The following is a 57,671-nucleotide window of genomic DNA, read 5'->3' as shown; positions in this document are numbered from 1 at the left end:
GTATATAAAGGTAGGAGTCTATTTTCTGTTGCTCAGGCATTTAAAGATAATGAAGGGAAAGCTTATGGAATTGAACCTTTACAAGGCATAAACTTTGAAGTCATGTTTAATCAGGTAGTAATGAATACAGAAGTATTTAAACTTTCTAATGTTGTTGAAATTTTAAGAAAAACTTCCACAGAAGCTGCTCCATATTTCAAAGATATAAAAATTGATATGCTTCATATTCATGGTAACAATGATTTTGAAAGTGTACAGGCTGATATTAATAATTACACACCACAAATAAGAGAGGGTGGAATCATTGTAATTGACTGCATAAACAGGGATTCAATAAAACGCTGCTATGATCAATATAAAAGTGATTATATAATATTATTTGAAACAAATAATTTCGGTATACTAATGAAAAACCAGAAAAATTTAAACAGTGCAGTAATTGATATATCAGCTAAATTGAAAAATCTATATTCTAGGTTGCATGAGATAGAGAAAAAAACAAAAGGGGAAAAGACTACCGTAAATGTAGGTGTACTAGCATATAACCACGAAAAATATATAGTTGAATGTCTTAATTCAATAATTATACAAAAGGGTGATTTTAACTTAAATATTATTATTTGTGAAGATAAATCCACCGACGGTACAGCTGGGATTGTTGAAGACTATATTAATAATGTAGCAGTTGGCAAAAATGTAACTATTGAATATTTGAGAAGTGAAGAAAATTTAGGCATGGTAAAAAATTTAAAGCGGTTGTTAATAGCTTGTGACAAAAGTAGGTATACTGCGTTAATTGACGGTGATGATTACTGGGATGATGAGAACAAAATACAAACTCATATAGATTTTATGGAAAGCCACCCAGAATGCTCTATTTCATTCGATGATATAATAATTAAAAATGGAGATGAATTTGACTTTTATAATATACAGCAACAAATTAAAGGTGATATTTTCAATACATCAGATATAACAAGCATAAATTTTATAGGAAATATCTCCTGCTGTTTTTATTATAGCAAATATTTTAATCATATTCCTAATGGATTTTTTGAAATGTTCGTTGGCGATTGGATGCTTAATATTGTATTTTCAATGTTGGGAGAAATAGGCCACATCAGAAAAGCAATGACGATATACAGAAAGAATGTCAATGGTATTTGGAGTGGAATGACCGAATATGATAAGAACAAAAAAACTATAGAATTAATTGATGTTTACAATAAATTTTTAAATTACACTTATGACGAACAATTTTATAATCTTCGTAAATTCTGTGAATTAGATTATTTAGGTAATAGATATTTGGAACCTCTTTTGTACCGACCTTGACAAGAATAATTCACACTTTAAGTATACTGAACAAATAGTTATTATTAATAATACCTCATCACCAATTATTGATAAAATTGAGTATTCTATATTAATCCGAAGATTTGAAGAATATTTGTGAAAATTGGGAGGAAAAGATTCGGAAAATATTTAAAACAATAAATTTATAAATTGCATTTTTAAAAATTAATTATAAACGTGAAAATTAAAAGGAGGAGCATAAGGCAAGCTCCTCCTTTACTAAAATTATTCCTGATAGCTTGAAATTGTAGTATTTGCATTTTGTAAAGCAGTATCTACTGAATTAAGCGTATTTTGAATTTTTTGCTTATTTTCAGGTTTCTCTACTGAACTAAGTGCATTGTTTAAACAATTTTTAGCTTCTTGAAGATGATTTGTTACATCTTGAACATGCTGTTTAGCATTTTTAGTTTGCATTTGAGTATACCTCCTTAATTTTTAAAATATGTATTTAGAAATTGGCTACAATAAATATTATTTACAATTTAGAATAAAAAATACATGATAATTTAATTTATTTTTTATTATATACCCTGACTTAAAAACTTGTAATGACTGCTATATTAAAAATTCCTTATTATCCTAAAATAATAATAACCCCTGACTTATCTTCCTTTGCTACCTTCTTTATGTGATTTACAAGTTTTATAACGTTCTTATATGATTGTTTTGCTCCCTTTACAAGCAATGGCGCAGATGGAATATTCTATTCCTTTAACTGAAATAAATGCACCTACCTTTACTTTTTTTCTGCACTCATACCAATTAAAGACCCTTCACTATGGCCTTAACAGTAGGTTTCGTGAAATGTATGATCAGCCTACTTATTTTTTTAGACAAGGTATACTAAAGCCTTGGCATGAAATATTGTTGAATTAGCGAATAATTGTGAGGAGCTTATTTTGTAGCCCGTATAATAATAAATATGTACATATATGTTGGCATAGAGTAGTGAAAAAAAACACATATATAATAGGAATCACACATTTTTTCAAAGCACTACAAATGGTGATTTAATAATAGTAAAAACAGAAACAATAAAAATATTATATTTTTTATTGATTCTGTTTTTGTGTTTATGCTAAAATAGAACTATTTAAAGTATGGATGCAAACAAAAGTAAGTACATATTAATTTTATAACTTACTAGTATTGTCCTTATTTCATTGTAAATAAATGAGGTTCTTGTAAGTAATCTTGAACAATTCTAAGACATTCACCAAATCTTTGATAATGAACAATTTCTCTTGCGCGTAAAAACTTTAATGGATCTAATACATCCGGATCATCAGCCATATTTATTAGATATTCATAAGTTGCCCTAGCTTTTTGCTCTGCAGCTAAATTTTCAGTAAGATCTACAATTGGATCTCCTTTTGATTGAAGATAAGAAGCATTAAAGGGAACACCGGCAGCACTTATAGGGTATACTCCACGACCATGGTCTACATAATACCCTGCCATGCCACCTTTTTCAATTTCTTCAAGACTAGCACCTTTCATTAGTTGCCTAACCATGGCACCAACCATTTCTAAATGAGCTAATTCTTCTGTTCCGATATCATTACATGATGCTATTGCTTGAGGAGTAATCATAGAAAATTTTTGACTTAGATATCTTAATGAAGCACCTAATTCACCATCTGGTCCCCCATATTGAGTAATAATAATTTTTGCCATTGCAGGATTTGGATTTTTAATTTTCACTGGATACTGTAAAAACTTATCGTATGTCCACATAAATTACATACCCTCCCTTTCAAAACTGAAATTAGCTTCATATTCCCAAGGCCATGGATTATTTGACCACTGCCATGGATATGGGCTGAGAGAGTCGTGCTCTGATAACATTCCGAAATTCATTTCATAGTGTTCTTTTAATCTTTTGGACTCCATCACATAAAAATTATATTTTGCTAGAGCTTCTTGATCCATTGGATGAGTATTAAGAAATAAAGCAAGGTCTTCTTTCATAAATTCTGTAGCAACAATTTGTTTCAAGAGATCCATACTATTCTTCATAAGTTCTCTCCTTTTTACTTGAATTTAATGGATGGTGTTTTTTATCCTCTCCGTCATATGGACTAAAAAGTTCTGGAAAAACAGTTCCTCTTTTAATCGCTTCTATGGGCGAGAAAATTGTGCAAAGGTTCTGATAGGGAACGTACGCAGCAGCTAATCTTACATTTTTTATTACAGTTTCTTGTGGAATACAGTTATTCATTGTTGAACATTTTGTTTCATTTTTTCTATTTTCATTCTGTTCCAAGTTAATCCTCCATATAATATTGTTGAGTGTACATTATTATATTCAAGTTTTTTGAAAAGTGATCATAATTTGTTATTAAAATTTCTTATTAATGATTATAACATTGCAATACAAATCTTAAAAGTAATCCATTTTTAAAATGCATCCCTTTAAAATTAGGCTATGTTTAATAAAGATGTTGAAAATGTATGTATTTTGAATAATATGGTATAAAAAGACTATATAAATGATTACGGAGGTCTTATTATGCCAAGTGTAGAGTCGGTAAAAAATGGATTTAGAAGTTTTGGGGACTACAGGACAGGAAGAAATATTAGCCTATCTTGAAGAAGTTATTATATTGGGTTCATTTACTACTGAGGTTACAAACGAAGTTAAGGAGAATAGATTTTCCAAAGGAAAGGTCTGCCCATGTTGTTGGCATGATAAGGTATCAAGATATGGAAAATTCAATGGTAAGCAAAGATATATCTGTAAGTCCTGCCGAAAGACCTTCACTGACTTTACACGTTCACCTTGCTATAATAGCAATACTGTTAAAACCAAGCATTTGTTAGTTCAGACACATTCATTTCATCTTTTAGTGATACAAAGTTAAAAGATTTTAAAATTGAATAATTATATTGTTATATTATATAATTAAATAAGCATATAATAGTTAAATATTGTGCCCAATTAACTTAGATAATAGGGAGGTAATATGAAAAGCAAAAAAATTATTAATATTATATTAGGATTACTTATTATTTTATTTTCAGGTTGGGATATCCAGTATTTACATTAATAACATCCATAGTATTGCAATTGTTAATCAAGAAAAAAGTAATAGTTTTAAGTATCATTTTTATAGGATATTTAATTCCAATTATTATAAATATGTTTATTTGTATATTTATAATAGGGCAAATCATAGCGTCAATAATATATATAAATTCCCAAAATGTGAACTTAAAGAAGCATAATATTAACGACATGCTGCACAGTGATACTACCTTTCTTACATTCATTAGTGATATACATAAAAACCAAATAATAGACTGTTGAAAAGCCCAATTAAGTGTAATTGGACTTTCATATGTCAGTATAAATTATTGTGCTGATAATATCTGTTATTTTACAATTATTTAAATAGTTTATTAATTTTATTTTCTTTTAAAGGTAACACAGCTATGACTGTTTATTCTGTTGCTGCTGAGTCATTCCCTTAACCATTTCTGGTATCTTGTCTAAAAGTTGTGTAGCATTTCCAGTTGCACTCATAGTCATCATTGATATATTTCCCTTATCAATTACTATAATAGCATCTGTAGTAATTTTAGCACCAAGTCCTAATGCACCACCAGCCATGTTAGCACCAGAGGCCATTCCCTGAGCAGGTGCATTACCACCTTGTGGCATTTTACTAGCGGTATTACCACCACCACACCCTACTGATACTGAAATTACTGGTATAAATGTTTTATCTTCATGTGTAACAGGTTTACCGATAACACCTTCTGTCTTAGTAAATCTTTCGATATTAGAAAATAAAGTATCAATATTTTGAGATAAATTTAAACCTTGATCCATTTTGTTTTCCTCCTAATCTAATATTTTTTTATTTCTTTAACCTTTTGTTTGAATCTAGATATTTTAATAGGGTTGATCCTAAATTCACCTTTGCACTTGCATCAAAGTAAATATAGTCATTTTCAGTTGTGAAATCTGGTACATGATTAATGGTTTCTATATTTATAAATTGTGACGCGGCATTAATCGCCCCACAAGTAATGCCTGTTGTAAATGGATCACGAAAGCCATAGTAGGTGTTAACATGAATGTCCTTTGAATCAATTAATTTGACAAACCTTGTTCCATTAACTTTTCCTTTTTTTAATCTTTTCTTAAATGATCCTTTCTTAAATAATGTCATCTTAAATAATCTTTTATTCAATAAATATATTGTCAAGATTGGCTTTTTATCCTCAATAGTAATTAAAGCTTTTAAAAATGAATGCAACCATATTAAAGTCAAACTTAAATTCGTTTTAGAAGTATCAAATACTACCTTAACCCTTACAGCTACAGTAAATAATAATATTATTAAAATCACTACAATTAATAATATCAAAAAAATTAAGCTCATAGAAGATACCTCCATATTATAATAAATTATCTAAATCTCTAATAGTTTAACCAATAAGTTTAAATATATGATATAAGTTTCCTTCATAAATTGGTGCTTTTGGATTTGGTGCATCGAAATACTTACCTGGTGTTGATAAATCAAAATATAATCTGCAGTCTTCTGTAACCCCAAAGCTCTTATTTGACCCAGTATCTTTAAACTTATTTTATAAAAAATCTATTGTTTCTTTACATACTTATCATCAATTTGACGATATAAGTTTTGATATACAACTTTTGCTCTTAAAACAGGCGATAATCCTGCTTGAACAAGAGTTTGGATTTCTCCAACACTCACATCCTCATTATCTACATGGTGTCCATTTATTAAGTTAATAGTTTCTGCTACCATTTCCATATGACTTAGTTCTTCAGATCCTTTGATCTTAGAGCAGAAATTTCACTCGTTACTACTGTATGTTTATCTACATTAACATTCTCTTCAGTAACAGGAATTTTAATTGTTTCTTCTTCTATAATTGGTGAATCACTTGCAATTTAGTCTCTTCTTCAATTACTATATCAAGCTCTTCTTTTCTTAAATATAGTTTATCATCACCACCAATAATTTCTTTTTTAGCTTTTAAATCTTTTTCGAAAAATCCACCTAATATATTCATATAAATACCTCCATTAATTAATATTTTAATGGAAACAATAAAAAAAGCCTAGCATTATGCTAAGCTATAAAGGAGAATGATATATTTATTTTCTATATATGATATCCATTACACTTTTAAAATGTTCACATTTATATGAAAAAAAGTAAAAGTTATGCTAAAAATTTCTATAGCATTCTTAAATCTTGTGTAAATATATTTTTCCAAATAGCACATACTAGTAATATCCTTTTTTTTTTTGATTATATAGAAAAACTACATTAGGTTTGCTGCCTTAATGTAGTTTTTTTATAGTAATTAAATATTAATATATGAATATTTTATTTAATGTATTATTTGAAAAACTTTCCTAGTAACCAATGAATCATAAAGTTAGTTCTCTTTTATTCGTGATATGTATATTTCCGTACAAACGATTAAACTATATATAAAATCAGATTGAATATTTGTTTCTAATGATTATAAATAATTTAATTCGCAGACTTTATAAATATTAGAAAATTGTTGTCATAGGTGATTTAAAAATTTATTGTAGTTTTATAGCCTTTTTGCTTTTTTGTTTTTATCATATTCTGTCACACCGTTCCAAATACCATTTCAAATCGTGTTATATAGACTGTATTACCATTGCATTTTCTTCACTTCTTTTTATAAAATTTTCTTATTTCTACTTATTTATATTTACTTTAGCCTTATACTCTGTTGATTTAATAAAAAAATCTATATCTTTTAATATAAATGTCACCAAATTTAATAGTTATTCACCTTTCCGTATCCAGTGAATATAATATTATTGAAGAATTTATCTAGGAGGATTTATTTTGCAAGAAGAAATAAATGAAAGTAATTCAACATATCAACCTTACCCTTATATGATGCAACCAGCTATAGATTCAAGCATAATGTATTATCGACAACAAGTACTATTGCAAATGCAACAACAAATGCGGCAGCAAATGCAGCCGCCAATTATTGAGCCAAAGTTGGAGCAACTGGATGAATCCACAGACTATCCAACAGAAAGAGAAGAAGACATTCTTGGAAGACAACATGGGTACGGAGGTGGCGGCGGTAATTTTGGTCATGGCGGTGGAAATTTTAATCCTCTTTTCCCATTCTTTGTTTACCCATACTACCCATACTACCCTTACCCTTACCCATACCCTTACCCTTACGATTACTATCCTTATTATTAAGAAAATTTAAATTAGAAATTTGATAATCGTTATGGGATTACCCTTTTAGATTATATTAAGGGTTGTCCATCTATTGTATTCATAATTAGAGATATTATAAGATAAGCAGATAATATTTCGTTTCCTTTTAAAATGAGAAAAAATGTAACCACCACATTTAAATATTAAAGGTGGTTACATCTAAAAATTAATTTTATCTTATTCATTTATTAATTTTTCTTTATTGTAAGATAATACCTTTATTAGTACTAAAACAAGGCAAATACTTAAATATGAGGAAACATATAATTCTGCTAAAAAGTGCATAACCCTTTAATTCAATTCATAGGGGTGTGCATTTATTATAATTTAGACCTAGAGCCTTTTATATCCAGGCATAATTTTTTCCTTGTAATTTTCCTGCAAATAACAGAAACCCCTCAATTCAAGGGTTTTGCAAGATTTTACAATTAGTTATTGTAGTTTATGTATATGTCTGGGCAACAAAGTGATACTAATATGCATTGAAATAGGTTTTGCGTAAAAGGCACCTCCTCTTGAACCCCTTTGGTCAATATTTATTGAGATTTTAATCTTTTAATGGTAGGTCTGCTGCATAAATAACACTAATCTTTAAATATAATATCTGATATTATAGTTAACGAATGATTAATGAATTCATCTTCATGATTATAAAATATATTATATGCTTTACTTACCTGATCAAGCGGAATTTTATGAGAAATAATCTTCCTGGGGTCAAGTTACCCTTTTGTTATCATATAAAGTAGCATAGGCATATAGTGAATAACCGGCGCCCATTTTTATGGTAATATTCCTTTCCCATATGTTTCCTAAAGGAAACTGGTTATATTTAGCACCATAAACTCCTGTAAATTGCATTGTTCCAAGTTTTCTTACATCATCCATAGCGATTTTTATAGGGCTAATTGTTCTGCCTATAATCTTATTTTTTGCTCAATAACTTCGATGGTGTCTTTTTACCATCCATTCCAACCGCATCAATAACAACATCCGCACCGAACCTTAGCCCAACGTACTTGGCGAAGGAATGTGCATTGGTGCTTTATTAGAGTATTGATTCTGAATTACCTATAGCAAAAATTAGTTTTTCAAAGTGTACTGTAAGATTTCTATAAACCTCCTTAAGCTTTGGTCTATCTGATTGATTTTTACCAGATCTTAATCCTAAAATAAACGTAATCGTACTTACAATTAAACTTGTTATTATACTTGTTATTATTGGATTTGATTTCATTACGTCTCACCTTCCCACACTCTTCAATGACTTGTTTATACTTTTTTAAACTGCGCATTACTGTTTGATTTCTTTTCTTAATCTTCACTCGTTTGCTACGATGTTATTTAATACATCTAACTAATTTCTGCTCTAGCCTTATAAAAATCATATATCCAACAAAGATTTTCTTTATCTATCAGATATTTATTTGTTTTTACATAAAATAATATCCTTATTATAAATTCGATCTCATAGCAAATACATTAACTTAATTAATTTTAAATTTATAAGCTTTATAGCGAACCATGCCTTTTTTTCTTGCCTCCATGATTGCCTGATCTGGTTCCTATATAGCATACATTTTAATTTCTTTTATCGTCTTATCAATATTTTGTCCTTTAAAGTTCTTAATCACTGATTTTAGAAACTTTTTATCGAGTCTTGGAATTATCTATATATTCCTTTATTATATTATTATGTTTTATGCATTCAAACTCTTGCTTTATATTCAAGTTCCATCAGGTCATTTTTTAACATTTACAACACTACCAATATTCAACAAATAAGGTTGATTTCCTTTAAATTCTATGCAAAATCTGTATTTAGATGAATAAAAAAAGAGCATTTCTGCTCTATAAAACTATTCCCACAAATTCTTAGTAAATTCCTATTCCTATACCTCTTTTTTCTTTTTTAGTTTCTCCAATATATATAGTTATCTTATCATTAGTTATATTAAGAACATCCCCCTCTTTAGCTGTAATAGAGATTTTAGATTTTTCAATATCTAGCATTTGCCCATCTTCCTTAAACATACCCTCAATCAATAGCTACTTTTTATCATTACTTTATCTATTTTTATAACTGACATAGGCTCATTATCAACTAGCTTTTACCCCACCCTTAGAGCATTGCACTCATTAATGGGTAATCTTCCTCACCATTTGCAATTCCACCACACATACTATTTAGTCCTGAATGAAGGAAACAAGAGCGAACTACAGATTGAGACCCATACTTTAGCCTGATTTCATCAATGGCCTTATTTAACTTAATGTCTTTCTCATAATCAAAAATATCAAGTAAAGAACACTGATAAAAATCATTACCACAAAAGTCGGTGATATGAACCCCCAAATGCCTTATTGGATTACCTTTCCAAACATTATCAAATAAATAACAAGCTATTTCATGTATTTTTCGTGTCGAATCAGTAGCTACTATCAATTTCTTCTGACGAGAATAAAATATCATATCAGAACCTCTGGCACTTATACTAACCACAGTGCAGCAGTTTCGTGAACCCATTAAACGCATAGATACTGTTTCACATAAGGATAACAATACTTTATGAGCCGTATCACAATCTTCTACGTCAAATGCTATTGTTGTAGAATTACCTATACCCTTCATTTCAATATAGTTACTCTTTCTAACTTCTGAGCACTCAATGCCATTAGCATAATTACAAATTACTTGACCGTGGCTCTTTAATTTATTCTTTAAAATATCTAAATTATAATTTGCTAGTTCTCCTATGGTGTTAATATTTAAGCCATGTAGTTTGGGCGCAGTTGCTCTACCTACCATAAACAAATCTTCAACAGGTAATGGCCACATTTTAGTTTTAATCTCATTAGGAAATAAGGTGTGGATATTATCAGGCTTCCTAAAATCCGATGCTACTTTTGCTAACAACTTATTATTTGATATTACTATATTAACCGTAAACCCAAGCACGTTCTTTATTCTAGCTTTTATGGTTTCAGCAAGCTCCATATAATTTGGATATAAGTGCTCCATATTAGAAAAATCTGAAAAGCTTTCATCTATACTGAATCTTTGTATTTTGGGCGTGTACTCTTGAAATATTTGATACATTTCAGCACTACATTTCATGTATAACCAATATCACGGAGGTACAATTACTATCCCAGGACATTTAGCCCTAGCATTATATTAAGTTTCTCCTTTATGTATATCAAATTTTTTAGCAGGTATCGATTTAGTTAGTCACTGCAGTAAAGAGATTACAACAAAAGATATTATAAAAGGCTATTAATATGACAAAGATCATAATAGTTGTAACGGATAATGACTTAAAAACATATCAAGCTACCCCTTAGCTGGTGGAGACTAATCTTTTAACCTTTGCGAGCAATTTAATAGTAAGTAAATTTAATACTATACTAAATAAATATTTTTTAATTAAATACAAATCAAACTTTTTGGTTAATATATAAATATACAAAATATTTTAACCTAAAATAAGATAACAAATGAAATTGTTATACCAAATAAAAAGTAAGGAGGTATTTTAATTATGGAAAATAAAAAAGAGAATAAAGGTACCGTAAGTAGCTTTATAAGCTTATTAATAAGATTTGTAGTAACTTCAATTATATTATCAATAACATCGTTTTTAACACCGGGCTTTGTAATTGTGGGTCTAAGATCAGTTATATTAGCTGCAATAGTTATATCTCTAATTGATTATGCAGCTGAAAAAATTATGGGCATTGATGCATCACCATTTGGAAAAGGTTTAAAAGGCTTTGTAATTGCAGCTATAATATTATTTATAGCACAATATATAGTTCCTGGAATGGCAGTATCTATTACAGGCGCAATACTTGCTTCAATTGTAATTGGAATATTAGATGCTATACTTCCTGGTAGGGCCATGTAATATTAAGTTTTTAGAGCAACTAATATTTATATAACTATTAGTTGCTCTATTTACATTAAGGGGTAGCGCCAACATTGTAGGTAATGTTGGCGCTACCCCTAGTTGAAGAAGAAATTTTATATTTTCATATTCACATGTCAGTGTCATAATTAAAAGTTATATGGATATATTGTGAAATAAAAGGAGAAGACACCATCATCGAAACTACCAGCGAATTTTACTGCATTTGATATTCTCTACTATGATAATCAAACAGTTACAGACTTACCATTAATACAGCGAACCAAGGATTGGATTAAGATTAAGTACTTATTAGATTATGATTTTGTAGTATGTGGATATATTCTTAAGGGTGGTGATTTCATAAGCATTGTACTTGGCCAATATTTAAATAAGGAATTGGTATGCAAAGGTCATGTTACTTTAGTGCTATCTACCGAAGATTTTCAATTAATAAAATCTACACACCAATTAAGCACACAACCTTTTAATGAATTGCCTTCTGGAAACGATAATGCAGTTTGGCTAGTACCTAAACTTGTGTGTATTGAAAATTTAAGATGAAAACTGCAATGGTGGATTGTGACAACCTGTATTCAAGGGTATTAGAGACGATAAAACACCTAAAGATTGTACCATATAATAATAGCTATTTTAAAACTAAATTTTATAGAAATGGGTAAGCTATAGTATACACTGAGAAATACAGTGTAACTTATATATTTGGAGGGAGAATACTTATGAATAATAAAAATAAAAACGCTAATGTAAGCAGTAGCACTAGTGGTGCTACTTTACAATCAAGTAAAGAATCAACTGGTTTTAAGGTTGGTTCAGTAAAGGTACTAAGTAATGAACAATCTTATGCATCCAAGGACGATTCAAGCACTGATATGTCTACTATGACTAATAATATTAATTCTAGCACTCCAGAAGATGTCAAAGAATTTAATGCACGTTCAAAAGCTATTAGAGCAGCAGGTAAAAAATAAACTAAGTATTAGATTAAGAGGATAAATAAAAATTATGGATATAAAAAAAGCTAAAGAGTTTAAAGCTGATGCCGTATATGAAATTAATTAAATGGTGACGCTAATTGATGATTAAGTGGAAGAAATTGCATTTGATGGTGAATATGATTTTTATGAATGATAGGAACCACTTCGTTTTAAATTAGGTTTATAGGTTAATTAATTTTATATTGCACATAATATAACGTAGTAAAATTTTATAATTCCGGAGGTATTAATATGAGACAACTATCAGAAGGCGAATTATTATCCCTTACATCTTTATTAACTATGGAAAAAGACGGTTTGGCTGTTGCTAAAGTAATGAAAAATCTAATTAGCGATGAAGATTTAAAAAAGCAAGCTGAAACTGGAGTATTAGCAATGGAAGGAAGAATAAAAGGAGTACAACAATTTATTAACGAAAACCAAGTAGCAATTACAGGAGGGACAAAATAATATGGGGACTTTAATGAACAATATTGTTAAAGGAAATACAGATATTAATGATGAAGTAATAGCTGGAAATATGATTGGTTCTGCAACAAGTGCAGCAGATGCATATCTAGCTGCAACTTTGACAAGTTCGACACCTGAATTAAGAGCATTATATTCAACTAGTTTAAATGGCATAATAGGTGGTCATTCAGCATTAACAGCCCTATCTGTAAACCGTGGATGGGCAACACCTTATAATAAACCTTCACAGCAATTAGCAGATATTTATAAAAAATCTGAAACTACAGTTGAGAATAAATAATTTATTTACATTTAAAGTGAACCACCTTTGGAATTATAATTTCCATAGGCGATTTTATAAAATACTGCATTGGGTGTGCTAATGCAGTATTTCATTTGTATACACAAAAATTAAATGGAGGAGCATGAGGCAAGCCCCTCCTCACTTATTAAAAATTATTCCTGATGGTTTGAAATTGTAGTATTTGCAATTAAGTACAAAATATATATGAAAATAATATGTTCTTACTAAGAGTATTTCAAGTATTATTACTAGTAGTCTACTTTGTCTAAATGAATCACATTTAATAGATTTATAGTTTGTGCAATTTCTTTTTCTCGTAGAAACTTTAATGGCTCTAATACATCAGGGTCATCATCCATATTTATAAGGTATTCATAATATGTCCTTGCCTTTTGCACAGCAGCTTAGTTTTCTGTAAGATCTATAATTGTATCTCCTTTTGATTGGATATAAGTGGAAAAAGTATAATTATTATAAAGGAGGAATGAATTAAACTTGAAATATATAAAAATAATTTATTATCTGAACTAGGAGTTGAATTATATAAATTAAATAATAAAGATATTGAGTGTTTAGACGACGCAATATTATTTAGTAATGAAAAAGATAGACTAAATAGGATTATTGAATAAACCTGGAATTATTGAACAAACCTGGTTATATGCAGGCTTGTTTAAATTCAAGCTGTACATTTATATTATTTGTATTTATATTGCTATTATCGTTGTTATTAGTCTCATTTAACTGTATCTTAACTAACTCCTCAACCTTAGCTTTTGCTAATGAATAATATTTGGAAAATAGTCAATAATTTATATATACCAACCTTACAATTAATTGATTGATAAAAAATGCTGCATTGGGGTCCCCCCGAGTGCAGCATTTTTATTTATTTAAGCTTTATAGCATTGCGCTCATCAACGGATAATCGTCTTCTCCTATACCTCCACACATTGGGCTAAGCCCTGAATGAATAAAACAAGATCTACTAATAGCTTTATGACCGTATTTTAGTCTAATTTCATCGATTGCTTTATTTAATCTGCTATCCTTCACGTAATCAAAAGTATCAAGTAAAGAACATTGATAAAAGTCATTACCACAAAAATCGGTGATATGAACCCCCAAATGCCTTATCGGATTACCTTTCCAAACATTATCAAATAAATAGCAAGCTACGTCATGTATTTTACGAGTTGAATCAGTTGCTACTTTCAATTTCTTCTGACGAGAATATGAGATCATATCACTACCTCTAACACTTATACTTACTACAGTGCAACAGTTCTGTGAATCTCTTAAACGCATAGACACTGTTTCACACAAGGATAACAATACTTTATGAGCCGTATCACAATCTTCTACGTCAAAGGCTATTGTTGTAGAATTACCTATACCCTTCATTTCAATATAATTACTCTTTCTAACTTCTGAGCATTCAATACCATTAGCATAATTCCAAATTACTTGACCATGGCTCTTCAATTTATTCTTTAAAATTTCTATATTATAATTCGCTAATTCTCCAATTGTATTGATATTTAGATTATGCAATTTGGGCGCTGTAGCTCTACCTATCATAAACAAATCTTCAACTGGTAATGGCCACATTTTAGTTTTAATTTCATTAGGAAATAAGGTGTGAATATTATCCGGCTTCCTAAAATCCGATGCTACTTTTGCTAACAACTTATTATTTGATATTCCTATATTAACTGTAAACCCAAGCTCGTTCTTTATCCTAGCTTTTATAGTTTCAGCGAGCTCCATATAATCTGGATATAAATGCTCCATATTAGAAAAATCTAAAAAGCTTTCGTCTATACTGAATCTTTGTATTTTGGGAGTGTACTCTTGAAATATTTGATGCATTGTAGCACTACATTTCATGTATAACCAATATCTCGGAGGTACAATTACTAGCCCTGGACATTTAGCCCTAGCATTATATAAAGTTTCACCTGTATGAATATCAAACTTTTTAGCAGGTATAGATTTAGTTAAAACAATACCATGTCTGCTTTCCTCATCTCCACCTATTACAGATGGAACTGTTCTAAGATCTAATTGCTCACCCTGTTGAAGTCTATAAGCAGCTTCCCAGGATAAATATGCACTATTTGCATCTATATGAAATATTAATCTGCTCATAAATCATCTTCCTTTCAAATCAGTTCTATATTTTTTCTGAACACTTGTTCTCATTAAGTATACCTTACTATAAAGTTTTTTAGAAGTAAATTTGATAACCTTTTTTAGTAATATATGTATTTCGTTGTGTTCACATCAAACCAATAGTAAATAGATTACGTTATGGTTATACTAATTAAAAAATAAGTGAGGTGTTAATAATGGCTGTAGCTCATAAAACAGTAATATCTTTCGGCCTTGTTGCTATACCGATATCCATGTATACCGCGACGCAAGACAATGACATACATTTTAATCAATTACACAAAGAAGATAATTCAAGGATAAAATATAAAAAATCTTGTAGTCATTGTGGTAAGGAAATTACAACAAAAGATATTATAAAAGGCTATGAATATGATAAAGATCATTACGTAGTTGTAACGGATGACGATTTAGAAAAAATCAAAACTGAAAAAGAGAAGTCTATACAAATAATGCACTTTGCACAACTTAATCAAATATCTCCTATTTATTATGATAAAACGTATCAAGCAACTCCTTTAGCTGGTGGAGACAAAGCTTTTGAACTTTTACGTGAAGCCCTTATGTCTGAGCAAAAGATTGCAATAGGTAAGACTGTAATGGGAACAAAAGAAACTTTACTTGCAATAATTCCCCGTGAGGATGGAATATTAATCTCTACAATGTATTATGAAGACGAAATTAAAGACCTTGCTAAATCATACAATAAACCAGAGTTAGTAGAGGCTGAGTTCACTATGGCAAAAGCATTAATCAACTCCATGATTACTCCTTTCGATCCTGCTAAATATAAAGATGAGTATCAAATGAAGTTACGAGGTTTGCTTGAAACAAAAATAGCTGGCAAGGAAATTGTTGCCTCTAAATCTGAAGCTCCAAGCAATATAATTAATCTTATGGATGCACTAAAAGCTAGTATTGAGCAAAATAAAGTTAAAGAAAATCCAAAGTCTAAGCCAACTCGTAAAAGAACACCAAAAGGTGCCTAATGGACTTGTTTGAGAATAAAAACATTAAACCTATGTTAATTGGTGAGATGCAAGAGGCATTTGACAGTCCTGATTATATCTATGAGCTAAAGCTAGATGGTGAACGTTGTATCGCATACCTTGATAAAGACATAACCGAACTGCGCAACAAAAGAAATATTAAGATGCTTATTAAAGTACCAGAACTATCGAGTATACACAAACAGGTCAAAAGACGTTGTATATTAGATGGTGAATTGATAGTTATTAAGAATGGGGTTCCAGACTTTTATGAAATTCAGCGACGGTCACTAATGTCAAACACCTTTAAAATCCAACTTGCATCATCAAAACTGCCGGCTAGTTTTACAGCATTTGATATTCTCTACTATGATGATCACTCGGTCACTGATTTACCTTTAATGAAACGTAAAAAGTTGCTTGAAAAAGTTATTAAGGAAAATGAGCGCATTGCAATTTCTCGATATATAGAAGAACGAGGGGTTGAATTTTATCAGCTTGCTAAGCAAAATCTATTAGAAGGCATTGTTGCCAAAAGAAAAGATAGTAAATATTATTTCGACAAACGTACAAAAGATTGGATTAAAATTAAATACCTCCAGGACGATGACTTTGTAGTATGTGGATATATTCTTAAAGGTGGAGGCGTCATAAGCATTGTACTTGGTCAATATTTGAAAAAAGAGTTGGTTTACAAAGGTCATGTTACGCTGGGACTATCTACAGAAGACTTTCAATTAATAAAATCTACACCCATATTAAGCTCACAACCCTTTAATGAAGTGCCCTCTGGAAATGATAATGCAGTATGGATAGAACCTAGCCTTGTATGCATTGTAAAATTTATGATGAAAACAGCAAATGGTTCATTGCGACAACCCGTATTCAAAGGTCTGAGAGATGATAAAGATCCTAAAGATTGTACCATAAATTAAAGGAGATATATTATGTATAATGAAAGCCAAATTAAATACAAAAATAGTAATATTACTCTAATTGATGACAATGAAGATATAGCAAAAATTGATATTACAACTTCGAAAGGACATATGTTTAGAGATAAGGCTTTAATGATTGCAGATGATCGGCATGTAGAAGATTGTACTGTATTAGTTTCAAATCTTACTGATTTAGAAAAAGTAAAGTTATTTGATGCACTAGACTTGAGTTTGCATGACAATACCGACACAAATGCATATATGACAGATAAAATTATATATTTGGAAGATCAAATTGAAGCCTTAACTGAATCACCTAATTGTTCTACTGAAGAAATTGCATTTGATGGCGAGTATGATTTTTACGATAAATAATAATGTAAACAATGCAAAAGAGCCTAGTTGGCTCTTTTAGTTTTTCCATAAGTCATAGACATGATTACCTCTTGGAGCTGTACCACTTAACAGAAGGGCCATACTACTACCCCAAAATTAAAATATAATACCTAAGGCTCACATTAATAATACTATTCGCCTACACAACGTATAAATTACATTACATATCTTGTGTTTTCTAAATTTAAAATCATTAATTTTTAATATTTTTGTTTTCTCAGTATTTATTATAGACCTTTTATACTAAATGCCTCATTTATAGCTTTTTTTACTGAACAGCTATATTGATTACAAAGCAGCCCACTTAGTCCATATTGTGAAAAATGTTCTTTTTTCAGTATACTTGGTGCTTGCCTTTGATTCAGCTTTAATTTTTTATGAACTAACCATTTTACAGCCTTTTTTCTGTTTTTTATATCATGCCAAAAGTAATCAGATACTTCGGAGTGTCTAAATTCCCAATCTTTTATCATTCCTGGATATACTGCATCACAGATATGATGTATACTCGGGTAATAAGACCAGAGTGTTAATAATCCTTGCTTCTTCAAAATTTCCCAGTTCAGATTTTCTTTAATGTCATCAATGCCCCATTTAAGTTCTACTTCAAACACATATTTTAAAGCACCAATTCTATTTTCTTCCTGTGTCCAGTAGTTTTGAGGTACTTTATCATGTTTAAATTGCCAAGGCATATATTCCACCTCTGGATAAGTGCATGTTATATAACGAATAGCTGAACGTCCAAATAACTTTGAAGCAGTATGGAGCTTGTACTTGGTTAAGAACATCTTGGATATTTCCCTCTTTACATCTTCTTTGTTAAATTTAAGCCTTTCATCTATTAAATATTTTAATAACTTAATAGCAACATCTTTTGATTCTTCTACACTCCTATTAGCCCAAAACCCTGATGGAAAGTTTGGAATTCTACCTTGCAATAAAAGTTCATATATTCCTATATCATCTAAATTAGTAAAATTAATTTGAAAATTGTTAGGCATATCAATAACCCCCTTACTCTCTAAATTATTGACAAACCTTCTTAATATCAATCATTTTATAGTGAAAATTAAAATAAAATACCCTATAAAGTAGACTTTTTTCTCTACTCTATAAGGCAATATATTACGTTAATGTTATTATTTATTCTCATAAATCCTCAGTTAACTTTTCAATTTCTCTAAGCCTTTTTTTAGTTTCCTCTATATTAATAGTAATCCTATTATTATCAATACTTAGTACATCTCCTTCTTTAGCACTAGTATGTAAGTTAACTCTTTTTATATTCATCATAGTTCTATCATCTTTTTCACACACTGCGTAAGATCCCTCAAATCTATCAATAATAACTCTCACTTAATTCCCTCCTGCACATATATTACATGGGTCACTATGTGAAGAACTTAGCGCTTCACCTAATGTTCCACTTAATATAGTCTTGCTTCTTAATAATGTACTACAACTTTTACTGAAGTGGTACGATTTTCCTGAAGGAGTATAATATACAATTTTACTGTTATTCGCTGCTATAGGTACTGGAGTGAGAGCAGTTTTAACCGTAGAACTTCCACTACTTGAGGAACTGTTACTAGAAGCACTTGAGCCTATTCCTGCAAAAGCATAACTACCAGGTTTAGTATTAAAGGTTATGTTCTTACCATCTGATGTTGCAATAATTGTGCCATTCTCATCTGTCCTAAACGCTTTAATTCCTTTAGCTTTTAATCTATCCATTGTGGATTTGTGAGGGTGTCCGTAACTGTTACCGTTGCCAACTGAGATGATAGCATATTTAGGGTTAACTTTGTCTAAAAAAGCTTCTGTAGTTGAAGAGTTAGAACCATGATGTCCCACCTTAAGCACATCCGCACCTACATTAAGACCTTTAGATAGCATTTCATTCTCAGAAACATCCTCTGCATCTCCATCAAACATAAAGCTATTATTACCAAACGTTAGTCTAATTACAATTGAAGTGTTATTTAAATCTTTATAGCCACTACTATTAGGTGCCAAAATTGTAGCTGTTGCATTTCCTATTTTAAAAGTTTCCCCAACTGTCGGCACTGTAACTTTCATTCCCTTAGCTTTTATGGCACTTACTACATCTCGAAAAGTTTTAGTGTTTGATGTAGCTTTTGGCATATATATTTTCCCAATTTTAAAAGAATTTATAATATAATCCATACCGCCAATATGATCTTCATGTGGATGCGTACCAATAACATAGTCTAACTTTGTTATACCTTGATTAAATATATAATTTTTAACGGTACTTGAGTCTTCATTATTTCCTGCATCTATTAACATAGAACTTGAACCTTGTTGTATTAAAATACTATCTGCTTGCCCAACATCCATATACGAAACCTTTAGAGTTCCAGTTACAGTCTTTTTACCATTACTAACTGATGTTATATTTTCTTTCTGTGCAGGTACTTCTTTAGTTATAGTCTTATTTGTCTCTGTTTTTAAGGTCGACTCTGTTGGCGTGGTATTTTTAGATGTACTTGAGCAGGCAATTAAGCTGAACATAACCATTAATACCAAAATAAAACTTAAAAACTTTTTCATATTTTTCATCTTAATCCCCTCATATATTTTTTATTATAGGTTATACCAGCTCTTTATCATCATGCTTACATTTACTTTGTAAGCAATTAATAAACTGTCACCTTGACTGCTATTAACCGCTTACCAATATTCCTCTTATTAGTTTATTAGCGCTTCTTTAGACCATTTGAATATCCTTCATTGAGTAAAACACGCCTTACCGTTTCTATCCCGTAATCATAGGATTTTGCTATCTGCCGTATTGTTTGTTTTCTAGCTTTATATATCTCGACAATTTCCTGTTCTATCAGTTTATCCATAAAATATCCTCCCTTCCTCATTAAATCGGGGTATTTTGATCATTTGTGCAATTAGGATTGAATATATCCAAAATTTCTTCATACCCATACTCTTTTTCCATCAGTAATCATCTCCAATGTAAATTCATTTAACTCTTTAGGTCATATTATCATTCCTCCTCATTTATAATTAAAATCCCACTATTTAAAACTAACAGTTTCATTTGGTTAACTGCATTTCTTTCAATATTAAGTTGTGGTGTGTAAGGTGTTTTAGGCTTTAAAACGTAATCAATTAATGCCTTTAAGAATTCTCCATCATCGATATCATTTGGATCAACAATTGTAGCATTATCTTTCTTATTTTCTGTTAAGTCTAAAATCGGAAAAGTTTTAAACAATTTCCCATTCGACAAATGATCTCTAAAAAACTTACTATCATCTTTAAATTCCTCATTTTCTTTTATTAATAGCTGACTGAATAGCTTAAGCGCACGCCCAGGAGTGCTTAACTCATTTTCGCTATACATTGTAAAAGAAATAGATTTTTCGTTGACAACACAATCATTTTCATCGATAAATTTCACATTTTGTTCTGATGCCTTCCATTTTGAATTACATACACCAATTGTATGTAAAATAAATGTTTTTCTCTGTCTTAAATCGCATTCAACTTCTTGGTTAATAATAATTACTCTCATTGAGTATTGATTCATATTAATCCTCCTTTGTGAGCCGTTTTCAAGTTTTATATTATTAATCTCTTGTTTTATGTTTTCATTTTACGTCAATTTTATGTGTAAGTCAACAATTATTTTTTAATTATTTTAATTTTTATATTTCTTTTATCTTATGTAAAATTTAAAATATTTTCATGCCCATTTTATGTGGATTTCTTTATTTTTCTAAATTTGCATTTTTAGGCATTACAATGTTCTAAACGATATTTTTATCGTTCCAGGGCAATAACTCATCTTGAACCGTTAATTAATTTTCGGTAATTCATTTCATTTTGTTCCTGAAGATTCCTCACCTACATCTCCACCACCTCATTACTCCCCTCTAACTACTCTAATGTCCCAACCCCATTGTCGGCTATTTATTGTAGCATAATCTAATTTACTAATTCCATATTTTTCAGCAAGGCTTTTCTTCTAAATCCTAGCCATGCGTTCCAAGTGACTTGTCCCAAGGTAACATTTCAAGAATGACTTTATAATTCCGCTAAAAAGTGCACACCCCCATCTATAAATGCACACCCCTAACTTCAAAATCCATAGTTGTGTGCATTTATTCTAATTTAATCCATATTTTTATCTCTAAATCTTAAAAATCCCTACTCTAAAGTACCAAAAAAAACAACAAAAACCCTTGAATTCAAGGGTTTTCCATTGTATCAAAATTATTGTTTATGTATGTATGGTGGAAGCGAACCGTACACAATTGTAGCCACAATTTCTAGAGACGATTTACTAGAGAATTATAGGTAATAGGTAATTAATACGAGTAAGAATACAATTAGAAAGAATCTTCAATAAAACTTTTTTCTAAATTTCTTAAATATCTATTAACTTAGCTTCACTGCAACTCAATAAAGTTCAGTTCTTATATAATTTAATGAGGTTATGAAAGCTAGTAATATAGCTAAAGTTCGTTAAATGCATTAAAACACGAACTTTATAAATGTTTAATAAATAAACCCATAGCCCTTTAGAAATTAAGCTATGGGTTTATTTATATAGCAGAATTATATTGGTTAATCATTTTTCCAGCTTTAAAATCAGTATTTATTTGTTGCTCCTTTTTTACAATAAAAAAATTCAGTTTGTAACTTACTTGATATATCATCAATTTTACCTTATATTTACTTGTTTTGATTTTTCATATCAATACTTATCTGAGTTAAAACATCCATCATTTTGTTGTAATTTTCATACTCATCTTTATCAATTTTCTGAGATGTTTCCACATTATAATAATACATTAATAAAATAATTATTAAAAATCGTATTAAGCATGTTATTAGCCATACTAGTAGAAATATTAATAAATAGACATTTTTATTATCTATAAATATGATGTATAAAGGTAAAATAAAAGCAGAAAGAATTGCAAGTGCTATATATTTTATGTATTTCAGTGTTAAACCCTTCTCTGCCAACCTTGATGTTGCTGTAGAATTGGTTGAACCAAACACTGAAGTAATTGTTGCATATATTCCTATTAAAATAAATGTAATATTTACTATAAGTCCCAGTCTGTTTTCAGAAAAATAGGTTGTCATATAGATTTGAATTTCTTGAGTAGAATGTGAAATTTCTGGAACTACTTTACTTGATAGGTATAGAATCATAAATAGTGCTAGTATGATCTTTTCCACTATAGGTAGTTCTTTTAGTTCTTTAAAAACCTTTTTCACATTAACACCTCCATATTAAAAAATACTTTCAATAATTATATTACTCAATTTAAGCTATATTGTTCAACTTTCAGATAATTCGTTTTCTATATTGGTTTTTAATTCTATTCTATTCTCTTCATAGGGATCAAATACTAAATCAGGCATTACATCATTTGTTACATTTACCCAATAATTTCTAAAAGCTCTAATTATATTACTGGATTGCTTTTCTACTGTCTTTTTAATTTCTAAACTAATTATTTGTAATGCAGGATTTTTGTCTTTAGAATTAGATAATATTTTATCTTTTAATAAAGCATTTGAGTCTTTTAAGTTTAAGTTATCCATTTCCTGTGTAGTATTATCTTTATATGTAACAATTAACTTTGATATGTAATCTGTATCCAAATTTAACAAGCTAATTAAATGCATTATTGCGTTCAATTGCATTGTATCTGATTTTTTTTTAACCCCAAATTCTATTTTTAATGTATTAGCACTTAAATCTTCCTCAACAGAGGTAGATAAAGCTTTAATAAAGCCGAATTCATTTGTTGTACTATCTTTTATGAATTTTTTTGTTGTACTATCCAAATTTAATTCCAGTGATAAACTTTTAACTCGCGAAGAATTTTTAATTTTTTCTATTCCTTTGTTTATAATAACAGGATGAAATTTGATTTCCCATAACATATTTGTTTTGTTGGGGAAATATGTATTAAAATAGTTTTGAATATCTTTCACCTTTAATCCATTCTGTGAGTACGGAATGCACATGAGCTTGTAAGTATCATCATAATATAGTGTTAATAGTTCTATAACATCTTTATCAATTTGTGCTAATCCAGCTTCAGCTAACTCACCAATAAATGGTTTAAAATCCCTTCTAAACTTCCCAATAGGAATTACACGTACATTTTTTTCGCTATGAGGTATAAATTTAAAAATTGCACATATTTTTTTATCTACTTTTCTAACAACTCTAAATCTATTACTCTGAATTTTGTCAATGCTATCAATAAAATGTAACAATGACACATCTGTTAATACTTCGTTCAGGTATATTCCAACATTATAAAAATATATTGTTCTAGCCATATAATTATTCCCCCATGTATTGTTTTTATATAATATTGTATCATACCATTAGTTATATAATGTATAAATATGTTGTTTCATCCATATAAATCCATGCTTTTGCCTCTCGTCTAATAATACTTTGGTCTTTTTAACCAACTCAGATATAGAAAGATGTTTGCATGTAAACACATCTCTAAATTTATTATATTAAAATATTCGTTTGAAATCAATATATTAAATGAATATTTTATATGTATACCTACTACAGTACAATGTTCATGTGATGGTTATCAGCCGCGTTCGTTTACGGTATACCCTATATGAACTAAAAAAAGAGCATTTCTGCTCATGATATTTCACTTTATACACTATTATAAATAAATGTAAAAATCAATAAGAATGTATATATAAAATTTTATTAATAATTATTCAGGTATAATTAGGTGATTACTTTTTTATAAGGCTTTTATTAATAAATCATCTGACTTAAGATCAAATCCTAACTCGTTTACCTTAGTAATGCATTCAGATATTTTTTCCAAATATAAATCATTGTTTAATAAAATTAGCAATTTTTCTTTTGCGCGACTCACCGCTACGTAATGCAATTGCTCTTCAAATTTATTACCATAAAAATAGTCTCCAGCTAAAATAATTACCTGGTCATATTGTAACCCCTTTGATGAATGTATTGTAGTTAATATATGTTTATATAGATGTTGGTTATAAGTTACTATATATTTAGAATCACTGAGTGTATTAATAAGAACTTGTATTTCTTTTTTACATTTTTCTTCTACTATTGAGTCTGCTAAATATATATATAAATCAATACATTGTTTTTGGAATTCTTGTAGGTTATTGTCTATCCATATGCTCTTGATTCTTTCAAGTCTTATTTTTAAATCTTTAATTTTGTAGGTTTCTGGCATTGGAATTTCATCATAGAAACTATGTTCACTATAATTCTTTTGTAATAAATAGAAAGCTAAACATCTTGAAATCCATATATGATTACTTTCCAGACTTTGGTCATCTAAAGGGGAACGAGGGATGTAAGTCATTTCTATGTTATTTTCTTTAAAATAATTTGCAAATGATTCTCCGTCTACATTTTTCCTTACTAAGAAAGCAATTGTTTTATTATTATCGCACCATAATTTTATAAAGTCTAAAATTTCTTCATTATCATCAATTCCAGGCTCTATATACTTAACTTCATCTATGTTATCGCAATGTGTGTAATATGATCTAACCTCATCTATAAAAATATTGGAATAGTTTTGTATTTGTTTATTTGATCTAAAATTGTGCTTTAATTCAAAGTGTGAAAATCTTGTCTCATTATTTATGAGATTTTTAAAACCTTCTGGATATCCACCCCTCCATTCATATATAGACTGCTTTATATCTCCAACTAAAAATAGAGGTATTTCTAATATCTTGCTTAGATAAAGAAAAAATTTATGCATATCCTGATCGCAATCTTGATATTCATCTACATATATCCTAAAATATTTCGATTTTAAATACCTTTTAGCTACGTGAGATTCTTTTAAAATATTCAAAGCTAACTCAAAACCAAAATTTTTCTTAGGATTTTTATATTTGCAGACAAAACCTTCTTCATTACTTTTTACAATATTCAATAGTTCAGAATAGCTATTACTTGCTCTCTCATTAGAAAAATCGGGTGTAAGTCTTTTGTTATATTCTTCTCCATAAGCATCCCTTATAAATGGCTGAATAACTTCTTGAAGAATAAAATTATCATTTGTACCTATAAACCCATTCCTTATACCAATTCCCATTCTATTTTTTATTTCTTTAGACGCTTTTCTCGTAAATGTTATCGCTGCATATGTTTTATATGTATTGATTTTTTCATTATCTCTTAAAATTCTCTCAATAATTGTATGAGTTTTTCCAGTGCCTGCACTTGCACTAATTACTATATTACCTTGTGTCTCTAAACTCTCGTCCCTAATAGATTGGTCAGAAATTTTAATATGTCTCACTTACTCCACCAACCTTTTTAAACATTCAAATAAGCTACTATTAAAAATTGTTTTACAATCTTCAGCGGTCAGATTTTTACATAATTCTATCATATTTATTAACTTTGCTTGCTGCAAATAATCTATGGCACATTTACTAGTATTTTGTGTAGAAATGAATTTGTCTAATGCCTTTGGAATTACTTCATACAAGTCATTTTCCAAATCCACTTGTGATAAAAAAATATTATTTTCTTTAAATATATTGACCTTATCAGCAAATAATTTTTTAAAACAATATTCTTGTAATTTTATTTTTTTATTTTCATACTCTTCTTTTGTTGTAATATTCTTAAACTTTATATTTTTAACTTTATCATTTTTTATTAGTGTCAAACATCTATTAATACCTAATAGATTTATATTTAGATCAGTATTATTAAATTTCAAATCGTTATCAGTTTTAACAATAATTTTAATACCTAAACAATCTAATATTTTATAATACTCCTTAAAATTTATTCCATCTACTTGCAATATGTAATTTCCGTTACATTCATATTTATGATTAACTGTTTCAAGAATTCTTTTAAATATTATTGATTCTGATGGTCCTTCTATCAATAAAACATTATCAGCGAAAATAGCTTCTGATAAATTTTCATTTAATTTACTTTTAAGCTCTTTATATTCAGGTGGAACCTTATAATAATATGATTTTCCAATTATTTTATCTTTTAAAGATAGTTTGATTAAATTTACATTGTCCATTCTACTTACAATTTGAGATGAATGTGTTGTCATAAATAAATACTTAAATAGATTATCCTCAAATATTTGGTATGACAAAGAAATTTGCATAGACCTATGTAAATGATTTTCAATTTCCTCAATTAAAAATATATTTATTTTGTGATCTTCTAATTCTCTGCTTTCTAAGCTAAGTATAGAATATTCTATTATCTTTTTTCGCCCATCACCAGAAGTTGGATATGTAATATCATCACCATTAGTCATATATGGAACTAATTTAGAATATATATTATCCATTTCAACTTCAGATTTAATTTTGATATTTATATTTTCATTACGATATTTTTTATATTCAGTACTTATATTACCTTCAAATTCGATAATACTTTTAATTTCTGAAATATGCTTATTTAAATCTGTTATGCTTTCTATAAGACTATCTTTTTCTTCTTTTGTAACTGTTTTTTCGTTTCTAAATAAATATTTTGTATAGCGATTAAATACATTTTCCATTTGTATTGAAGAATCAATATAAATAACATTAAAAATTTTATCCACTTCAAAACTTTGCTGCGTTCTTGGCATTGTTTCAAGTGTTTCCAATGTTGATCCCCATCGCATCTCTATTTCACCAATCAAATGTTCATCATTATAATCAGAACGCAATTCTATGCATAATTCTTTTTCTCCAGTCATTAATACACCTTTTATTTTATTAAATATTTTTTTATTATCATTATCTTCCTCATCCTCTATATCTAATATTAATGTTATAATAATTGGTTTTAATGTATCTTTTTTATAATAATCAGAGTCTAAACACCCACAAATTCTATGCTTTCTATCCAACATAAATCGAATGGCATATAACAAATTGGTTTTACCAATGTCATTTACTCCAAAAATTATATTAAAATTAGCAATTCCTATGGTTACATCTTCAAAGTTCCTGAAATTTTGTATATGTAAATTCTTAAATTTCATAAAATCATCTCCCTTATAATTTCAACCTCACAATATAGACATTAAGCGCACTTAAAATCTATAATTTATAATAAGTGTTCCATTTACATAATTCAACAAACATCCATAATTACCCTTCAAAATTTGTAGAAAAAAGTAAAAAACTCCTATATATTCTCAATGTTACTTTAACTATTCTTTAATATTAAAAGGTTTATTTAAGTACACTTCTTGCAAAAATAAAAGAAGTGCTATCCTGCACTTCTTAATTATCAATTACCCTATTAAATTGCATTATACAAGTACCCTTCTTCACTATGCACTATCTGCCTTCGTACTCTTTAACTCTACGATAAAATGTAGCTTTAGTCATCTTGAGCATCTGTATAGCTTCAACAGCTTTAATTTCTACATCTTTCCATTGTTTATATATACATTCAAAATTTTCACTATTAACTTCTAATTTAGGCCTACCAAACTTTATACCTTTAATTTTAGCACTTGCAATACCTTCCTTTTGACGTTGTTTAATGTTTTCTCTTTCTTGATGGGCTACAAAAGATAATACCTGTAATACCAAATCACTAATGAATGTACCTAGAATATTTTTATGTTTAGTGGTATCTAATAACTCCATGTCTATTACCTTAATATCAGCACCTATAGCCTTAGTAATATAATTCCATTCTTTCATTATTTCCTCATAACTACGACCAAACCTGTCAAGTGATTTAATTATAAGTAAGTCTCCTCTTTCTAATCCTTTTTTCATATATTGATAACCTATTCTATCAAAATCTCTACCACTCTGTTTATCAGTATATATATTTTTATCCTCTATCCCTAACTTCTTAATTTCATCTAATTGCCTATCTAAATTTTGGTCTTTTGAACTTACTCTTAAATATGCAACAGTTTTCATAGTATCAATCCTTCCTCTAACATCCTTTTGATACTTTAATTATATAATTTACGTTTCACATAGTCAATACACTTTAGAAACGTTTCAAATATACATTTTTAACTTATTGATACTATTCAAGCTGTTGGTATATGGTAATGACAATACTGTTCCATTAAGTATACCTTATGATACATTGTTATAGATTTTAACTCAGACTGTCATAATATGTAATGTCAATAATTTCTATCCCAGTACAAAAGCTATAAACCCCAGGCATCTCCGAATAAAGTTAGTGAAGTAAAACCTTTTAGTTTAAAGGAACAAATTAAGTTTTTTGAAATCATCAAAGGACACGATCTTGAAGTATCATTTATCACTGCTCTTGATACCGGATTAAGAGCTTGAGAATCCGTAGGTAAATCATTCACTGCAATGGGATATATTTACTAGGCCATAAAATATAAATGTTTGACTGGTATAGCTGCCTTTCTGTGACATCTTTCATTCACTTGTATACGCTCATCAATATCAGAACTGGGATTACCCTTACCTATTATACTTGTAAACAATTGCCTATTGTTTACAAGTAGTGCCATAACAGCATTGACTTCTATGAACATACCTGTGTTTACTAGGAAAATTGTAAATATAATATCTGTCCCATTTAATATGTATATTGTAATTAATTTTTTCTTTATTGAATCCAAATCTCTTGTTTTTACTAATGAACTAATAAAAGACATTTCCATCACCTCTATTTAGAAGTACAGACAATGTCTAATAACTTAATGCTTCGCTTTATTAAAGTCTAATTAAGAGAGATATGACCTTTAATTATTTCATATTATCATTTTTCATCTTGCTCATTTTCTGTAATATTTCAAAAATTATTTTTAGTTCATTTGTAGATACCTGATTAGTGTGGCAAAAAGCATCTATTAAAATATTAAAATCGGAGGATGAAATTAGTCTTAAAATGTCATTTAAGTAACTTTTATTTTCACACTCTATTATATTAACATGATTCTCAACTACATACTCTTTGATTTCATTTGGATCAATGATTGCAGCAATCATTCGTTTTTCATTCCCTATCGGTGACATTCTTCTGAATAAAATTGCATAATGCGTTTTTATATATTTTTTTTTATCAGGTAAACAATACGGTATATTGTTTGCTCTATCAATTTCCAATATAATTCCTTCTATAGTAATATTAGGTCCAGAAATCAGAGGTATACTAGTCTCCGTTTTTTCTGTAATGCATAAATCTTTATTTTGATTCCACACATAGTTACCTGTAGACATTTTAAGTTTATATATATATCTTAACAATGGTAATTTTGATATTTTCCTTAATACCTCAAATTCAATATTATTTTTTATTACAGGTATAATATTTAATTTATTATCAGTGATTTTTAAAGGCAAACTATATGTTTGAATCCCACTATAATCATTTAGAGAAGTAGCAATCCTAAAACTCTTGTACTCTTTATTGCTTTTGTGTGCTATTAGAATTATAATATCTTGCTGAACATCAAAATCTTTTTCATGATTTTTATTTCTAATTATTAAATGTAACCTCATCTTTGATAGTAATTCTTTTCTTGATTTTTGGTAGTAATATCCTGATAGCATTGACTGTGGTAAAAACAAGCATAGCTTTCCATTATCTTTCAAGTTTTGTATTGCCCAGTGCAAGAAAATGCTATGAGCATAATTATGTCCAAAGCTTACACAATCACATATACTATTTTTATTTTTAGGATCAATTCTAAAAAATGGTGGATTCCCAAGAACAAAGTCAAAATCTGTTTCATGTTTCTTTGTCATAGTATTTGATTTACACTTCAATGTATCTATTGTATTAACAATCCTTATGTTGTTATAGTTGAATACCTTATCCTTTTTCTTAAAAATAGAAAATATCTGATATCCTAATAGCAGCTTAGTTGTAATAATTGCAAAAGGAAAAATATCATAGCCAAAAACTCTCTCCTGTAACTTATTAATGTCATCTTCACTCTTAATTAACCCTAACTTATTAATCTCTTCAATATAAGAAAATAAAAAAAATCCTGATCCACACGACGGGTCAATAACTTTATCGTTTATATTTAAGTCAATTTGTTCTAATGCTAAACTTACCATTTCTTTCGGAGTATAATATTCACCATATTGTCTCGGATTGTTAATTTTGAAAAAACCTTCTAAATATTCATGCAGCAAATAAGGAAACCCTTTTTCATCATCTGCCAATCCATTAGTTATAAACCTAATATCATGTACCCAAGGATAAAACTCCACTATTTCATTAATGCTATTTAATATATCCTTAATATTAAAACCTATAGATACCATATATTCTAATAATTGATGAATAATATAAGATTCCTCTCTATATCTTTCGCAATAATCGATATTATCAGTATAAATATTTTTAGGTGTAACATTACATGTAACCAGATATTTTCTGAAAGCATTTTGTCCGATAACACCTTTTATATAACTATCAACAAATCCTATAAATTTAGCTTTAAATTGTACACCACTTTCTTTTAACATTTTTTCAATCCTTTCTGCATTAAAACTATTTTTTCATATGTAAACTTGAGTTTTGTATAAGTTTATAATACTATCGAAATAATTGCAATGTCTTTGTTATTAAATTTGTAAAAAGCTTATTCATTCAAGAATAAGCTTTTTAATCATACAATTTCTTTATAAAATTGCATTATTTTTCATTCAGTTTCTTGTATTTAAGCAAGCATCTACAGGTTCTCTGTATTACTCTCAATGAAACTAATCTGCTCTTGATTAAACCCATAAATTTGGAATACTAACCTATCAATTTTCCTCTCAAATGTATGTGCTTGCTGTAATAACTTTATATGGTTGTTTGATCCCTTTCGAGCAGTTTTAATGTTTTCATATAATTTTAGCAATCCCTTAACCAAAGTTTCAATTTGTTGGAGTTTTTTTATCGATTCTGTGTCACTTTCGTCTATAATGGGTATAAATAATACATCTGCTCTCCTTTTACTCATTCCATAATATCCGCCAGATTGAGGTGTTCCTTTTATTTTAATTTGATAACTTACTACTTTTGAATTTAAAATGCCCAAAAGATTATAGTAGTTAAAGCATGATCCGTCTTTAGGAATTATTGCGCACCCACCGCCTCCACCAGGACCACTACCTACAAAATAAAAATCAGCTTTCTCATCCAATGCAAAACAACTAGATTTTGAAATAGCAGGAAATACAATTTTTTTCTGTTCAAACCTAGTTAAATTCTTTTTATATATATGTCCATACCACTCTATATTAAAAGCAGGAATATCTTTTATATACTGACCTTTTGTTTTTCTATGCTTTAGCCTACTTTCACATTTCTTTATATATGCCCACGCTAATGGATACTTCTCTTGATATTCTTCTTCAGAAATAAGCTCGCACTTTGGGCTTGTTTTATATGGAAATAGAAGCCATTTCCTTTCACCCTTTAGTGAGTACTTCTTAATATCAAGCGAACCTTTTAAAAATGGTTTTAGCTGGCTTGTTTCGAATTTATGAGTCTCTCCTGTATATTGGGATTTACAATATATAAAATCTCCATCTCGTTTAACTTCTTCCAGAATATAAACCTCATCACAATCTGTTTGTAATCCTACAAAGATTCGTTCTACCTCTTTTTGCAAATGGCAACATTTACTTTCAAATTGGTTTTCAATATCAACTTTGCTGTCATCCATAAATAACCATGGTCTTTTTGTAAGTTGTGATGATTTAATTTGCTTTATTTCCTCTTCTCCTGATTTCCATTTAACTAAGTCCCCTACCTTAGAAAACTCAAAAGAAGGTGTTTTTTCTTTTCTTAAAAATAGAAGGCACGTATATGTAATAACACCATTAAATATTTGTTCATTTCCAAAATCAACTATTCTTTTAACATATTGCTTATTTGAGATTATTTCTCTAATTGCTTCTCCATATTCCGTAATAAAAAACCTATTCATAACTATAAATCCAAGCGTACCTTTTTCCTTCAATAAGCTTAAAGCTCTTTCAATGAACACAATAAAAATATCAAAATTACCTTTTACAGCTGTTTTATAATTGCATTTTATATAATTAATAATTTTTCTCGAGTAGAGTTCTTCATAAGTTTGAATTCTTATATAAGGTGGATTGCCTATAATGCAATCAAATCCTCCGTCTCCCATTACTTCCTCAAACATAGTATCCCAGTCAAAAACATTCACTAGCTGCAACTGCTCATATTCTATTTCACTTTCATCACAAATTATATAATTTGAATTAATTATAGAATTTCCATTCATCAGATTGTCATTTAGGTCGGGCAATATTGGTTGATGAATCCCTTCCATATAACCTTCTTCTAGCATTGTAATATACAGACTCATTTTTGAAACTTCTATTGCTTGTGGATCAATATCAACACCAAAAATATTCTTCTCAAGAATTACCTTTTTATACTCCATAGTAAGTTTAACTTCACTGTTATTTTCAAAAATAATCTCTAATTTTATAGCGTCAATATATTCTTGTGAATCTTTCTTTTTTAATTGAAAATAATTTTCATGATATTTTATAAGAAATTTATATGCTTCAATTAAAAAACTTCCTGAACCACATGCAATATCTGCAATTCTCAATTCTTTGATTTCGCTATATTCTTTGGAATACAGCAGATCTGATAAACTCTGGTATACGATTTTCTCTACAATATATTGTGGGGTATAGTACACCCCTCCTGCTTTTTTAAGTTCATCTTTTAATTCTAAACTTACTTTATCATCTTCAATAATTATTCTCTCACCAAGATATTGTTCAAAGATCCTCCCTAAAATTTCAGTACGAATAATCTTAAAATTATATGGAGAATTTGGATAGTATACATTTTCAACAATTTCAACAAATATTTCGTTATTTATAGTTGCCTCATTTGATAAATCATGATGATGGAATAGCAACCCATTGTATTTACTATTTAAATTTACATATATATCATCCAAGCTATTTTTTATTGATTTAATTTTACCCGTCTGGAAATCATGAATTATTCCCCTTAAATGCTCATTACCCTCTATCTCTCTATCCTCAAGAATTCTAATAAAAATAATTCTATCTAATGTCCTTTGCACTACTTCATTAATTTCATCTTTAGTAAATGTCGGATTGTTATCAAAAACATCTTGTGCTAACTTCAATCTCCATTCTCTCAGATCTTTTAGAAAGGATTTGTCAAGTAATGATTGTCCTTTTATTTGAGCATAGTTTAAATTGAATATTATTTCACTGTCTTCGCATAGACCCCTTCGTTTGATATATAATTTTGCAAGAGATTTATTTACAACAGCTTCCCTGCTAAAAGTGTCCCATATACTATCAAAATTTACTATATAGTCTTCGAAACTTATATCAAATTCAGATACTAAATCAGTGTTAGGCTGATTATGCAGTGGTCTAACACTAATGTCAAATAATTTGAATTCTTTGAAATTCGTCAAAATAACAAAAGGTATTTCCTCAGTAAACGCATATGACTTTGCTTGAAAAATATGGTCAAGATTTTTCAAGCTTTCAGATGGTTTTTTTGCCTCTATTAGAAACTGAACTTTCCCTTTATATTGAAACGTATAATCGATGAATTTTATGCTCTTTTCGTCATCTACACTTTTCTCAACTATTACTTCTTGTTCTTTAGGATGAGTTCCAATAATACCATTTACAGACCAACCAAGAAACTCGAAAAATTTATCAATAAAATTAAGTCTTGTCTCCGCTTCCTTGTACTCTTTTGAGTTATAATAACTTTCATGAAGCTTAAATTCATTAATGAGAATCTCAATATTTGCTTTTGCACTTTTTTTCGTATACATAACTTATCCCCCTCATCATTCCAATATATTTTTTACCATTACATTTTAGTCAATATCCTAAAAATAATTACATCTGCAAACCTTCCTAGGCTCCTACGTTTCACAAAATTTATTTACTCAATACCACATTCATTCCCAATAATTTCATGTTTGTTGCCTTTATTCTTACCAGATCTATACATGAAGCGGCTTGTATAACATTAATTTATATCTATCTTTCCTAATCACGAGGGGGTCGCCTTTCCCATTTTTTCTAAACAATCTCGCAAATCTCTATACCTTAACGCAAAACACCCTAAAATCTCAATTTAGAGGGTAACACCCTGAATTAAAAACCCCCACAAACTCTCGTCTGAGGGAACATAAAACACACATCAATTTTCACCTTAACTCCTCTAAACCTTTTGATATCAGCCTATTTCCTCTCTATCAACGCAACGCACTCAACATGTTATGTGTTAGGGAATATTTCTAAATCATTTCCACAAATAAGTTCGCACATATGACTAAAATTGCATACTTCAAGGGCCTTTTTACACAACCCGTGCATTTTTTATAATATACTGAATATTTCACATCAGAATTTTACCTTAACACATCTTAGTATAATTGCTCACAAATCTAAAGCACATTCCTTATCGTAATTAGCATTCCTATTAAAGAAGTTTTCGGAGCTCAGGTCACAATGTCATTCACCTCATGATTTTCAAATACCCAAACTACCTCTTCTTTATATGGCTCACACATTCCCAAATTGCCAGGATGTAATTGATATCTTTTATAGAATTTGAATATTGTATTACTCTTGATTAAATGTTTAGCAAACTCAATAGCTTCTAATTCTTTAAAAATCCATACCGGACTATTTTCCAAAAACTCATCATATAAAGAATTAATTCTTCTTGTTTTTTCTATTTTTTTGAAACTCTTCAGCTCATCACTATTCATAAAAAATCCCTTCATTAAATTTATAAAATTTATTAAGGCTTGATCTATTTATACTTCACTGCAATATTCAAGCAAACTTGCATAATCAATATAAAATATACAATTAATTATAGCATATTTTAGTAAAATCACCTATATAGTGCTGCTAAAAAGTGCACCCACCAACCATAAAAATGCACCCACCTAATTCCAAAATCCATAGGTGGGGTGCATTCAAATAGTATAAGTCCATAACTCCAAGCTTAAACACTGTAAAAATCCTCCTCTATTTAATACAAAGAACAACGAAAGCCCCTGATTTCAAGGATTTTCCATTGTATCAAAACCATAGTTTTCTTATGGTGGAGGCGTAGGGTATCAAACCCCTGTCCAAAAGCTATAATATCATAACCTAAGTTCGTTTATACCCTTATTTACAATTTAATTTTAAACAATTACTTATATATAAATATATACTATTTTAGCATATCTTCAATATCATCAAAGGTATTTTGGTTTTGATCAGGTTCTATGTTTTTAATAGGATTTATATTTATAGGTTCTTTAGGCTTTAGTTTTATATGTTCTTTTTTTTCTAAATGAATCTCGTCAATCTTAATAAAACGCATTTTAATTTTTTTATCAATTCTCTGGTCTTTAGATATAAAAATACTTTGTCCAGTCTCAAGATTTTGAATATCTGTGTAAGTGTGTTTATTTTCCATTGTTTTGTGCATGCTACCATTACCGTTAGATATTGTTTTATTCCCGAATATACCAGCTTTTTCTTCAACACTATAAGTGTAATTAGTTGTTTCTTGTTTCCCAACAACTTTTTCCCACTCTGCAGAGCTATCATAACTGTTTTGTCTCATTATAATATAATTGTTACAGTTTTCTATGACTTGATTCCTAAGAGCAACCCCACCCGCTTTATCTAAATCTGAAAGACTTTGAAATGCTGGTATACATGTTATATTAGCACTTCGAGATTTATTCAATAAGTCAATCGCAACATCACTAGCATACACATTAAATTCATCAAAAATAAAATATTTTCTTGTCTTATCTAAAAACAGTTTTGATACAGCTTTTTTAGCGTCTAATATTGCAAGTCGACCAACTTGTTTACTAAGCTCAGGTTTGCCAAGACTATCTAGAATAATTAGTATGTTAGCTTTGTCCTTTAATGCTGTGTATACATCAACACCATCACCACTAAAAATCTCACTTGCTTCGGATTCTGCTGTAGTTGCAAAACGTGCCATAGATGAGTTCACTATAGCCGCGGTATTTTCAATAATATCAGAAATCTTTGCAAACTCATCAATTTGAATATCACCATTATTTTTCATTTCTTCTATTAATTTTTGAAATTGAGTAGGTGAATACTCAATTATTGTATTTAAGTCTAGTGGTATCTTTTTTATGTTTAATATTTTTATTAACTGTTGCAAATATCTTTCTGTATTCACCTTATAATGTGCTTCGGACCAGTCAGTCATTCCTATAAGCATATCTTTTGCCTCTGTCATACCAGCCCCTCTGAAAGGATTGTAATAATCAGAATTAGAAGGTTCAACAAAATTGATAACATATAACCGCCTATTATACGTTTTAGAAAGAGATTGCATATAATTTAGCATGCTCCCATTTCCTAAATCACCTTTTCCATCGATAGCAAATACAGGATATTTTTTTTGCATAGCACTTTCTATAAAATTTGATATACTTACAGTTTTACCAGCACCAGTTGTTCCAGCTATAATAATGTGCTTTGCGTTATCATTTATTTTTACTGCTTCATTATTTTCATAATCGACACCAATTGTTGTGGTTACTTCATCATGCATTTGTAAACTGAGTTTTTCTAAATATTTATTTATTCTATTATCTTTCTTTATATTCGGTTCACTTTTCTTTTCTTTTTTTATATTTATATAATGTATTTCTGAGATTATACTACTTAAGATTAAGGCTATTAATAATTGCCAAACTATATTAATATTTAATATGTAATTCAGGTAAAGTGTAGGTATGTCCGCACTTTCTTTATGCATCATTGAATTAAATATAACTTTTATAAAATCTATTGAATTTAATAAGTACTTTTGCAAAAAACTAACTTTTAAATTTATAAGTATTGCTAAAACAAAACTCATAATACAAAAATATATTTTATTGATTTTTTTTGTGTTTATAAATAGCGCTGTTAGAGCTATTGCAATTATTACAGTGGGTAAGCTTATAATTACAAATAATAAAAGCAGTATTAATGCCAATCCATACAATATAAAAGTGTCTGTATTTCTAGTGTCAGTGTTTAAAGTATCATTATTTCTAGTATTAGAATTATTATTCATATTTTATACTTCCTTTTTTAAAATTAGAGGGTTGATTCAATTTTTTTGAGTTACTACGTAGTTTTTCTTGTAGGATTGCTATTTCTAATTTATCTATGTCTTTTAAGAAGCTTTCCTTTTGTATACTAGATTGAAAAAATTTATCTATATTTAAATTAATTATATTTATATCTCTTAGAAATAAAAGCCCTTTACGATTCATAGTGTTTTTATCCTTCATTAATCTTTCTTTTCTATTCTCATTCACTGTTAATATTTCAATATCATATGAATTATATATAGATATATTTCTGAAAATAGGCTCAACCTTCTCTAATAAGGCGTTATAAATCCAACTTTTAGAACGTTCAAAATCTAAAATTATAAGTGTAACAACTCCATTTTTAAATGTATTAAAATAAATTTTACTCGTTCTTAATTTAGAGAATAGATCATTTGAATCATATGATTTTATTTCTTCATTTTTTATTAACTTAACTATTTCTTTATTACTATTTAAAAATTTTATATCGGCCGCAGCGTTGTCAGTTTTAAATTTTTGTATTTCAAATTTAAATTTTTCTAAAAACCATATATATGGGCTTGATGAATCAAAAAATTCTTTAGGTTTCTTTATATATTCAGCTAAAAAACAAGAGGTCTTTAATTGTGTTGAGGTTGGTGGTTTTAAGTAACCAACATTTGGCTTATTTTTAAGATATCTTATAGATGCGTTTGCAAGTAAGATATAACTGTTATTGTTTACACTTATAATTTTCAATAGGTTACTTTTTTCCATTGCATGAATATCATCAAAAGTTTGATATTCTGATTTAGCAGAAAATTTATATATATGTCTTAGAAACATATAACCGCCAAAACAATTAATAAGCCTTAAATAATGTTCATACTTTAAAATTATATCTAAATAAGTATATGGATTTATTTCAAGCTCTTTTGGTATTAAAATATCTTTTTTAAACTTCAATTTTCATTACCTCCATGCACCCAATTTCATTTGCTATGTTATATTTTTCTTTTATCTGCTCTTTAGTATAATTTCTTGTAATAACTTCAACTGCAATCGTAGTTCCATTACTAAAAAATGTTGCATCAATCATTGTATTTAATTTTTTATTGGGATGAACCAATTTATACTTTTCAATTAAATCATTTTCATTTGTCCATGTGTTTCTCTGTTCTCCGTCCAGGCTGTAATATATGCTAGATAGTTTTAAGTCATGTTCTATTTGACGTTCATTACTTCTATAACATCTGTCTATGTTACTGTTAAGTTTTATATATGCTTTTCCATTATCATTCAAATAATAAGTTTTAATTGTGCTGCTGCCATTTACTACTACACTTTTAGAATTTATATAACATTCCTTTTCAAGATTCTTTAATCTTTTTTCACTTAGTCCAATAACTTTCGTTGCATCAAAATGAGATGTTACTCCAGTTTTTGCTATGCCTTTCATTAATTCAAGATCTCTTCCAGTTATGCACTTGATTGCTGGCCCAATTTTTCTTCCTCTCGCCATTGTCAAAAGCTCCTCTTTTTTGCAATAAATTTATTCTCACCTAATCTTAAATTTACTATATCCCATTCTATAGAAAATAAATTTACAATTTCTTTGAAATCATATTGTATGCCATTTGATAACTTCTTTTTATTTAGTTCAACAATACAGAAAGCATTCTCATCTGCTATTCTAGTAATTTCACTTATAATTTGTTCTTTGTTAAAAATAAACATTAATAGATAATTGCACATTATTATATTATATTTATTTCTTAATGGGATCCCCTTGATTAAATTAGCTTGTACAAACTTGAATTTATTTACATCTATTTCATTAAATTTATTTATGTCTACAGCAGTAATGTCTTCAAATCCAAGTTTATCAAGATAATAAATATTTCTTCCTTTGCCGCAACCTAAATCTATTATTTTATTATTTAGATTTATATTATTTATAAATTTATTTATAAAAAATCTCGTGTAGTCACTTCTACTTTTAGAAGAGCATTGCGGACATATCCTTAAATCTTTCATACTATCACCTTAATATAGAAATATTTTTATAGAATTATATAGAAATGTTGTTATATGCGGACAAAAGTACACAAGCCAATTAAAAAAGCAAATTCTTTGCGTTCGCTTGCGATTTTTTATTGCTGTTAGGTGTTCTTTTGTCCGCCTACTTTTTAAGTACAACTGCAAAGTTGTACTTATGTTGATAATACTGGATTTATTGTGTGAAAATGCTCTACATTTTGACTACAATACACCCTGATTCGTATAATTGTATAATCTTTATAGTCACATATTAATAATCTTAGTGATTATTAATATGTTGAATTTAGTTATTTTGACTCTTTTTTAGGTACTTCTGCAATATCTTCATTTGATTTTTCTTCTGAAGAAAGCCCAATTTCTATATGTTTTTTTAATAATTCAGGCACGCTTTTATTGTATAATCCATTTAGAATTTTTAATATTTCACCATCAAAATCTTTATCTTTTTCCTTACATGATATCTCAATTGATTTGATTTTTTCCTCGATAAATTCAACTTTCAATTGAATTTTCTTCATTTCAAATCCCTCCTATTCATATATTTATCTTTAGATTATTTAGTTCTGTAATTTTTGTATCTGTTGTTGCTTTAATAAAGATACATATAATTTACTTGATTTAAATGGTATTGTATCCAAAATTAATTTTTGATTAGCTGCCATAACCTTCGTTAGAGGATAAACATAAATAGATATTGTAGTTGTATTTGAATCTAATTTCACAGTATATCTTAATAATTTTTTATCATCTGATACATTGGTATCTATGTTTAAAGTGTTGTTATCTTGATCCTTTGCCACAACCCTAATTGTATTTACATTTTCATTGTTTTGCATAGTTAAGTTAAATTGCATTGAGGATTCGTCTAAAAATAGAGCATTTGTTATGCTGTAATCTACAGAATAATCATTACCTTTTACACTTAAAATATCATTATAATGTACATTTTCTACCGCTGTTTTTGTTATTTCTTTATTACTTGTTGCACCATTCCCAATTTTTTTACCACATAGAAATGATAAGATTATAGCAATAATTATTAATGATATATAAATTGTTTTTCTATTGTTATAAAACATTTTATTGCCTCCATTACCTTCTATTTACTATTTCATTTTTTAATATTTTAAATTCCTCTTCTGATATTGCACCATTTTTCTTTAATTCATTTAACTTGGTTAATTCATCGATTTTATTATTTTTAATGTTATTATTGTTGTTATATATCATTCTGTTTTGCTCCTTTAATAGTCTGTTTGTTTGACTTGGTCTAAACATTAAATATACAATGAATCCTAAAGCTAAACCAATAACACCGCCACCAATTCCCGCCCCTATTCCTCCAATAATTCTTCCGTTAATGGGGTCACCTGGACTAAATTTATAAGTCTTGTAGAATATATTAAAACACATTATTGCGAGTATTAGCATGCCTATTGTCATAGGATTGATTATCGATATTTTCTTATGCATATTCTATATTCTCCTTATTTTCTATCATATTTGTCTAAATTATATTGTTTTATTAATATTACTAGTGATATTGCATAATTAGGATCGGTGGCATATCCAGCGTTTTGTAATGCTTGTGCTTGCTCCGCATATGTTTTTGATGTAAACACTCCATTCTGTGTGTATGTACTGTTTTGTATTAAGAAATCTGCGTGGTCTTCTATACTATCATTCCAATTATCATAAGCTCTAAATGGTGCTAACACGTAAATATCTATCCCTTGTACATGCTCTTTTGTCATCATTTGAACCGTCTTTCCAGTCCAATCATAGGCTTTTACCCCAAATAAATTATTAGCTTTAGATGTTAAACCGCTTGAGCCTGTACCACTTTCAAGCATTGCTTGTGCTAATGTTATTGAAGCAAAAATACCATCTTTTTTATATGTTTTTATTGCTCCACCTGATACGTTATTAAAAAATTGTTGTTGTGTCATATTAGCTTTTATAAGCTGCACATTTGAACCATCAATAGCATTTTTCACCGCTGTAATTCCTAATACTACTGGATTATTAATATAAAAATATGCTATTGGTATGAATATTAAAAAGAAAAACGAGAGACTTATTGAAATGATTACCCCCCTTGTTTTCTCATTTTTTAAACCTTTAAAAATAATGTATATTATTCTTGAATTCATTACCTACCGCCTACATTGCCAAACAAAACCTCTTTATATTTTGGAGCTTCTACTTTCAAATTAAATTTTTCATTACCACTCAGAAATAAACAGTTACCCCTATTTGATGATTGAATTAATTTATATTCACTTTCATTAACATTGAGTAGATTCATATATATTTTTTTGTCTATACTACCTGGGTAAAATAAAAATTTGTAAGTAGGTATAGCAAACAATGGCTTAGTAAGTTCTGCAATATTTTTCGATAAAAAATCTTCTATGTTTTGACTTGCTAGAATTATTGCACTATCTTTTTTTCTTACTCTTTTCGCGAAATTTCTAACATACTTGACCATCACCAAATTATCTAAAAACAAGTAAAATTCATCTAAAACTGCAGCAGTATCTCCCTCCACTAATAACTTGTTTGACATGTAGGAAAGTACATTAAATAACATTGCATTTTTTAAATTACTTGAAGCTTCCAAGAGGCTTTTCACTCCAAATGTTACAAAATTGAAGTTAGGTACATTAGTGTGTTTATTAAAAAATCTACTATCTGAACCATTACAAATTGAATTTAATCCAAGTAATAATTTTTGTAAATGTTCTTTTGTATATATAGCATCTTTTTTATTTTCATAGTCCTCAAATTCTTCATGTGCAGTCTGATATAAATCAGATAGTATAGGATACTCATAGGGTTTTCTATTGCCTAGATCGCTTGTATAAGTTATCTTAAATTTAATATATGTTCTTTCTAGCATTATCTCCAAGACATCTAATAATTCATCACTAAAATTTTTATATGCTCTAAAAAAATCTCTTAGAAATGATATATGCTGACTTAATATTGTATTCTTTGAAAACGTACCTATGTAATCATCATCATCTTTATCTAAATCGTATGTTCCATCGTCAAACATCTTTGGTTCTAAAATGTTTATTACATATTTCCCACTCATTAAATCAATAAATGTACCTTTTAAATTACCAGTTAAGGTTATGTATTCATGCTCCGGATCTAAACATATTATATTCTTTTTCTTTAATATTAAATTTGTCATTATTAGTTTTAATAAATAGCTTTTTCCTTCGCCGCTATTACCTAAAATCAATATATTTGAATTGGTATGAGTATTTGTTCTTTTACCAAAATCGCTTATTATACTTCCACCAAATTTATCCTTACCTAACGGAAATCCGTTTTTATCTATAGATCCACTGTAGCTAAATGGGAATAAGTTCGCTAGACTACTTGATGGCATATGCCTTTCAAATTGAGTTCTTAGCTCTTTTGGATTTCCGCAAGGATTTACAGCTGTAAATCCTTCCTTCTGTCTTAAAAACAAATTATCATAAGTTATCCCACCAAGCTTTATTATAACTGCGTTTGTTAACTCATTTAATTTGTCTTTGCTTTTTGCTATAGCCTCAATATAGACTTGCACTTTAAACATACTTTCATCTTTATTTTGATTCAAATATTGTACTAGATTTTGCGTAACCTCTAGTTGTTGATTTGCTTTGGTTCTCTTTATAAATTGATTTTCTGTTGTATCCGAAATATTTTTATGAACACTACTTTCTATGGAGCTTTCATAGTCATTAACACTCATTTTATTACAATATACCTTTAGTGTTATATTGCTTTTCTCTCCAAATGTCCTAAGTAAAGCCATGTTCTCAGAGTATAATGGATAATTTCTAAGTGCAAAAACTCTTCTATATGTGTTACCAAAAATATAATAACTAGGAGAAAACTTAATCACACTTGGACTTATCATATCTACAAAATCTTTTATATATACTTTTTCCTGTTCTTCTATTGTAAGTATTTTTTCTCTTTTTTCTTCTTTAAGTATACTCATTTTCCACCCCTCTATATATCAAAATCTTTAACTATATCTCCACTGAAGTTTCTTTCTAAATAAACCTGAAGCATATTTTTTAATGTTTTTTTATCACAACCTAGAGTTGTGAATCCTCTATCTTCTAAAGTTTGTTGTAAATTTAAAACCACTTGTCTGCTTTGGGGCTCCTCTGTTTTAAATGGAATAACTATATAAAATTCGCGACTAGAACCCTTTTCGCTTTCTAACTGCTTTAAATGCTGTAAATCTCTTTCAAGTAACATCTTTGTTACATTATCTGTACTATTATCTATTAAACTAATTATGTAATTTTTGTTATCTTCTAACCGCTCTACTTTATCAACTACTAAAAATTCTATACTATCAACTACATTACAAACTGCTTTTAAATTTAATATCTCATTTAATAAAAATTCATTTGTCATTATATTAATATTTTTAGGTGCAATTTTTATATAATATTTGCTGTAACCTGTATTATTTATAATGTTATCTTCTAATCCTTGAATATCTAAAAGCTCTTGTACCGTTTTGCTTGCTTGTTCTTTTGTTTTATTTCTTTTGATTTTCGAATTTTCATGTTTTTTTTGTATCGTTAAAAAACTCATTTCTTCCTTTCACCCCACTTATAAAGTTGTTGTCTATTAAGCAAATAATTAAAAGCCTCTAATAATTGTTCTAACAAATTAGACCCATTTTCAAGTATTCTTATGCTTATAATTAAATATGTTATTGGCACAATTAGCGGTATTAAAGTTAAATTTTCAGCTGAATATATAATAAAAGTTACAGTTAAACCACCAGCAATAGCCAACTCTAAAACTGATAAATACATGAAGGTTTTTTTCTCTTTCAAATTGCCAGGATAAATAAACATTGTATAACCTCCTTAAATATAAACTAGCACTTAAATGCTAGCTTATATAGAATTATCTTTTGCCAACATTGATAGGCGTTGGACTTGCTCCACCAGTTCCATGTCCACCAGCTGTACTCCCAAAATTTTTAAATGCTCTTCCCGCTGATTCAATATTCCTACTTGCACCTGTTGACATGCCATATTTTCCAGCAATTTCTTCAACTTTTGATGCAGCCATGATTACACCTATTCCCAAAAATATTTTTGTTATATCACTTGCCATCAATGACAATCCTATAAAAAGTAATGCTGTTTGTAGTATATTAGTTAATGCTATTGCCACAGTTTGCTTACACCAGCCTGTGAAGCCGTCAATGTTACCACTAGGTATACTGAATATGTATAAGTATCCGACCATTATATGAGCCAAATACATACCGCCACGCTTTAATATTTGTATTAAGCAAACTATTATTGAAACTATTACTGTTATAAGAATAATTAGAACCCACAAAATACCAAATTCTGCTTTATCTATTATATTGCCCACATTATCTAGTGATTGTTGGTAATTTGGTTTAGTAGTTATTTTACAAACTAGATCATTTATTGTTATCGATAAATCAAATACACGTATTGAACCAGCCTTTAAAAATAATATAGCAATTAATGCTTTAAATATATTTAATATAAGCAGGTGAGCATCTATTGATTTACTTTCTAAATAGGATATATACATATTTACAATTGCAAATAAAATTCCTACCGCCAAAAGTACCCAACCTATATATTCCATAAGCTTCAAAACATTATCTACAATATTGTTACTAAATAAGTCGATTGAAGCTTCTGACATATATTTTAAAACCTTGCCGGCCCCACCAAGTATCATATCTTTAAACCAACCAAATATTATATCCATTCTTCCACCTCTAATTTATTAATCCCCAACCCCAACTTGGAAATGTTATAACTAGAATTATCCCAGCTATAAGTATCACAATGTGTGCTAGGTCTACGCCACTTCCACGCCTATACTCGATTGTTGATTTTACTATTGCAATTAATGTAATTACCACAAGTATTACAGCACAAATTGGTACGATAACATTGTTTACAATAGGCTTCACTTGTCCTTCAAGTTGAGTTTTTGCATTCATCAATGCACTATTAGGATCAGCAAAAACTTTTTTCGTAACTGATAACATAATTAATCCTGTACTAGATCCTATAATTCCAATTTTAGATAGTATTTTCTTCATTCGATTTACCTCCTTAACTTCAATTTATTTCAAATTAATCGAAAGAGTTTCTATTATGTAACGCTTATTGGTATCCCGCCGATTATAACCTGCTTACCTCTATACTCAATTCAAAACACTATTCTATATAAAATTATTTTACACTCCTGATTATTTTCTTTTTATAATCTACCTCTTTAAGTAAATCATCCTCAAAATAATTTAATATTTTTTTTAGTTTTAATATAGTTTTAAAGGGCGGGATAATTTTTCCGTTCTCATATGAAGATAATGTGCTTCTGCTTTTTCCTATATGCATTGCTAACTTTTCTTGTTTTAAATTTTCCTCTATTCTCAGCATTGTTAACTTCAGCATTTTTTATTTATATTCCCTCCTTTTTTAGTTATATTTTTGTATTTGATCATAAAAAAAGCTAGTTATAATTATTTTGCAACTTAATGTTAGTTAAACTAACTTTACATAACTATATGTTATTAAAACTAACATGTCAACCATCTTATTTTATAAAAATTAAATAAAAAAAATAAAGACACTCGATCTATATGTCTTAGTTTACTATATGGCGATTTTATCAGTACTTTAATTTCACTTAAATATAATCTATTTATGCACTAAAAATCATTGGCATTTCGGAATTTATATAAGCATATTTGTCTGTATATGAAATTATTTGTCATAAAAATATTTTATATTATTACCTTATTCATAATTCCCATAGCTTTTATACCATTGTAAAACTTTAAGACTCGTTACCATTTTCTATACTAATTTATATGATGGTTATTTAAACACACGCATCAAAAAAAATCGCATACTAATTGTATACGATTTTAATATTAATTCCATTGATATTCTATTTTTTCAACTCTTTCATATCATTATTTTCTATATTCAGTTCATAACAAAGAATATAATCAGTTGTAACATTATATAATTTAGCTAATTTTATTATGTTTTGAATTGTTGGCATTATCTCACCCGACTCATATTGGGTCACAGTTGTTCTATGTATACCTAAATATTTAGATATATTATCTTGCGTTAGCTCATTATTTTTCCTCAATTTTTTTAATCTTTCAGAAATTGTATTTTTTTTGTTATTAAAAAATTCTAATGATTTAATTACACCCTCTATAAATATTATTAATTTTTCAAACTGAGCATTTTTTTCATAATAATTTTGTATTTGTAAATTTTCTAATGACTTAATTCCAGTGATTTCTTCACCATGTCCAGTAAGAAGTATTATATATAAACCATTATCATATTTTCTAATTTCATTTATTACATCGTTCCCGTTAAGCTCATCTATATAATAGTCTAAGATTAAGATATCAAACCTTTCCTTCTTTAATTGCTTTAATCCTTCACTAGAACTTGTAAACCCCTCAATATAATATTTATCCCCAATAAACCCTTTAATAGAATCAATTATTCCAGAATCATCATCTATAATTATTATCTTTATACCGCTATTTTCCATAATTTATTACTCCCCTATTAATGGTATTTTTATAAAAAAAGTTGTTTGTTTTTCATTAGTCTCAAAAGATATTTCACCATTAAATCTAACTTTTATTATTGACTTAGATATATATAACCCAAGTCCAGTTCCGTTATTGCCTTTTGTAGTAACCATTTTATTGAATATTTTACTTTGGATTTGCTCAGGGATCTTCTGTCCAAAATTTCTTATATAAAATATAATTTTTTCCTCTGCAATATACGAACCTAAAGTTATTACATTTCCCTGTTTACTCGCCTCTATCGCATTAGTTATAAGATTATTTAAAACTTGCATAAGGGAATTAACATCCCCTTTAATTCTTTGTATATAATCAATATTCAACTCATTAACAAAGACACATTTACTTTTCTTAATTTCATAAGCCATAAGAAAGGTAATTTTTTCTGCAATTTCTTTTATAGAAAAGTAGCTTTCTGTTGTTTCGCTATATTCTGTTACTTGCCCTTTTACTACAGTTATTACATTGGACATGTATACTAAGTATTCTATTATCCTTTGTTGCCAATCATTAACCTCATCTATTAATTTTGTTATATCCGTAAGATCACTACAATTGTTTTCTATATATTCATAGATTTTCTTCGTATCTCTCTTAATTATCTGTATACCCCCAGCTGAACTCATTAAAGGAGTTTTCAGATTGTGTGCTACTCCCCCTATTAATTGACTTAAAGATAAAAGTCGTTCTTTTTCAATAAGTTGTAATTGATTTTGCTTAATAAGTTCCAAGTTGTTTTTATACAAAGTAATATCTTTAAATACAAGTACTGTTCCAAAAAATTCGTTTTTAATTATTATAGAATTAGTTTGCACTTGAAAATATGTGTCTTTAACGTCAGTACTAACTAATATCTCAATAAATTCATCATTATATCTAGATTCATTTAATATTTTTATTAAGCTACCTTTGTACCCTGATATGTTACTGCAATCTATCATGTCCAAGAAATTTTTATATTTTGTATCTTCTGTCATGAAATTCTGGTAAAATACTTTATTAATTTCTATAATGTTTAGTTTCTCATCCAAAGCAACAACTGAATCAGATACAAAATCTAGTACTTTTTCAAATGCAAATTTATATCTTTCAAATTTTAACCGTACCCCTAATACTCCATATTCTTTTGCAAAATATAAAAAGCCTAAAAACTCAAAAGGAATTAATATATTAAAATATCTCCAATTATTCTCTAATCCAAAGCTTCTTAGTAGAAGGTTAGATAATGCCATATAAATAAAACAAGGAACAATTATAAGTAGTGTTAAAAGCCTATACTTTCGCATTATATATGATTTTTCCTTAAAATAAGAATATATCATTAATAAACTACTACCTAAAATATATGGAACAGCCCACACTGATAATAGTTTAAAATATAACATTAGTTCACCCAATGTTTTTAAATTGTTATCCTTAATGGGCAAAAATATCATGCTTAAAATTGGAGGTATTAATAATATCGTATATATTATTTTCCTTTTATTTTTAGAAATTACATCTGAGTAGGATAACCCATAAATTAGTATACAATATGGATCTATAGCATGCACAAAACTAGATATAACACCAACTATATTATGTATACTACTTATAATTTCTTTACTTACATTATACTGCTCTATTAATAATGTCATAACATTTTCATCTAAAACTACACAAAATGAACCTAACCCTGTTATAAAAAGCATTAACGATAGCCATCTAGTAGATTCTGTTTTTGGATCCTTTAAAATAGTAATAAAGGCCAATATCCATAGTAATATCCATACAATTGCCATACTCTTACACTCTCTTATCTATAAATTTTAAAATATCCTTTTTAACTTTATTTTTCAAAAGTACAATTCCTGAATGACCACAATTATACATATATCTTTCTGGTTTTCCCCAATTTGACCATAAGACATCTGTGTCTTTATTTATAACATATTTATCGTACTTACCTGATACAAGAAGTATTTTATTAAGGTCTAGTAGTGGCTTCCTTAAGCTCGGATTAATAACTCTCCAACTTTTTTTTAATAAATTATAACTAAAATTATTTTTCAAGAAATCTTTCTTTATATACTTCCCAGCCTCTGTTTCAAATACTGTATATGATAAATCATTAGCATAAAACAAAGATATTAGAACATCAATATTCTCTTCAACTTCACTTAATAAATTAGAAACTATTCCACCAAGACTCAAACCAATTATTATAATTTTCCCTTGTTTTTCAGATTTAATATGACTTATTAAAGCTCTAATATCACTTACAGATTGCTGTTCAGACTTAAGAGTTCTGCTTACGTCTGCACTTAAAAAATATTCGCCGCTATATAAAGATGTGTTTGGAGATCTTTCCATATGAAAGGGTAAGACATAATTATAAATATTATAACTTCTTTCAATGAAACTATCTAAAAACACTTTACCTAATCTATCTAGATTATCTGCTCTCCAACCATGTATAAAAATAATATTTATATTATTATCTATAACTAAATTTTTTCTGTAATGAAATATAGCTTCTTTATTACTATACCCATTTTCCACTTCACTTAAAAATTTTATTTTGCCTGTTTCATAACTCATTTCAATTTTATCTTTTTCATTATATATTTTTGGTAAATTAGGTTTTTTATAAAATTCAGAGAAATCGCTACTAAGTGTAAGCACATCTTCCTCCACATAATTAAACTGGTCTACATTACTATACTTTTTATGAAGAGTATATAAACCGTAACTATCTGCTATGTTTGATATTATTTTCATTGTTATATTACCCTCCTGTTATAGGTATAAACCTTATTTAAATAAAAAAATGCACATTGTTACCAAAGTAATAAATTTAACTTATTACTATAATTATAGCCATAAACCATTGTTACAGTCAACTTTAGTCCTTTATTGTCCTAACATCATAAGTTACCATATTACATTTTAAAACTAATTTAAAAAAAGTTCTCTTATTTATATTCAGATTCTCTTTCAAATCCGCCTTTTGGCGGATTAATTAAACAACAATATTTTATATAATCACTTATAGTCATGTTAAGTGCTGCTGCCTTTTCCAAAAACAATTTTTTTTCAATCTCATTTAATCTAACCCTTACAATATCTGTTTTCATATTAATAACTTCCTTTCTCATATATCTCGTGTAGCGTATGCTACACTATTAATTTTACTTGGTTTATACATAGACTACATATAATCTATATTTTTATGATTATAACTTGGTAGGCATTTTTAGAAGATTCCGTAATAAATATGGTTTAGTTATTATCGGATATTATAGCGAATATCTGATGATCTTCCCATCTACCATTTAATTTTACATTTTTTTGTGCTATACCTTCTTTATGGAAACCTACCTTTTCTAAAACTCGCATCGAAGCAATATGGCCTGGCATTACACCTGCTTCAATCCGATGCAGCTTTATACTATTAAACCCAAATTCTATTGCTAATGAAACTGCTTCTGTAACATATCCATTACCATTATATTGTTTGTCCAGACAATAACCAACTACACAACTTTGAAGGGGTCCTCGAATTATCTGAAACAAATCTACCCCCCCAATTAATTTTCCATTATCTTTTATGTATATACCAAAAGAATATTCAGTCCCTTCTTCACTCTGCTTTATAGAGTTGCTAATAAAATTACGTTTAGAGTCAAGTGTGTAAAAGTCATCGCTAAAAGTTGGTGAATACTTTTGGAAAACCTCTCCATTCCTTAACTGCAAATCAAGTAAGGCTTCTGCATCCGTATCCTCGAATAAACGAATAAAAATTTTGTTTTCTATGATTTTCATATTAATTTTACCTCCTATATATAAATCCAATGTAAATTTTTGTTGCATAATATTCTACAAAGTAGTATCTATCGTGTTTTTATGATATATACATCTAATATGAAAATTGTACATCAATCTTATTTAATATATTTGTATTGTACCACGTTAGTGGCTACAATACATGTAAATTTTTTTTTATGCTGTTTTTTTTGTGTAGGGCATTTAAAAAAGCCCTTTTTCCTTTAAACTTATATATTTATTATCATCACCTATAATTATATGGTCTAATAGCTCTATTCCTAAAATGTTGCCACACTCCTTTAGTCTTAAAGTTATGCTAATATCCTCTTTACTTGGCGTGGGGTCTCCCGATGGATGATTATGACCTATAATTATACTCGAAGCATTACCAAGGATTGCAGTTTTAAAAACCTCCCGCGGATGCACAATTGAAGAATTTAAGCTTCCAACACTTGCAACCGTTATTGAAGTAATCTTGTTTTTTGTATCAAGTGTTAGAACTACTAAAGCTTCCCTGTCATTATTTCCTATAAAATCTTTAAGTATATTAGCAGAATCTTTAGGACTTGAAATCTTACTACTTCCATATTCTAAATTTTTTTCTTTAACCATTTTGATTGAAACTATTTGAATTTTTTCCATTACTACCACCCCGTAAAGTTTATTTTTTTCCTATCTATATTTATATTATACCACATATGTAGCTACAAAACAAGTCAATAAAGAAATGTTTTTTCTTAAAGCCCAGTCATATCAACAGTTTATACAAAAATCAAAATATAACAATCTTACATTTTATAATCATACACGAAGTGAAAAGACAGAATATAGATTCTAGATTTAAAAAAACTTTGACTGCCGAGGCAATGCATACTGGAGATTATAATTAAAAACTTCCACCCTACTTCAATTACTGGAATTATAGAACCTACAATTAATAAAATATAGGGCGATCACTAATAATTTGATATTTAGTATTGTAGTAAAGCTTTATTGCTCCTGTAAAACCATCTCTATTCTTTGCAACTAATACTTCAAGAAGTCCAGGGCTTTTACTCTTTCTGCCCTCACGCTCTGCATAATAATCATCACGATATAACATTAAGATTTCATCAGCATCTTGTTCTATACACCCTGAATCTCTTAAATCGCTCATTATTGGATGTTTGTCGGTTCTTTTTTCTACCTCTCTATTTAATTGACTTAATACCACACAGCATATATCTAAATCCATTGCCATATTTTTAAATCCCTCCGATATTTGTCCTATTTGGTCATTTTTTGTGGCTTTGGGGTTATCCGGTCTTACTTTTCCTATATGATCTATAAATACAACATCTAATCCATTTTGTATTTTTATCTTTTTAGCTTCAGCTCTTATTTCTGCTACACTTAATCTAGTTCTACAATTTATAAATACATTATTTTTAAAAACAATTTCACCTGCTTCTTTTAAGATTACATTTAAGTCAGTATCTTTTATTAACCCTTTACTTAGTTCTTGCGGGTTTATGTATGTCCTGGGTGCTAACATTCTTATTCCTAGTTTGCCTTTTGGCATTTCCATTTCAAAAATTAAGCCTTTCTTTTCAGGGGGTAATTTGTTTAACATCTCCATACTTAGTGCAGTTTTACCCATGGAAGGCCTAGCCGCTATAATAAGTAGGTCTCCTTTTACAAATCCATTTATAGCATTGTCAATGAGCCTATATCCTGTAGTAGTTCCTAGTAGTTGCCCACCGTTTTTATAACCATTCTCAATTAAATTTATTGTTGTACTCATTAGCTCTTCTAAATTCACAGTCTTTTCTTCATTCATATCGTTTGTATTATGTATCTTAGTTTCTAAGGCATCAATTACACCTTTTATATCTGTTTCTTCACCATACGCCATCTTTACGGCTTCATTACATGACTTTATTACTTCACGCTTTATACTTAGGTTTTTAATTGTTTTTATGTATTCTGTATAATTAGCTGCATTCATTTCAGAGCCAATTATTTCTGAAAGATACGTTATTCCTCCAACGGCCTTTAATGTTTCTTCGCTAATGCTATTTCTAAATATTAATAGATCTATTGGAATGCTCTTTTTGTAGAGCCCTAATAATTTTGAATATATAATTTTATGTGATTTATAATAGAAATCGCTTTCTTTCAATGATCCAATACAATCTGCTATAATATCATTGTTTAAAAATATATTTGCTATTAAAGCAATTTCAATCGCCTTATTATTTGGTAATGGTTTATCCATTAAATCGCTCCTTTAGTTAAATTGATTCATTCTTGACCAACCGTCAACAACTTGTCCTTCTTTGAGACTAGAAGTATTGCTACTATTTTCTTTGCACCATGTATTTAAAACACGGTAATGCTCTTTATATGTTTCCCCTTTACCATTAGTTATATAATTATCTAATCCATTAATATTTTTATGGACTAGATCTTTACTATATTTATTAATTAATTTTTCATACTGTTCTTTAGTAATTTTTACTTTATCAATAACATCATCAATAAATTTTAGACTTATATATATAGTATTTGTATTTGTATTTGTATTAGTAATTGTCGTAGGTACATTTTGTACATAATCTTTAGGTACATTTTGTACTTCACCTTTGGATTTATTTTGTACATTAGGTACATTATATACATTAGGTACATTAGATACCTTACCTTTTAATATAAAGTAATGATTTCTTTGTTTAACCGTTTCTTTTCTTATATATCCTTTTGCAACTAATGAATTAATTATTTTTATAACATACTTGATATGTGAATATCCTAGAAGCTTTTTTAATACTTCAAGGCTTGGATATGCATATCCTTTTAATTTATTGTCAAATCTAATTAAATAAATTAATGTTAATATTTCCATATGACTCAATTCTTCATTTTCTAGTAAATCATTATCAATTACTGTATATCCTGCCATTTAATCACCTACTTTTTTAGTACCACTCAATGCTATTTGTATTGTTTCTATAAACCCTTAACCACCCCCATGTAAAGCTAACTTTGATGCACATAACTTTTCCCGGTTCTTTAAATTTTTTATAGCCAATTAAATCCTCTTTAAATTCGTTACTCTGAAGCTCAATGTATTGTTCAAATAGTAACTTTTCTTTCAATCTTTCAACTTTAGTTTTAATTTTTGATGTTCTCTCTTGAATTTCCTTCGCCTCTTCTTGTGTATATCCACCGTTTTTAGATATTTTTATAATTTCTTCCCGTAATTTTGTAATTTTTTCAATGATTTTTTTAATTTCATTCAATAATTAATCCCCTCCATACTATTTTTTCGAGCATTGATTTTTTGCCCATTCCCCTAACAATTCACGATTCAAAAAATATTTATTCCCCATTTTGAAGGCCGGAAAATCCTCTCTTTTTAATAAGTCCTCATACATTCTATTTCTGCCAACTCCTAAAAACTTCATTCCCTCTGTTGGATCTATTAATATCTTCTTTAACTCTCCCATATTTTAACCTCCTAAAAGAATAATTCTTATTTTGTCATTTCTAAAATTTCTTGTCTTTTTTTAATAACTATAATACTTTATACTTAAATTGCTACTTTGCCTACTTCCAAAGGCCTTAAAGTATTCTTTTAATATCTCAACCATATCCGCCATTTCATGTTTTTTTAACTTATTTCTATTTTTCAAGTTTTATTTTCATTCCTGAGCCCATAATCTCACCTCTCTTTTCATATCGCAAACTTTAACCTCATATTACAATTCATATTGCAAACTGTCAATACTTTTTTCAAAAAAATTTGCATATTGCAAACCAAATTGTTATTATTATATTGGGAGGTGTCATTATGAATATTGGTAATAAAATAAAACAACTTAGAAATGAAAAAGGTATTTCTCAAAAAGAATTTGCTAGAATATTAAATAATATGCCCGTGTCAACTCTAGCAAATTATGAAAATAATCATAGGGTACCCAATATAGGAACTTTAGCTAAAATAGCGACTGCTCTTGGCGTTTCAATTAATGATTTAATTGAAAAGGTCAGTTTCGAAGGTGAGACTTTAGAAGAGATAAAGACACAAATAAATAGCAATAAATTAATATCAGAAACACGTAAAAAACATTTAATTGATATTCTTCAACCTCAAATTAGAGTACATCAAACGCCCCGTGAAATTAGCGATGAACGAGCTTTGGTTTGTGTAGATGAATTACTTGATTACGTCAATTGTAATTTTGCTCGAGATATGAATGAACTGATAGATATTAAGAATGCTGTATGTATTACACTAAAACTTAAAATCCAGGAAATAAAAAATAATCCCGAATGGACTTTAGTGGAAGAATAACTAATTTAAGAAAACAAAAAATATTTGCCAAAATTTATATTTAGAGGTTAAAGGGGTGATCCAATGGCTAAAACCATATATAAGAAAAAAATCAAAAATGATAAAGAATATTATTTTTATAGGTTAAGGCATAATAATCTTAAATCGCCGAGAGACATATACAGTTTAACCGTCAAGGGGCTTGAGTCTAAAATAAAAACCATAACTAATGAACTTGATCATGGAATCGCCAATAATAAAGAATGTTTTGAAACGTTCCTGTGTGATTGGCTCTTTGATGTTCATTTTATCAATATAAAGCCTTCTACTAAGGAAAGATATGAGGGTATATACAGAAATTATATTAAAAATAGCATGTTATCTAGGATTAAAATAAAAGATCTCACATCTAAGGATATACAAAATTATTACAATGACTTAATTAAAAAAGGCAAAACAGTAAATTCCATAATAAATCTTAATAAGATAATAGCTCCATGTGTTAGATATGCTTATAATAATGATAAAATAATAAAAGATTTCTCCAAGTCTGTTGTATTACCTAAAGAAGATGAAGAAAAAAAACTTAACAAAATTGATGACGTGCAGCCTTTTACTTTAGATGAACAAAAGAAGTTTATTGCTGCTATAGAAGGTCATGATTTAGAAGTGTTATTAATTACCGCTCTTAACACTGGATTAAGACAAGGTGAATTGCTTGCATTGACATGGGATGATATTGACGTTGATAATAATACCATTATAGTAAATAAGGCTGTAAAATACATCAGTGACGTTTCAAAAGAAGGCCGTGGTAAATACAAAATTACAATTCAAACCCCTAAAAGTGAAGCAAGTAATAGAACTGTATCAATACCTGAACTTCTTACAACAAGATTAAAAAAATTTCACCTGGAACAAAAGGAACTAAGGTTAAAAATGGCTAATTTATATATTGATAATAAACTAGTATTTTGTAATATTTATGGTGGATATTTAGATAATAATAATGTTCGTAAAAGATATAAAAGAATACTTGTAAATAATAAAATTAGAGATAGGAAATTTCACGATTTGAGGCATACATATGCTACTCGCTTATTTGAGCTAAATGAACAACCCAAGACTGTACAAAGTCTCCTAGGGCATAGCAATATTTCTATCACATTAGATACCTATACTCATGTACTGGAAAGTATGAAGGTAAAGGCTGCTACAAAACTAAATGATTTATATAGTTATATAGGGGCAAAATAACCCTCATATTTTTTTATAGAATTTTATAAGGGGCAAAAAAAAGGGCAAAAGTATTTCTATGTCAAAAGTAAAAGCCTTGCAAACTTAGTGTTTGCAAGGCTTTGTTGGTGCGCCCAGAGGGAGTCGAACCCACGACCTACAGATTCGAAGTCTGCCACTCTATCCAGCTGAGCTATGGGCGCATAATAAATTGATTTTTAAAAAGTCTTTAGTATAAATACTAAAGACTTTTTGTTGGAGCGGGTAGAGGGAATCGAACCCTCGTAATTAGCTTGGAAGGCTAACACTCTACCATTGAGTTATACCCGCGTAGTTGGAGCGGGAGACGAGATTCGAACTCGCGACGTTCACCTTGGCAAGGTGACGCTCTACCACTGAGCCACCCCCGCATATATGCATTTTTATAAATAATAATTCACCAGTAAATAGTAATGGTGCAGGTGAAGGGAGTTGAACCCATACACCCGAAGGCGCTAGATCCTAAGTCTAGTGCGTCTGCCAATTCCGCCACACCTGCATAAGATTACTATTTTGGTGGCTTACCGGGGAATCGAACCCCGGACACCATGATTAAAAGTCATGTGCTCTACCAACTGAGCTAGTAAACCATATTG

General features: G+C 28.7%; 61 protein-coding genes, 5 tRNA genes and 3 pseudogenes (1 of these 69 running past the window's edge). 12 read left to right on the top strand and 57 right to left on the bottom strand.

The features are described 5' to 3' along the window. Window positions 1-1,335 carry the 3' portion of a class I SAM-dependent methyltransferase gene (locus VIM70_RS03880; RefSeq protein ID WP_331944290.1) on the top strand. The gene continues 153 nt to the left of window position 1, outside the view, so only the last 1,335 of its 1,488 coding nucleotides appear in the window; its start codon lies beyond the left edge, outside the window; it ends in the stop codon at window positions 1,333-1,335. A 246-nt stretch (window positions 1,336-1,581) separates the two neighbouring features. On the opposite strand, the gene VIM70_RS03875 is transcribed toward VIM70_RS03880, so the two are convergent. The 4 genes from VIM70_RS03875 to VIM70_RS03860 all read right to left on the bottom strand — a co-directional run bounded on the left by VIM70_RS03875 (window position 1,582) and on the right by VIM70_RS03860 (window position 3,625). Continuing rightward, on the bottom strand, window positions 1,582-1,773 hold the full coding sequence (locus VIM70_RS03875) for an EscE/YscE/SsaE family type III secretion system needle protein co-chaperone (RefSeq protein ID WP_331944288.1): 192 nt from the start codon (window positions 1,771-1,773) through the stop codon (window positions 1,582-1,584). Between the two features lie 741 nt (window positions 1,774-2,514). After that, window positions 2,515-3,096 (bottom strand): manganese catalase family protein, encoded by a 582-nt coding sequence (locus VIM70_RS03870; protein ID WP_331944286.1) that lies wholly within the window; start codon window positions 3,094-3,096, stop codon window positions 2,515-2,517. 3 nt (window positions 3,097-3,099) lie between these two features. After that, window positions 3,100-3,378, bottom strand: a complete 279-nt coding sequence (locus VIM70_RS03865; protein ID WP_331944285.1) for a spore coat protein CotJB — start codon at window positions 3,376-3,378, stop codon at window positions 3,100-3,102. Then, entirely contained in the window at window positions 3,368-3,625 is a 258-nt protein-coding gene (locus VIM70_RS03860) for a spore coat associated protein CotJA (protein ID WP_331944284.1), read from the bottom strand. The genes VIM70_RS03865 and VIM70_RS03860 overlap by 11 nt, the downstream gene beginning before the upstream one ends. A gap of 271 nt (window positions 3,626-3,896) precedes the next feature. Between VIM70_RS03860 and VIM70_RS03855 the strand changes: the two are divergent. Next, window positions 3,897-4,154: pseudogene (locus tag VIM70_RS03855) on the top strand (transposase); the annotation flags it as partial. Window positions 4,155-4,792: 638 nt separating this feature from the next. On the opposite strand, the gene VIM70_RS03850 reads toward VIM70_RS03855, so the two are convergent. From VIM70_RS03850 to VIM70_RS23385, 5 genes and pseudogenes are all read right to left on the bottom strand, one after another. Further along, window positions 4,793-5,194, bottom strand: a complete 402-nt coding sequence (locus VIM70_RS03850; protein WP_331944283.1) for a GerW family sporulation protein — start codon at window positions 5,192-5,194, stop codon at window positions 4,793-4,795. Between the two features lie 28 nt (window positions 5,195-5,222). Next, entirely contained in the window at window positions 5,223-5,750 is a 528-nt protein-coding gene (locus tag VIM70_RS03845) for a hypothetical protein (protein WP_331944281.1), read from the bottom strand. Between the two features lie 46 nt (window positions 5,751-5,796). Then, window positions 5,797-6,170: pseudogene (locus VIM70_RS03840) on the bottom strand (manganese catalase family protein); the annotation flags it as partial. A gap of 11 nt (window positions 6,171-6,181) precedes the next feature. Beyond that, a pseudogene (locus VIM70_RS23390) lies at window positions 6,182-6,286 on the bottom strand (DUF2382 domain-containing protein); the annotation flags it as partial. Continuing rightward, complete coding sequence (locus VIM70_RS23385; RefSeq protein WP_414648655.1) at window positions 6,265-6,411, bottom strand: hypothetical protein; 147 nt, start codon at window positions 6,409-6,411, stop codon at window positions 6,265-6,267. The pseudogene VIM70_RS23390 and the gene VIM70_RS23385, both read right to left, overlap by 22 nt. Window positions 6,412-7,232: 821 nt before the next feature. Here VIM70_RS23385 and VIM70_RS03830 point away from each other — a divergent pair. Continuing rightward, window positions 7,233-7,607 carry a hypothetical protein gene (locus tag VIM70_RS03830; protein WP_331944280.1) on the top strand — a complete coding sequence of 125 codons (375 nt, stop codon included), beginning with the start codon at window positions 7,233-7,235 and terminating at the stop codon, window positions 7,605-7,607. Window positions 7,608-8,676: 1,069 nt separating this feature from the next. On the opposite strand, the gene VIM70_RS03825 is transcribed toward VIM70_RS03830, so the two are convergent. The 3 genes from VIM70_RS03825 to VIM70_RS03815 all read right to left on the bottom strand — a co-directional run bounded on the left by VIM70_RS03825 (window position 8,677) and on the right by VIM70_RS03815 (window position 10,746). Continuing rightward, window positions 8,677-8,865: a hypothetical protein gene (locus tag VIM70_RS03825; RefSeq protein WP_331944279.1), complete on the bottom strand. Its 189-nt coding sequence runs from the start codon at window positions 8,863-8,865 to the stop codon at window positions 8,677-8,679. Window positions 8,866-9,503: 638 nt separating this feature from the next. Next, the gene (locus tag VIM70_RS03820) at window positions 9,504-9,662 is read right to left on the bottom strand and encodes a DUF3006 domain-containing protein (RefSeq protein ID WP_331944278.1); all 159 of its coding nucleotides are present in this window, start codon (window positions 9,660-9,662) and stop codon (window positions 9,504-9,506) included. Window positions 9,663-9,750: 88 nt separating this feature from the next. Further along, the gene (locus tag VIM70_RS03815; protein ID WP_331944277.1) at window positions 9,751-10,746 is read right to left on the bottom strand and encodes a DNA polymerase IV; all 996 of its coding nucleotides are present in this window, start codon (window positions 10,744-10,746) and stop codon (window positions 9,751-9,753) included. 421 nt (window positions 10,747-11,167) lie between these two features. Here VIM70_RS03815 and VIM70_RS03810 point away from each other — a divergent pair, with 421 nt between their 5' ends. The 4 genes from VIM70_RS03810 (at window position 11,168) to VIM70_RS03795 (ending at window position 13,306) form a co-directional block, all read left to right on the top strand. Further along, window positions 11,168-11,536, top strand: coding sequence for a phage holin family protein (locus tag VIM70_RS03810; RefSeq protein WP_414648656.1), 369 nt, complete (start codon window positions 11,168-11,170; stop codon window positions 11,534-11,536). Window positions 11,537-12,276: 740 nt separating this feature from the next. After that, window positions 12,277-12,528, top strand: coding sequence for a hypothetical protein (locus VIM70_RS03805; RefSeq protein WP_331944273.1), 252 nt, complete (start codon window positions 12,277-12,279; stop codon window positions 12,526-12,528). Between the two features lie 258 nt (window positions 12,529-12,786). Beyond that, window positions 12,787-13,005: a hypothetical protein gene (locus VIM70_RS03800; protein WP_331944271.1), complete on the top strand. Its 219-nt coding sequence runs from the start codon at window positions 12,787-12,789 to the stop codon at window positions 13,003-13,005. A gap of 1 nt (window position 13,006) precedes the next feature. Continuing rightward, complete coding sequence (locus VIM70_RS03795; protein WP_331944269.1) at window positions 13,007-13,306, top strand: spore coat protein; 300 nt, start codon at window positions 13,007-13,009, stop codon at window positions 13,304-13,306. A gap of 903 nt (window positions 13,307-14,209) precedes the next feature. Here VIM70_RS03795 and VIM70_RS03785 read toward each other — a convergent pair. Further along, window positions 14,210-15,460 (bottom strand): DNA polymerase IV, encoded by a 1,251-nt coding sequence (locus VIM70_RS03785; RefSeq protein ID WP_331944267.1) that lies wholly within the window; start codon window positions 15,458-15,460, stop codon window positions 14,210-14,212. 200 nt (window positions 15,461-15,660) lie between these two features. On the opposite strand from VIM70_RS03785, the gene VIM70_RS03780 reads away from it, so the two are divergent. The 3 genes from VIM70_RS03780 to VIM70_RS03770 are packed head-to-tail and all read left to right on the top strand — an operon-like array spanning window position 15,661 to window position 17,786. Further along, window positions 15,661-16,473: a Ku protein gene (locus VIM70_RS03780; protein WP_331944265.1), complete on the top strand. Its 813-nt coding sequence runs from the start codon at window positions 15,661-15,663 to the stop codon at window positions 16,471-16,473. Next, the gene (locus VIM70_RS03775; RefSeq protein ID WP_331944263.1) at window positions 16,473-17,408 is read left to right on the top strand and encodes an RNA ligase family protein; all 936 of its coding nucleotides are present in this window, start codon (window positions 16,473-16,475) and stop codon (window positions 17,406-17,408) included. The genes VIM70_RS03780 and VIM70_RS03775 overlap by 1 nt, the downstream gene beginning before the upstream one ends. Before the next feature lie 12 nt (window positions 17,409-17,420). Continuing rightward, on the top strand, window positions 17,421-17,786 hold the full coding sequence (locus VIM70_RS03770; protein WP_331944261.1) for a hypothetical protein: 366 nt from the start codon (window positions 17,421-17,423) through the stop codon (window positions 17,784-17,786). Window positions 17,787-18,034: 248 nt separating this feature from the next. Here the strand turns inward: VIM70_RS03770 and VIM70_RS03765 are convergent, their stop codons facing one another. From VIM70_RS03765 to VIM70_RS03575, 39 genes are all read right to left on the bottom strand, one after another. After that, the gene (locus tag VIM70_RS03765) at window positions 18,035-18,811 is read right to left on the bottom strand and encodes a DUF4046 domain-containing protein (protein WP_331944259.1); all 777 of its coding nucleotides are present in this window, start codon (window positions 18,809-18,811) and stop codon (window positions 18,035-18,037) included. Window positions 18,812-18,959: 148 nt separating this feature from the next. Further along, window positions 18,960-19,166, bottom strand: coding sequence for a DUF3006 domain-containing protein (locus VIM70_RS03760; RefSeq protein WP_331944257.1), 207 nt, complete (start codon window positions 19,164-19,166; stop codon window positions 18,960-18,962). Then, window positions 19,167-20,393 carry a ComEC/Rec2 family competence protein gene (locus VIM70_RS03755; protein ID WP_331944255.1) on the bottom strand — a complete coding sequence of 409 codons (1,227 nt, stop codon included), beginning with the start codon at window positions 20,391-20,393 and terminating at the stop codon, window positions 19,167-19,169. It lies immediately after the preceding gene. A gap of 137 nt (window positions 20,394-20,530) precedes the next feature. Continuing rightward, complete coding sequence (locus VIM70_RS03750; protein ID WP_331944253.1) at window positions 20,531-20,683, bottom strand: hypothetical protein; 153 nt, start codon at window positions 20,681-20,683, stop codon at window positions 20,531-20,533. Window positions 20,684-20,832: 149 nt separating this feature from the next. Further along, a complete protein-coding gene (locus VIM70_RS03745; RefSeq protein WP_331944251.1) occupies window positions 20,833-21,378 on the bottom strand; it encodes a hypothetical protein in 546 nt (181 codons plus the stop codon). A gap of 1,148 nt (window positions 21,379-22,526) precedes the next feature. Further along, on the bottom strand, window positions 22,527-23,081 hold the full coding sequence (locus tag VIM70_RS03740) for a hypothetical protein (RefSeq protein WP_331944249.1): 555 nt from the start codon (window positions 23,079-23,081) through the stop codon (window positions 22,527-22,529). A 63-nt stretch (window positions 23,082-23,144) separates the two neighbouring features. Then, a complete protein-coding gene (locus VIM70_RS03735) occupies window positions 23,145-24,161 on the bottom strand; it encodes a hypothetical protein (RefSeq protein ID WP_331944247.1) in 1,017 nt (338 codons plus the stop codon). 437 nt (window positions 24,162-24,598) lie between these two features. After that, entirely contained in the window at window positions 24,599-26,161 is a 1,563-nt protein-coding gene (locus VIM70_RS03730) for a UvrD-helicase domain-containing protein (protein WP_331944245.1), read from the bottom strand. After that, window positions 26,162-27,877, bottom strand: coding sequence for an ATP-dependent nuclease (locus VIM70_RS03725; RefSeq protein ID WP_331944243.1), 1,716 nt, complete (start codon window positions 27,875-27,877; stop codon window positions 26,162-26,164). It lies immediately after the preceding gene. 301 nt (window positions 27,878-28,178) lie between these two features. After that, window positions 28,179-28,778 (bottom strand): recombinase family protein, encoded by a 600-nt coding sequence (locus tag VIM70_RS03720; RefSeq protein WP_331944241.1) that lies wholly within the window; start codon window positions 28,776-28,778, stop codon window positions 28,179-28,181. 428 nt (window positions 28,779-29,206) lie between these two features. Continuing rightward, the gene (locus VIM70_RS03715) at window positions 29,207-29,503 is read right to left on the bottom strand and encodes a DUF5658 family protein (protein WP_331944239.1); all 297 of its coding nucleotides are present in this window, start codon (window positions 29,501-29,503) and stop codon (window positions 29,207-29,209) included. 91 nt (window positions 29,504-29,594) lie between these two features. Then, a complete protein-coding gene (locus VIM70_RS03710; protein WP_331944237.1) occupies window positions 29,595-31,328 on the bottom strand; it encodes an N-6 DNA methylase in 1,734 nt (577 codons plus the stop codon). Between the two features lie 206 nt (window positions 31,329-31,534). Next, on the bottom strand, window positions 31,535-34,669 hold the full coding sequence (locus VIM70_RS03705) for an Eco57I restriction-modification methylase domain-containing protein (RefSeq protein ID WP_331944235.1): 3,135 nt from the start codon (window positions 34,667-34,669) through the stop codon (window positions 31,535-31,537). Window positions 34,670-35,344: 675 nt separating this feature from the next. Beyond that, entirely contained in the window at window positions 35,345-35,617 is a 273-nt protein-coding gene (locus VIM70_RS03700; RefSeq protein ID WP_331944233.1) for a hypothetical protein, read from the bottom strand. Window positions 35,618-36,072: 455 nt separating this feature from the next. Next, complete coding sequence (locus VIM70_RS03695) at window positions 36,073-37,959, bottom strand: type IV secretory system conjugative DNA transfer family protein (RefSeq protein WP_331944231.1); 1,887 nt, start codon at window positions 37,957-37,959, stop codon at window positions 36,073-36,075. Further along, entirely contained in the window at window positions 37,952-38,926 is a 975-nt protein-coding gene (locus VIM70_RS03690) for a hypothetical protein (protein ID WP_331944229.1), read from the bottom strand. Before VIM70_RS03690 ends, VIM70_RS03695 begins: the two co-directional genes overlap by 8 nt. Continuing rightward, the gene (locus tag VIM70_RS03685) at window positions 38,916-39,482 is read right to left on the bottom strand and encodes a hypothetical protein (protein WP_331944227.1); all 567 of its coding nucleotides are present in this window, start codon (window positions 39,480-39,482) and stop codon (window positions 38,916-38,918) included. The genes VIM70_RS03690 and VIM70_RS03685 overlap by 11 nt, the downstream gene beginning before the upstream one ends. 2 nt (window positions 39,483-39,484) lie before the next feature. Beyond that, the gene (locus VIM70_RS03680; protein WP_331944225.1) at window positions 39,485-39,997 is read right to left on the bottom strand and encodes a methyltransferase domain-containing protein; all 513 of its coding nucleotides are present in this window, start codon (window positions 39,995-39,997) and stop codon (window positions 39,485-39,487) included. 311 nt (window positions 39,998-40,308) lie between these two features. Next, window positions 40,309-40,539: a DUF6103 family protein gene (locus tag VIM70_RS03675; RefSeq protein ID WP_331944223.1), complete on the bottom strand. Its 231-nt coding sequence runs from the start codon at window positions 40,537-40,539 to the stop codon at window positions 40,309-40,311. Between the two features lie 39 nt (window positions 40,540-40,578). Next, window positions 40,579-41,100, bottom strand: a complete 522-nt coding sequence (locus tag VIM70_RS03670; protein ID WP_331944221.1) for a hypothetical protein — start codon at window positions 41,098-41,100, stop codon at window positions 40,579-40,581. Between the two features lie 13 nt (window positions 41,101-41,113). Beyond that, window positions 41,114-41,494 carry an SHOCT domain-containing protein gene (locus tag VIM70_RS03665; protein WP_331944219.1) on the bottom strand — a complete coding sequence of 127 codons (381 nt, stop codon included), beginning with the start codon at window positions 41,492-41,494 and terminating at the stop codon, window positions 41,114-41,116. Window positions 41,495-41,508: 14 nt separating this feature from the next. Further along, a complete protein-coding gene (locus VIM70_RS03660; protein ID WP_331944217.1) occupies window positions 41,509-42,174 on the bottom strand; it encodes a glycoside hydrolase family 73 protein in 666 nt (221 codons plus the stop codon). After that, a complete protein-coding gene (locus VIM70_RS03655; protein WP_331944215.1) occupies window positions 42,174-44,027 on the bottom strand; it encodes a VirB4 family type IV secretion system protein in 1,854 nt (617 codons plus the stop codon). Before VIM70_RS03655 ends, VIM70_RS03660 begins: the two co-directional genes overlap by 1 nt. Window positions 44,028-44,038: 11 nt before the next feature. Next, on the bottom strand, window positions 44,039-44,638 hold the full coding sequence (locus tag VIM70_RS03650; RefSeq protein ID WP_331944213.1) for a hypothetical protein: 600 nt from the start codon (window positions 44,636-44,638) through the stop codon (window positions 44,039-44,041). Beyond that, window positions 44,635-44,907, bottom strand: a complete 273-nt coding sequence (locus VIM70_RS03645) for a hypothetical protein (protein WP_331944211.1) — start codon at window positions 44,905-44,907, stop codon at window positions 44,635-44,637. Before VIM70_RS03645 ends, VIM70_RS03650 begins: the two co-directional genes overlap by 4 nt. 52 nt (window positions 44,908-44,959) lie before the next feature. Beyond that, entirely contained in the window at window positions 44,960-45,811 is an 852-nt protein-coding gene (locus VIM70_RS03640) for a conjugal transfer protein TrbL family protein (protein ID WP_331944209.1), read from the bottom strand. A gap of 10 nt (window positions 45,812-45,821) precedes the next feature. Then, window positions 45,822-46,151, bottom strand: a complete 330-nt coding sequence (locus tag VIM70_RS03635; RefSeq protein WP_331944207.1) for a DUF3852 family protein — start codon at window positions 46,149-46,151, stop codon at window positions 45,822-45,824. Between the two features lie 133 nt (window positions 46,152-46,284). Continuing rightward, window positions 46,285-46,506 (bottom strand): helix-turn-helix transcriptional regulator, encoded by a 222-nt coding sequence (locus tag VIM70_RS03630; protein WP_331944205.1) that lies wholly within the window; start codon window positions 46,504-46,506, stop codon window positions 46,285-46,287. 499 nt (window positions 46,507-47,005) lie between these two features. Then, entirely contained in the window at window positions 47,006-47,635 is a 630-nt protein-coding gene (locus tag VIM70_RS03625) for a response regulator (RefSeq protein WP_331944203.1), read from the bottom strand. A 6-nt stretch (window positions 47,636-47,641) separates the two neighbouring features. Continuing rightward, the gene (locus VIM70_RS03620) at window positions 47,642-49,459 is read right to left on the bottom strand and encodes an ATP-binding protein (protein ID WP_331944201.1); all 1,818 of its coding nucleotides are present in this window, start codon (window positions 49,457-49,459) and stop codon (window positions 47,642-47,644) included. Between the two features lie 4 nt (window positions 49,460-49,463). Next, window positions 49,464-50,438 carry an alpha/beta hydrolase gene (locus VIM70_RS03615; RefSeq protein ID WP_331944199.1) on the bottom strand — a complete coding sequence of 325 codons (975 nt, stop codon included), beginning with the start codon at window positions 50,436-50,438 and terminating at the stop codon, window positions 49,464-49,466. A 194-nt stretch (window positions 50,439-50,632) separates the two neighbouring features. After that, a complete protein-coding gene (locus tag VIM70_RS03610) occupies window positions 50,633-50,794 on the bottom strand; it encodes a plasmid mobilization protein (protein ID WP_331944197.1) in 162 nt (53 codons plus the stop codon). A gap of 145 nt (window positions 50,795-50,939) precedes the next feature. After that, window positions 50,940-51,482 (bottom strand): GNAT family protein, encoded by a 543-nt coding sequence (locus VIM70_RS03605; protein ID WP_331944195.1) that lies wholly within the window; start codon window positions 51,480-51,482, stop codon window positions 50,940-50,942. A gap of 204 nt (window positions 51,483-51,686) precedes the next feature. Beyond that, window positions 51,687-52,127, bottom strand: coding sequence for a RadC family protein (radC, locus tag VIM70_RS03600; RefSeq protein ID WP_331944193.1), 441 nt, complete (start codon window positions 52,125-52,127; stop codon window positions 51,687-51,689). A 292-nt stretch (window positions 52,128-52,419) separates the two neighbouring features. Continuing rightward, window positions 52,420-53,742, bottom strand: a complete 1,323-nt coding sequence (locus tag VIM70_RS03595; protein WP_331944191.1) for a replicative DNA helicase — start codon at window positions 53,740-53,742, stop codon at window positions 52,420-52,422. Window positions 53,743-53,754: 12 nt separating this feature from the next. After that, window positions 53,755-54,426 carry a helix-turn-helix domain-containing protein gene (locus tag VIM70_RS03590; RefSeq protein WP_331944189.1) on the bottom strand — a complete coding sequence of 224 codons (672 nt, stop codon included), beginning with the start codon at window positions 54,424-54,426 and terminating at the stop codon, window positions 53,755-53,757. A 16-nt stretch (window positions 54,427-54,442) separates the two neighbouring features. After that, entirely contained in the window at window positions 54,443-54,766 is a 324-nt protein-coding gene (locus VIM70_RS03585) for a hypothetical protein (protein ID WP_331944187.1), read from the bottom strand. A gap of 18 nt (window positions 54,767-54,784) precedes the next feature. Next, window positions 54,785-54,973, bottom strand: a complete 189-nt coding sequence (locus VIM70_RS03580) for a helix-turn-helix domain-containing protein (protein WP_331944185.1) — start codon at window positions 54,971-54,973, stop codon at window positions 54,785-54,787. A 60-nt stretch (window positions 54,974-55,033) separates the two neighbouring features. Continuing rightward, window positions 55,034-55,159 (bottom strand): hypothetical protein, encoded by a 126-nt coding sequence (locus VIM70_RS03575; protein ID WP_331944183.1) that lies wholly within the window; start codon window positions 55,157-55,159, stop codon window positions 55,034-55,036. A gap of 158 nt (window positions 55,160-55,317) precedes the next feature. Here VIM70_RS03575 and VIM70_RS03570 point away from each other — a divergent pair, with 158 nt between their 5' ends. Then, a complete protein-coding gene (locus VIM70_RS03570; RefSeq protein ID WP_331944181.1) occupies window positions 55,318-55,821 on the top strand; it encodes a helix-turn-helix transcriptional regulator in 504 nt (167 codons plus the stop codon). 63 nt (window positions 55,822-55,884) lie between these two features. Beyond that, window positions 55,885-57,057, top strand: a complete 1,173-nt coding sequence (locus VIM70_RS03565) for a site-specific integrase (protein ID WP_331944179.1) — start codon at window positions 55,885-55,887, stop codon at window positions 57,055-57,057. Window positions 57,058-57,162: 105 nt separating this feature from the next. Here the strand turns inward: VIM70_RS03565 and VIM70_RS03560 are convergent. From VIM70_RS03560 to VIM70_RS03540, 5 genes are all read right to left on the bottom strand, one after another. Next, window positions 57,163-57,239, bottom strand: a tRNA-Arg gene (locus tag VIM70_RS03560). Between the two features lie 53 nt (window positions 57,240-57,292). Beyond that, window positions 57,293-57,366 (bottom strand) — tRNA-Gly (locus VIM70_RS03555). A gap of 5 nt (window positions 57,367-57,371) precedes the next feature. Further along, window positions 57,372-57,446 (bottom strand) — tRNA-Gly (locus VIM70_RS03550). A 43-nt stretch (window positions 57,447-57,489) separates the two neighbouring features. Next, a tRNA-Leu gene (locus VIM70_RS03545) sits at window positions 57,490-57,574 on the bottom strand. Window positions 57,575-57,589: 15 nt separating this feature from the next. Next, window positions 57,590-57,665: transfer RNA gene (locus tag VIM70_RS03540), tRNA-Lys, on the bottom strand. Window positions 57,666-57,671 lie beyond the last annotated feature (6 nt).

This window comes from Clostridium sp. (genome assembly GCF_036569345.1).
Lineage (GTDB): Bacteria > Bacillota > Clostridia > Clostridiales > Clostridiaceae > Clostridium_AD.
Note: the sequence above shows the minus strand (reverse complement) of the source record. Positions and strands in the feature narration are given on the sequence as shown.

What these genes read in the sequence shown, in the direction of transcription:
- VIM70_RS03875 (WP_331944288.1), bottom strand. Translation starts at nt 1,773, where the DNA reads ATGCAAACTAAAAATGCTAAACAGCATGTTCAAGATGTAACAAATCAT.
- VIM70_RS03870 (WP_331944286.1), bottom strand. Translation starts at nt 3,096, where the DNA reads ATGTGGACATACGATAAGTTTTTACAGTATCCAGTGAAAATTAAAAAT.
- VIM70_RS03865 (WP_331944285.1), bottom strand. Translation starts at nt 3,378, where the DNA reads ATGAAGAATAGTATGGATCTCTTGAAACAAATTGTTGCTACAGAATTT.
- VIM70_RS03850 (WP_331944283.1), bottom strand. Translation starts at nt 5,194, where the DNA reads ATGGATCAAGGTTTAAATTTATCTCAAAATATTGATACTTTATTTTCT.
- VIM70_RS03845 (WP_331944281.1), bottom strand. Translation starts at nt 5,750, where the DNA reads ATGAGCTTAATTTTTTTGATATTATTAATTGTAGTGATTTTAATAATA.
- VIM70_RS23385 (WP_414648655.1), bottom strand. Translation starts at nt 6,411, where the DNA reads ATGAATATATTAGGTGGATTTTTCGAAAAAGATTTAAAAGCTAAAAAA.
- VIM70_RS03825 (WP_331944279.1), bottom strand. Translation starts at nt 8,865, where the DNA reads ATGAAATCAAATCCAATAATAACAAGTATAATAACAAGTTTAATTGTA.
- VIM70_RS03820 (WP_331944278.1), bottom strand. Translation starts at nt 9,662, where the DNA reads ATGTTTAAGGAAGATGGGCAAATGCTAGATATTGAAAAATCTAAAATC.
- VIM70_RS03815 (WP_331944277.1), bottom strand. Translation starts at nt 10,746, where the DNA reads ATGAAATGTAGTGCTGAAATGTATCAAATATTTCAAGAGTACACGCCC.
- VIM70_RS03805 (WP_331944273.1), top strand. Translation starts at nt 12,277, where the DNA reads ATGAATAATAAAAATAAAAACGCTAATGTAAGCAGTAGCACTAGTGGT.
- VIM70_RS03800 (WP_331944271.1), top strand. Translation starts at nt 12,787, where the DNA reads ATGAGACAACTATCAGAAGGCGAATTATTATCCCTTACATCTTTATTA.
- VIM70_RS03795 (WP_331944269.1), top strand. Translation starts at nt 13,007, where the DNA reads ATGGGGACTTTAATGAACAATATTGTTAAAGGAAATACAGATATTAAT.
- VIM70_RS03785 (WP_331944267.1), bottom strand. Translation starts at nt 15,460, where the DNA reads ATGAGCAGATTAATATTTCATATAGATGCAAATAGTGCATATTTATCC.
- VIM70_RS03780 (WP_331944265.1), top strand. Translation starts at nt 15,661, where the DNA reads ATGGCTGTAGCTCATAAAACAGTAATATCTTTCGGCCTTGTTGCTATA.
- VIM70_RS03775 (WP_331944263.1), top strand. Translation starts at nt 16,473, where the DNA reads ATGGACTTGTTTGAGAATAAAAACATTAAACCTATGTTAATTGGTGAG.
- VIM70_RS03770 (WP_331944261.1), top strand. Translation starts at nt 17,421, where the DNA reads ATGTATAATGAAAGCCAAATTAAATACAAAAATAGTAATATTACTCTA.
- VIM70_RS03765 (WP_331944259.1), bottom strand. Translation starts at nt 18,811, where the DNA reads ATGCCTAACAATTTTCAAATTAATTTTACTAATTTAGATGATATAGGA.
- VIM70_RS03755 (WP_331944255.1), bottom strand. Translation starts at nt 20,393, where the DNA reads ATGAAAAATATGAAAAAGTTTTTAAGTTTTATTTTGGTATTAATGGTT.
- VIM70_RS03750 (WP_331944253.1), bottom strand. Translation starts at nt 20,683, where the DNA reads ATGGATAAACTGATAGAACAGGAAATTGTCGAGATATATAAAGCTAGA.
- VIM70_RS03745 (WP_331944251.1), bottom strand. Translation starts at nt 21,378, where the DNA reads ATGAATCAATACTCAATGAGAGTAATTATTATTAACCAAGAAGTTGAA.
- VIM70_RS03735 (WP_331944247.1), bottom strand. Translation starts at nt 24,161, where the DNA reads ATGGCTAGAACAATATATTTTTATAATGTTGGAATATACCTGAACGAA.
- VIM70_RS03725 (WP_331944243.1), bottom strand. Translation starts at nt 27,877, where the DNA reads ATGAAATTTAAGAATTTACATATACAAAATTTCAGGAACTTTGAAGAT.
- VIM70_RS03720 (WP_331944241.1), bottom strand. Translation starts at nt 28,778, where the DNA reads ATGAAAACTGTTGCATATTTAAGAGTAAGTTCAAAAGACCAAAATTTA.
- VIM70_RS03715 (WP_331944239.1), bottom strand. Translation starts at nt 29,503, where the DNA reads ATGTCTTTTATTAGTTCATTAGTAAAAACAAGAGATTTGGATTCAATA.
- VIM70_RS03710 (WP_331944237.1), bottom strand. Translation starts at nt 31,328, where the DNA reads ATGTTAAAAGAAAGTGGTGTACAATTTAAAGCTAAATTTATAGGATTT.
- VIM70_RS03705 (WP_331944235.1), bottom strand. Translation starts at nt 34,669, where the DNA reads ATGTATACGAAAAAAAGTGCAAAAGCAAATATTGAGATTCTCATTAAT.
- VIM70_RS03700 (WP_331944233.1), bottom strand. Translation starts at nt 35,617, where the DNA reads ATGAATAGTGATGAGCTGAAGAGTTTCAAAAAAATAGAAAAAACAAGA.
- VIM70_RS03695 (WP_331944231.1), bottom strand. Translation starts at nt 37,959, where the DNA reads ATGAATAATAATTCTAATACTAGAAATAATGATACTTTAAACACTGAC.
- VIM70_RS03685 (WP_331944227.1), bottom strand. Translation starts at nt 39,482, where the DNA reads ATGGCGAGAGGAAGAAAAATTGGGCCAGCAATCAAGTGCATAACTGGA.
- VIM70_RS03680 (WP_331944225.1), bottom strand. Translation starts at nt 39,997, where the DNA reads ATGAAAGATTTAAGGATATGTCCGCAATGCTCTTCTAAAAGTAGAAGT.
- VIM70_RS03675 (WP_331944223.1), bottom strand. Translation starts at nt 40,539, where the DNA reads ATGAAGAAAATTCAATTGAAAGTTGAATTTATCGAGGAAAAAATCAAA.
- VIM70_RS03670 (WP_331944221.1), bottom strand. Translation starts at nt 41,100, where the DNA reads ATGTTTTATAACAATAGAAAAACAATTTATATATCATTAATAATTATT.
- VIM70_RS03665 (WP_331944219.1), bottom strand. Translation starts at nt 41,494, where the DNA reads ATGCATAAGAAAATATCGATAATCAATCCTATGACAATAGGCATGCTA.
- VIM70_RS03660 (WP_331944217.1), bottom strand. Translation starts at nt 42,174, where the DNA reads ATGAATTCAAGAATAATATACATTATTTTTAAAGGTTTAAAAAATGAG.
- VIM70_RS03655 (WP_331944215.1), bottom strand. Translation starts at nt 44,027, where the DNA reads ATGAGTATACTTAAAGAAGAAAAAAGAGAAAAAATACTTACAATAGAA.
- VIM70_RS03650 (WP_331944213.1), bottom strand. Translation starts at nt 44,638, where the DNA reads ATGAGTTTTTTAACGATACAAAAAAAACATGAAAATTCGAAAATCAAA.
- VIM70_RS03645 (WP_331944211.1), bottom strand. Translation starts at nt 44,907, where the DNA reads ATGTTTATTTATCCTGGCAATTTGAAAGAGAAAAAAACCTTCATGTAT.
- VIM70_RS03640 (WP_331944209.1), bottom strand. Translation starts at nt 45,811, where the DNA reads ATGGATATAATATTTGGTTGGTTTAAAGATATGATACTTGGTGGGGCC.
- VIM70_RS03635 (WP_331944207.1), bottom strand. Translation starts at nt 46,151, where the DNA reads ATGAAGAAAATACTATCTAAAATTGGAATTATAGGATCTAGTACAGGA.
- VIM70_RS03630 (WP_331944205.1), bottom strand. Translation starts at nt 46,506, where the DNA reads ATGCTGAAGTTAACAATGCTGAGAATAGAGGAAAATTTAAAACAAGAA.
- VIM70_RS03625 (WP_331944203.1), bottom strand. Translation starts at nt 47,635, where the DNA reads ATGGAAAATAGCGGTATAAAGATAATAATTATAGATGATGATTCTGGA.
- VIM70_RS03620 (WP_331944201.1), bottom strand. Translation starts at nt 49,459, where the DNA reads ATGGCAATTGTATGGATATTACTATGGATATTGGCCTTTATTACTATT.
- VIM70_RS03615 (WP_331944199.1), bottom strand. Translation starts at nt 50,438, where the DNA reads ATGAAAATAATATCAAACATAGCAGATAGTTACGGTTTATATACTCTT.
- VIM70_RS03610 (WP_331944197.1), bottom strand. Translation starts at nt 50,794, where the DNA reads ATGAAAACAGATATTGTAAGGGTTAGATTAAATGAGATTGAAAAAAAA.
- VIM70_RS03605 (WP_331944195.1), bottom strand. Translation starts at nt 51,482, where the DNA reads ATGAAAATCATAGAAAACAAAATTTTTATTCGTTTATTCGAGGATACG.
- radC (WP_331944193.1), bottom strand. Translation starts at nt 52,127, where the DNA reads ATGGAAAAAATTCAAATAGTTTCAATCAAAATGGTTAAAGAAAAAAAT.
- VIM70_RS03595 (WP_331944191.1), bottom strand. Translation starts at nt 53,742, where the DNA reads ATGGATAAACCATTACCAAATAATAAGGCGATTGAAATTGCTTTAATA.
- VIM70_RS03590 (WP_331944189.1), bottom strand. Translation starts at nt 54,426, where the DNA reads ATGGCAGGATATACAGTAATTGATAATGATTTACTAGAAAATGAAGAA.
- VIM70_RS03580 (WP_331944185.1), bottom strand. Translation starts at nt 54,973, where the DNA reads ATGGGAGAGTTAAAGAAGATATTAATAGATCCAACAGAGGGAATGAAG.
- VIM70_RS03570 (WP_331944181.1), top strand. Translation starts at nt 55,318, where the DNA reads ATGAATATTGGTAATAAAATAAAACAACTTAGAAATGAAAAAGGTATT.
- VIM70_RS03565 (WP_331944179.1), top strand. Translation starts at nt 55,885, where the DNA reads ATGGCTAAAACCATATATAAGAAAAAAATCAAAAATGATAAAGAATAT.